This window comes from Allobosea sp. P2_B12, assembly GCF_056404835.1.
The window spans coordinates 166831-209166 of sequence record NZ_JBFUDG010000008.1 but is presented as its reverse complement, the minus strand read 5'-3'; the positions used below and the strand labels follow the sequence as shown (position 1 = coordinate 209166).

Sequence of the window (42336 nt, the reverse complement as noted above, 5' to 3'; positions counted from 1 at the left end):
CCATGTTCGAGGACGAGATCAGGCCGGAGATGTCCTTGGCGGCGGCGCTTGAGCGCTGCGCCAGGGTGCGCACCTCCGAGGCCACGACGGCGAAGCCCTTGCCGGCATCGCCCGCCCGGGCCGCTTCCACCGCCGCGTTCAAGGCCAGCAGGTTGGTCTGGAAGGCGATGTCGTCGATCACCCGGATGATGTCGGAGATCTTCTGCGAGGCGCTCTCGATGCGGGCCATCGCATCGACCGCCTGGCCGGCGATGGTGCCGCCCGACTGGGCCGCCTGCATCGCGTCATTGGCGATCGCGGCGGCGTCCTTCGAGGCCTGGGCGGAGGCCTTGACGCTGGCTGCGAGCTGCTCGGTCGTCGCGGCGGTCTCCTCCAGGCTCGATGCCTGCTCCTCGGTGCGCTTCGAGAGATCGTCGGCGCCCATATTGATCTCGCGGGCGGCGAGACCGACATCGGCCGAGGTCACCTGGATCGTCCGCACCGTCGAGGACAGGCGATCGACCGTGTCGTTGATCGCGCCTTTCAGCTCGGCGAACTTGCCGCGATAGGCCGAATCGACCCGCACCGTCAGGTCGCCGCCGGCCACCGCCGAGAGCGCCCGGGCGAACTCGCTCGTCGCCGAATCGACCACGGCATTGATCTCGTTGATGCCGGCGACGAGCTTCTGCATCTGCGCATCGGCCTGGTCGATCTGGAGCCGCGCCGAGAAATCGCCGGCCGCCGCAGCCGCAACGACCTCCCCGACATCCGAGACGACCGCCTCCATCGACTGCGCCCGGGCAAGGCGCGCGGCAGCAGCCGCATGCTCCTGCTCTTCGAGCGCGCGGACGCGCTGGATATTGGCCTGGAAATCGCCGAGTGCGTGGCTGATCGCGTCAATCTCGACCATGCCGACCTTGGCCGGGATGCTGGCGTCATCGGCGCCCGACAGCATCAGGTCGACCGAATGGGCCAGCCGCCCCAGCGGCCGCACCACGCCCCGGTTGAACACCACGACGATGCCGACGACGACGCCTGTCACGACGAGGATGGCAAGGAGAGAAAGCGCCAACCGCCATCCGGCCAGCGAAATGCTGGCGTCGATGTCGGCCTTGGCCGCTTCGAAAGCTGCATCGCGCAGTTGAAGGATCGTGGCGAGCGACTTCTGCACCCAGCTACGCCAATCCGGCAGGTCCATGCCGGCCGGCTTGCCCTCGCGGGCCGCCTCGTACATGGCCGCGTAGGTCTTGAGTTCCTCGTCGCGGAAGCCGGTCTTGACGGCATCGAGCGCTGTCTTGAGCTGCGGTGTTTCCGGCATCTGCGCCAGGGCTTGGTCGACCAGCACCCAAAGTTGCTCGATGCGGCCTGTCAGGCGGTCGACCTGGGACAGGTTCGTCGGCGAGAGCTTCGTGCCGCTGCCGACATATTGCGTGTAGTTGACCGCGCGGCTGCCGGCGGCCTCACGGATCGTGGTCGCAAACTCGCCGAGCGACACGGTGTTGCTGACGTCGGCGTTCAGATCGCCGATGCGCGCGCCGATCTGACGCTGCAGGACGGATTGCTGGGTAAGCAGGTCGAGCAGCGTGGCGCTGAAGACCTGGGCCGCCTTGGGATCGCGCTGCGCGAGAGGCTTGGCGCCTTCCGCCCGGGCGGCTGCGCGGGCCTGGGCGAGACGCTGGCTGATTTGGCTGACCGGTCCGGCCAGTTCTGGGCGCTTGGCGAAGGGGGTGGCCGCGAAGCCCTCCTGCATCTGCGTCACACGCGCATCCGTGTCGCGCGCCGCCTGGGCATTCGTTGCCGCGATCTTGCCATCGGTATCCTCGGCCAGGATCAGTTGGGTCACCGCGCCACGCTCGATCGCGGCGCGCTCGATGACGCGGCTGATGCTTTCCGATGTTACGACGAGGCTGCGCGTCTCGTGGGCCGTCGAAAGCGCCCGCATCTGGTTGTAGGCGACGTAACCGCTGGCAAGGATCGCTGCGCCGCCGGCAGCGATGGTGCAGATCAGGAAATGCGTTACGCGCATGGTATCTCGTCTCCACGGCCGCCGCCTCGAATCCGGCATGCAGCCATGCCGCGGCTGCGCGGCGAGACCATGAAGATGCTGGAGCGTTGTCTGAGAGACATAGCGAGTCGCCGTTAACGCGACCTTTCAAACGGGCCAAAAGCCCGTGGAATCAGAGGTTGAAGACCCTGTGCGGCACGAATTCGCCCTGCGTGATGATGCCGGTGGCGATCAGGATACCGCCTGAGGTTGCATAGACGGTTTCGCTCTCGACCGGCGCGTCGCGCCCCCGCAACAGCACGCTCTGGCCGCGCTTCAGCCGCAGCGCGGCATCGCGATGGACCGCGATCTCCGGGATCAGTGTCAACGCCGCCTTGACCGGCAGCAGCGCGGCTGCCGCGCTCTCGGGGCTTTCGCGCAGCATCTCGACGCTGGCTGCATCCGCGATGTCGAACGGGCCGACGCGGGTGCGCCTGAGATGCGCGACATGGCCGAGGCAGCCGAGCGCGATGCCGAGATCGCGCGCGATCGCCCGGACATAGGTGCCCTTGCCGCATTCGGCCTCGAAAGTCGTCGTGCCTGCCTCATGGGAGACGATGCGCAACGCGTCGATCTCGACGGGCCGCGCCTCCAGCACGACCGCCTCGCCCTCTCGGGCGAGATCATAGGCGCGCTCGCCGGCGATCTTGATGGCCGAGAACTGCGGCGGCACCTGGCTGATCGTGCCGGTGAAGCGCGGCAGCAGCGCCGCGATGGCGGCCTCGTCGGGGCGCGCATCGGAGGTCGCGATGACCTTGCCCTCGGTGTCGTCGGTATTGGTCTGCGAACCCCAGGCGACCGTGAACTGATAGGCCTTGCGCCCGTCCATCACGAAGGGGACGGTCTTGGTCGCCTCGCCCAGCGCGATCGGCAGCAGGCCGGAGGCGAGGGGGTCGAGCGTGCCGGCATGGCCGGCCTTCTTGGCGGAAAAGGCGCGCTTGACCACGGCCACCGCATGGGTCGAGGTCATGCCGACCGGCTTGTCGAGCACGACCCAGCCATGGACGTCGCGCTTCTTGGGGCGCGGAGCGAAGGTCTGGCCCTGATCCTGATCGGCCGGGGCCGCGTCGTTGGCGGCGGTGAGGTCACTCATCGCCCGGCTCCTTGTCGTCTGAAGCCGGTTCGTCCTGATTGATCCGCAGCGGCTGCTTCAGGATGTCCTGGCGGACCTTGTCGGAATAGAGGATGGCATCGACGCGCTCGGCCTCGGCGAAGCTCTCATCCTGCAGGAAGCGGATATCGGGCGCGAATTTCAGGTTCACGCGATGAGCGATCTCGCCGCGAATGTATTTCTTGTGCGTGTTCAGCGCCTTCAGCACGGGAGCGACATCGCCGCCGCCGAGCGGCATGACGAAGCAGGTCGCGAGCTTCAGATCCGTCGAGAGACGGACCTCCGGCACGGTGATGACGTGCTTGGCCAGCACCTCGTCATGGATGTCGCCGCGCGACAGCAACTCCGCCAGCGCGTGGCGGATCAGTTCGCCGATGCGCAGCTGCCGCTGGTTCGGGCCGGATAATTTGGATGGTTTTGCCATGGTTCTCGTTCTCCGGGATCGGACCGGATGGACGGTCTGAAATGAGTCATGGCCGGGCAAGGCCCGGCCATGACCTGCATGTGTCGAAGCGGACGCCTTACAGCGTGCGCTTGATCTCCTCGACGCGGTAGCACTCGATGACGTCGCCGGCACGCATGTCCTGGTAGTTCTCGAAGGACATGCCGCACTCCTGGCCCGCCACTACTTCCTTGGCGTCGTCCTTGAAGCGCTTGAGCTGGGCGAGCTTGCCCTCATGGACCACGACATTGTCGCGGATCAGGCGGACATTGGCGCCGCGCTCGATCGTGCCGTCGGTGACGCGGCAGCCGGCGATCTTGCCGACCTTCGAGACCGCGAAGATCTCGAGGATCTGGGCGTTGCCGAGCATTGTCTCGCGGAGCGTCGGGGCCAGCAGGCCCGACATCGCCGCCTTCACGTCATCCACGAGGTTGTAGATGATGTTGTAGTAGCGGATCTCGACGCCGGCCCGTTCGGCCGCCTCGCGCGCTTCCTTGTGGGCACGCACGTTGAAGCCGATCACGGCCGCGCCCGAAGCCTGGGCCAGCGTGATGTCGGATTCGGTGATGCCGCCGACGCCCGACTGCAGCACGCGGGCGCGCACCTCGTCATTGCCGACTTTCTCGAGCGTCCCGACGATGGCTTCGACCGATCCCTGCACGTCGCCCTTGATGACGAGCGGGAATTCCTTGCGGCCGGCGCCTTCCTTGAGATCGCGCATCATGTCGGCGAGCGAGCGGCCCGCCGTCGATCCGCCGCCGCGCGCGGCGATGCGATCACGCTTCTGGCGCTCGCGGTAATCGGTGATCTCGCGGGCGCGGGCCTCGGATTCGACCACCGCGACGCGGTCGCCTGCCTCCGGCGTGCCGTTGAAGCCGAGCACCTCGACGGGAAGCGACGGAGGCGCCTCCTTGATATGGACGCCGGTGTCGCCGATCAGGGCGCGCACGCGGCCCCATTCGGAACCTGCCACGACGATATCGCCGGTGCGCAGCGTGCCGCGCTGGACAAGAACCGTCGCGACCGGGCCGCGACCACGGTCGAGCTTGGCCTCGATCACGGTGCCCTCGGCCGGACGGTCGGGATTGGCCTTCAGGTCGAGCAGTTCGGCCTGCAGCGCGATCGCCTCGAGCAGCTTGTCGAGATTCTTGCCGGTCTTGGCGGAAACCTCAATTTCCAGCGTCTCGCCGCCCAGCGTCTCGACCTGGATCTCGTATTGCAGCAGTTCGGCGCGAACCCGCTCGGGGCTGGCGTCGGCCTTGTCGATCTTGTTGATCGCCACGATCAGCGGAACGCCTGCCGCCTTGGCGTGGTTGATGGCCTCGATCGTCTGCGGCATGACGCCGTCATCGGCCGCGACAACGAGAACGACGACGTCCGTCACCTTGGCGCCGCGGGCGCGCATCGCCGTAAAGGCGGCGTGGCCGGGCGTGTCGATGAAGGTCACCTTGGCGCCCGAAGGCGTCATCACCTGATAGGCGCCGATATGCTGTGTGATGCCGCCGGCCTCGCCGGTGACGACATGAGTCTGGCGGATCGCGTCGAGCAGCGAAGTCTTGCCGTGGTCGACATGGCCCATGATCGTGACGACGGCTGGCCGTGTGACCTGGCTGTCGTCGGTATCGGGCGTGTCGAACAGGCCGCCTTCGACGTCGGAATCGGCGACGCGCTTGACGGTGTGCCCCATTTCCTCGGCCACGAGCTGGGCAGTGTCGGCGTCGATCACGTCGGTGATCTTGTGCATCGCGCCCTGCTTCATCAGCAGGCGGATGACGTCGACGCCGCGCTCCGTCATGCGGTTGGCGAGTTCCTGGATGGTGATCGTCTCCGGGATGATCACCTCGCGCATCACGCGCTCCTTGGCGACATCCGAGGCGCGATGTCCGGTCATGCGCTGGACGCGGCGGCGGAAGGCCGCGACCGAACGCGTGCGCTCGTCGTCACCGCCGGTCGCGGTCGACAGTGTCAGGCGACCGCGAACCTTTTCGCCGACCTTGGGAGTCTTGGGCGCCGGCACGGGGGCACCACGCGGCGGGCCGCCGGCAAAGCCGCCGGGGCGGCGGAAGGCGGGACGCGCCTCACCCTCATCGGGACGGCTGCGTGGCGCGGCGCTGGAGGGCGCCTGACGCGTCGGCCGGATGACTGCTGGTTCGGCGGGCGCGGTCGCATCGACCGGTCGCGGCGGACGCGGGGTATCGAGGCGCGGCGGGCGCGAATCGAGCCGGGGCGGGCGCGCGCCGATGTCGCGCATCGGGGTCCGCGGCGCGAAATCGGGACGCGGACCCGACGGTGCCGGGCGCGGAGTCTGGGCATAGGCCGGGGCCGGATTCGGCGCAGCGCCGTTGTCGGGCTGCGGCTGCGGAGCCGGCGTGAACTCGCGCGGCGGCTGCGGTGGGCGCGGGGCCTGCGGCTCGTCCATGCGCTGGCGGGCTGCGCTCTCGGCGCGACGCTTGCGGTCGTCTTCCTGGCGGCGGCGCTCTTCTTCCTCGCGCTGGCGGGCGAGGGCGGATTCGCGCTCCTGCCGCTCGCGCTCGGCGACGAGCGCGCGCTGGCGGGCCTCATCCTCGGCGATGCGGCGGGCTTCCGCCTCCCGGCCTCGTGAATCCGAAAGGGCGCGCTGACGCGCATCCTTCTCGTCTTCGGAGAGGGTGCGCAGAAGCATGCCGGAAGAGGGGCGCGCCGGCGGTGTCGGGGTAGGCGGCACCGGGCGGGGAGCGGCCTGCTGAACCTGCGGCTGCGGCGCGCGCACCGAAGGCTGCTCCTTGACTTCGGAGCCGGCAACGCGCCGCTTGACCTCGACGACCACCTGCTTGGAGCGCCCATGCGAGAAGCTCTGCCGGACAGTGCTCTGTTCGACAGGACGCTTCAACGTCAGGGTCTTCGGGGGGGCGACGGTCAAGGTCTTGTCGCCCGGGGTCTTGGTATCGCTCATTCTGTGCTCGGTCCAGCCGGTTCGGTCGATCGTTGGTCTACGGAATCTTGGTCTACGGAGTCGGAGAGAGCCGGTTCATCCGGCTCCATTGCACCGGCATCGTCCGTCCGGTAGCGGACGAGTCGACGCCAGCGGGAGAGGAAACCCTCGGCCGCCGGTCCCGGAGCAAGCGCCGCATGTATCACATGTGCCTTGCCTAACGCCAATTCCAAATCTTCGCCCGCGAAAATTGCCACCACAGGCACCTTTCGCGGCTTCAGGCCGGCCTCTTCGCGGGCGAGTTCCACCCGGCGCAGCGCCTGTCCGATCTTTCGGCGGCCATCTTCGGCGCCATCGCTGGCCGCAATCACCGCAGCGCAGCGGCCGGAGCCGATCATGGCCTCTACCTTGGCGAAACCGGCCTGGACCAGTCCCGCCTTGTTGGCCATCGACAGCGCCTGCTGGGCGTCTTTCAGCATCAGACCGTCGATCATCGTAGCCAAATCGGGCGGTACGACGACCTTCGTCTTGAGCGAGCGTTCGAAGGCCCGCCGCTTGATCGCCTCGGTCACGGTCGCCGCGCTGAGACTGGCCCAGACGCCGCGTCCCGGCAGCTTGCGCCGAAGGTCCGGCACCAGGCTGCCATCGGGTCCGACGACGAAGCGGATCAGATCGTCCGGGGACTTGACGGTCCTCGTGACGACGCAGCTCCGTTCCGGCCCGTCCTTGCGATCCAGGCGCGTTTCGCGCTCACCGCGCGGCGCGGCCGATTTCATCGCCGGTGCCTGACTCAGGCCTCCGCCGTCTCGTCGGCGGCAGGCTCTGCCTCGATCTCTTCCGCAGGCGCCTCGATCCAGCCGGCATGGACGCGGGCGGCCATGATGATCGCCTCCGCATCCTGACGCGACAGGTCGAACCCGTCGAGATAGCCCGCATGGCGGGTGGTCTCGCCATCCTTGCGCTCGGTCCAGCCGACGAGATCATCGGTGGCGCAACCGGCCAGATCCTCGACGCTCTTCACATCGTTCTCGCCCAGCGACACCATCATGGATGTGGTGATGCCGGGAACCTCGCGCAAGGCATCCTCGACGCCGAGCGCACGGCGCTTCTCGTCGAACTCGGCCTCGACGGAAGCAAGATACTCCTGCGCCCGCGACTGGATCTCGGCGCCCGTATCCTCGTCGAAGCCCTCGATCGAGGCGAGCTCGGACGGATCAACATAAGCGACCTCCTCGACCGTCCGGAAGCCTTCCGAGGCGAGCAGCTGGCCGACCGTCTCATCGACGTTCAGCGCATTCATGAAGATCTCGGTGCGGTTCAGGAATTCCTTCTGGCGGCGCTCCGATTCCTCGGCCTCGGTCAGGATGTCGATGTCCCAGCCGGTGAGCTGCGAGGCGAGGCGCACATTCTGGCCGCGGCGGCCGATGGCGAGCGAGAGCTGCTCGTCGGGCACCACCACCTCGATCTTGTCGGCCTCCTCGTCGAGAACGACCTTGGCGACTTCGGCCGGCTGCAGCGCGTTGACGACGAAGGTCGCGATGTCGGGCGACCAGGGGATAATGTCGATCTTCTCGCCCTGCAGCTCGCCAACGACGGCCTGGACGCGCGAACCGCGCATACCGACACAGGCGCCGACCGGGTCGATCGAGGAATCGCGGCTGATCACCGCGATCTTGGCGCGCGAGCCCGGATCGCGGGCGACGGCCTTGACCTCGACGATGCCGTCATAGATCTCGGGCACTTCCTGGCCGAACAGCTTGGCCATGAACTGCGGATGGGTGCGCGACAGGAAGATCTGCGGGCCGCGCGGCTCGCGGCGCACATCGTAGACATAGGCGCGGGCGCGGTCGCCGACCTTGAAGGTCTCGCGCGGGATCATCTCGTCGCGGCGGATGATCGCCTCGCCACGGCCGAGGTCGACGAAGACGTTGCCGTATTCGACGCGCTTGACCGCGCCGTTGACGATCTCGCCGATGCGATCCTTGTACTCGTCATACTGACGGTCGCGCTCGGCCTCGCGCACCTTCTGCACGATGACCTGCTTGGCCGACTGGGCCGCAATACGGCCGAAATCGAAGGGCGGCAGCGGATCGGCGATGACGTCGCCGACCTGGGCCGCCGGGTTGTGGCGCTTGGCCTCGTCGACCGTGATCTCGGTCGCGCCGTTCTCGACGAGGTCGACCACCTGGAGATGGCGGGCCAGCCGGAGTTCGCCGGTCTTGGTGTTGATCTCGGCATGGACATCCGTCTCGGCGCCGTAGCGCGAACGGGCGGCTTTCGCGATCGCATCCTGCATCGCGTCGACGACGATCTGCCGGTCGATCGATTTCTCGCGGGCGACCGCGTCGGCGATCTGCAGCAGTTCGAGCCTGTTGGCGCTGACGACCATGACGCTCACTCCTCTTCCGGGGTTGTATCGTGCGGAGCCGGTCCGCTCTTCTTCTTCGGGGCCGGGATTTTATCCGGACGCGGCCCCAATGACTTCTTGCGGCCCTTCGGCGGGGCCGCGATCTCGTCTGCCGTCGGCATTTCGGGCGGCAGCCCGGCCTTGCCGCGGCGCAGCGATTCGGTCACGAGCGCGTCCGTCAGAACGAGACGGGCATCGGCGATGAGGTTCATCGGGATGGCGACGTCGCGCTCTTCTTCGGACTTCGCATCGTCGCGGGCGAGCAGGGCGTTGCCGCCCTCGACGCCGCGCAGGATGCCGCGGAACCGCTTGCGGCCGTGGACGACGGCCTCGGTGTCGATCTTGGCGAGGTGCCCGGCCCAGCGCTCGAAATCGCCCGCCCGCACCAGCGGCCGGTCGATTCCCGGCGACGATACCTCAAGATGATAGGCGACCTGGATCGGATCATCGACGTCCAACGCCGGCGAAACGGCCTGGCTGACGGCTTCGCAGCCCTCGACATTCATCGTGCCGTCGGGCTTCTCGGCCATGATCTGCACAGTGCAGCCGTTCTGCCCGGTGACGCGCACGCGCACGAGCCGGTAACCGAGATCGACGATGGCGGGTTCGATGATCGCGGCCACGCGCGCCGCGACGCCGCTCTCGACGACGATGCGTCGGTCGTTGTCCTGGTTCGTCGCTGTCGGCTCGTTCATGCCCTGCGTGCCTGTCTGTAAGCCGGATACCGCCCAGCTCCGACCGAAGAATTGGCGCATGGCACCGCGCGGGGCTAAGCCGCTGAAGGGCAGCCGCGCATCGGCGTCATGCTCCAGCCCCGGCTGGGCCGCGGCCAACAAAAAAGAGCGGGCCTTCCGGCCCGCTCTTGATCATCGGCTGATACCGAAACCAGAGCTGTTAGGCTGCTATTTAGTCCGCATTAGCCCCGCATGCAAGCGCTCTTGCCCGATGCGGGTCACGGGGGAGGTTTTCTGCTGCCGCTAACCCGCTGGTCATCCTTCTGCGCCATGGTGCGGTGCTGCGCGTTGTTTGGGGATGCGGGATGAGTTCTGTCAGTACGCTGTTGCGTGATCTCGAGACGACGATGCTTCGCGGCTCGACCGATGACCGGGCCCAGATTCTGTCGCGCCTGACCGATCTTTTCCTCAGCACGGCCTCGATCATGGATGACGACCAGGTCGGGATTTTCGACGTCGTCATCGGCCGCCTCTCGCGCGCCATCGAGCTCAGGGCCCGCATCGAACTGTCCGAACGGCTCGCCCCCGTGCCGAATGCACCGACCGGCGTCGTTCGCCAGCTCGCGCTCGACGAGATCGCGGTCGCGCGGCCGGTGCTGATCGCCTCGAAGCGCCTGACCGACCAGGATCTCGTCGCGATCTCGGCCGCCAAGGGCCGCGACCACATGCTCGCCATCACCGAGCGCCCCGATCTCGGCGAACCCGTTACCGATTTCCTGATCCTGCGTGGCGGCCGAGTCGTGACCCATGCCATCGCGGCCAATCACACGGCTCGGTTCTCGGAACACGGCATGGGTGTGCTCGTCATGCGTGCTGTCCAGGACGACGCCCTGCAGATGGCGCTGGGTGCGCGACTTGATATTCCCGCCGAACTCGCCGACCAGCTCATGGTTGCGGCGAAGAACTCCGCTCGCCGCCGCTTGACGGTCGGCCTTGAGCCGGGGCTTGCAGGCGCCGTCGACGGCGCAGTCGAGCGGGGCGCGCAAGCGGTTGCCGCTCAGGCCCAGATTCAGGGCGATCTCGCTGCGGTCAACGCCGCGATGGTCGAGATCAACCGGCTGAACGAAGCCGGCGAGCTCAATGAGAGCAGGATCGCGGCCTTCGCTGCGGCGGGTTCGACCGAACACGCCATCTGCGCTGTCGCCGTTCTGGCCCAGCTCGGGCTGCCGGCGACGGAGCAGATCATCCTGGGAGCCGATCGCGACGCCGTTCTGCTGGTTGCCCGCGGTCTCGGCTGGTCCTGGGAGACCACGGCTGCGCTGATCGGGCTCCGCAAGGATTTCGGCAAATCGGCGCCGGCGATCGAGCGCGCGCGCCAGCATTTCCGCAATCTCGCCCAGCCGACGGCCCAGCGCGTTCTCGGCTTCCTCAGGATGCGCGACGCACAGCAGTGAGATAGCTCGGCACCCGCCCGGCCGCGATGGCCTTGGCCTCATAGCGGGTGCGGATCCAGCCGGGATAGGGCTGGCGCCAGTCGTCGGCGCGTGCATCGATCCAGTCGAAATCACGCGAGCGCGCGAGCCGCGCCAGCGTCCAGCCGACATAATCGTCGATGTCGCTGGCGAAGCGGAAGCGGCCGCCGTCGCGCAGGGCGCGGGCAAACAGCGCCAATGTTCGGTCGGAGACGAAACGGCGCTTGCGCTGTCGCCGTTTCGGCCAGGGATCGGGATAGAGCAGGTCGATCGCGTCGAGCGAGCCTGCTGGCAGCCGCGGCAGCATCAGCGCGGCATCGCCATCCCAGATCCGGATATTGGTCAGGCCCTCGCGTTCGATCACGGCCAGGAATTTCGCCATGCCGTTGATAAACGGCTCGACGCCGATGAAGCCGATCAGAGGGCTCTCACGCATGCGGCTGAGCAGATGCTCGCCGCCGCCGAATCCGATCTCCAGCCGCACGGCCTCCACGGGCTGCGGGAACAACGCCGTCAGATCGGCGATCTCGCCCTCCGGCAGACGCAGCCTGGGCAGCACGCTGTCGATCATCATGCTCTGCCCATCGCGCAGGGCCTTGCCCTTGCGCCGGCCGAAGAAGGCACGGTCGGGATCGAAGTCGTTTGTCATCAGTGGTCTTTGAAATGTCTCGGGCGTCGCTACGGTCGGTATGACGGCACGCTCTAACGCAATCCGGAAAAAGGAAAAGGCCGGAGCGCTTAGCTCCGGCCTCATCAGGTCACCCGTTGGGCGCTTGTTCAGGCGACCGCCTTCTTCAACGCATCGACGAGATCGGTCTTCTCCCAGGAGAAGCTGCCGTCGCGGCCGGGCTTGCGGCCGAAATGGCCGTAAGCCGCCGACTTGGCGTAGATCGGCTTGTTGAGCTGCAGATGCGTGCGGATGCCGCGCGGCGTCAGGTCCATGACCTCGCCCAGCACGGATTCGAGCTTGGCCTCGTCGACCTTGCCGGTGCCGTGCAGATCGACATAGATCGAGAGCGGCTTGGCGACGCCGATGGCATAGGAGAGCTGGATCGTGCAGCGCTCGGCCAGCTTGGCCGCGACGACGTTCTTGGCGAGATAGCGCGCCGCATAGGCCGCCGAACGGTCGACCTTGGTCGGGTCCTTGCCGGAGAACGCGCCGCCGCCATGCGGAGCCGCGCCACCATAGGTGTCGACGATGATCTTGCGGCCGGTCAGGCCGGCATCGCCGTCGGGACCGCCGATGACGAACTTGCCGGTCGGGTTGACGTGCCAGACGGTCTCCTTGGTGATCCAGCCCTCGGGCAGGGTCGCGCGGATATAAGGCTCGACGATCTTGCGGACGTCGGCCGAGGACAGGCTCTCATCGGTGTGCTGGGTCGAGAGCACGATCTGGGTGACGCCGACAGGCTTGCCGTTCTCGTACTTGATGGTGACCTGGCTCTTGGCGTCCGGGCCGAGCTTGGCAGCGGCGCCCTCCTTGGCGTGGCGGGCCTTGGCCAGCACTTCGAGGATCTTGTGGGCGTAGTAGATCGGCGCCGGCATCAGCTCCGGCGTCTCGCGGCAGGCATAGCCGAACATGATGCCTTGGTCGCCGGCGCCTTCGTCCTTGTTGCCGGTGGCGTCGACGCCCTGCGCGATGTCAGCCGACTGGGCGTGCAGCAGCACGTCGATCTTGCACTTCTTCCAGTGGAAGCCGTCCTGCTCGTAGCCGATCGCCTTGATCGCCTTGCGCGCGGCCGACTTGACCTTGCTCTTCATCGCCTTTTCGTCGAGCGAGGTGCGGACCTCGCCGGCGATGACGACACGGTTGGTCGTCGCCAGGGTCTCGCATGCGACACGCACCTGGGCCGAATCCATGCCGGATTTGGCGGCTTCCTTAAAGAACAGGTCCACGACCTCGTCCGAAATCCGGTCGCAGATCTTGTCGGGGTGGCCCTCGCCGACGGATTCGCTGGTGAACAGGTAATTCTGGCGTGACACGGTCGGACAGCCCTTTTTGCGGGTTGGGACGAGAGGACCGGCAGAAAACGCGGCCGGTCGGCGAAAACGGCCATCCTCTTTGCAGTGGATGCGTTCGCCGTCAAGCACGCCAATCCGTTAATCGGGAGCTTTGTTCGTCAGGACGAACAATATTTGCGCTGAATCACGCGTTTCCGCCGTCTTCCTCGGCCAGCGACTCGACCAGGTCGACGATGCGGCGCCTCACCTTCGGGTTTTTGATGCGCACGAAGGCCTTGGTCAGCTGCAGGCCCTCGCTGCTCGACATGAAGTCGGAGACATAGGCCGAGGAGGCCGCATCCGAGAATCCACCGGTCGGCATGTCGCCGGTCGGGGCGCCGTCGAAGAAGAACGACACGGGCACGTCGAGCATCTTGGCGATCTGCTGGAGACGGCTCGCGCTGATGCGGTTGGAGCCCTTCTCGTATTTCTGCACCTGCTGGAAGGTCAGCCCGAGTGCGTCCCCAAGCTTCTCCTGGCTCACCCCGGCCAGCATGCGGCGCATGCGCACGCGGCTGCCGACATGGCGGTCGATCGGGTTGGGAACTTTCTTCAACATGGACGACAGCCTTGGGTCTGTATGCCGCCCGGATGCATTATCGCGCGAGGCGGCATAGTCAATTGGTTTAAGAAGCCGGCTCCCCGGAGCTTAGCCTGCCCGCCAAGAAGTTCCAAATGGGATTATCGGCTTGATCGCAACCGCGAGAGAAGCAGGAAACCGGCCAGAAGGAGCGCGTAGACCAGGTCGCCCCATCGCGCATAGAGCGGGGCTGGCCCGGCGCGTGGCAGGCCGGCGTCGAGAACCCCTTCCGTACCGAGCGGCAAACTCGCAATGACCCTCCCATAGCCGTCCGTCACGCCCGAGATGCCGGTATTGGCGACTCGGACAAGTGGCAGCCCCTCCTCGATCGCCCGCAACCGGGCCTGGGCGAAGTGCTGGTAGGGGCCGCTGGTCTGGCCGAACCAGCCGTCATTGGTCAGGTTGAGCATCCATCCGGCGCGCGGCCCCGCCGGTGCGACATCGCGTGGGAAGATCACCTCGTAGCAGATCAGGGGTGCCGCCGCCGGCAGTCCGCGGATCGCGAGCGACTGCCGCCGTGTGCCCGATGCGAAGCCGCCGGGCACGGAGACGAATTCCGAAAGGCCGAGGCTTCGGATCAGCGTCTCCAGCACGGGCGGCAGATATTCGCCGAACGGCACCAGATGCACCTTGTCATAGCTGGAGACGATCATGCCCTCGTCATCGACGACCTGGATCGAATTGAAGATCGGCGGGCGGCTCTCGCCGGGCAGCGCCTCGCCGGCACGCGCCGCGCCCGTGATCAGTGTGGTGTTCGGGGGCAGCAGCGCGGCGATCCGCGAGAGCGCCTGCGGCGTCCGGCCGAGCAGGAAGGGAAAAGCCGATTCAGGCCAGATCAGATGGGTGACGGCCTGGACACCTGGCGTGGTCGGGCTGGTCGCCCGGTCGCTCAGCGCCAGATACTGGTTCAGGATCGCCTCGCCATTGCGGGCGCTGAATTTCGCGTCCTGCGCCAGATTGGGTTGCATCAGCCGCAGCTTGACGCCGGCGACGAGCGGCACCGGCCCTGACGGCACGCGCCAGGCGCCAAAGCCGATCAGCCCTGCCAGCACGACCAGCGCTGCTATCGGCGCGCGCCAGCGGCCCGTGCCGGTTTCCCCCGTTCCCAACGTCGCCGGCGCGGCCCCGATCGCAACCGCAAACAGCGTCAGGCCATAGAGCCCGGCGAGCGAGGCGAACTGCGCGATCTGGCCTTGCCCGGCCAGCATCATGCCGTAGACGTTCCAGGGAAAGCCGGTCAGCACATGGCCGCGCAGCCACTCGCTGAGCGAGAGCACGATCGCCAGCATGAGGATGCGCCCGGCGCCGGACGGCCAGACGAGCCTTGCGCAGCCGAAGGCCAGCGCCGGAAACACCGCGAGGAAGGCCGGCAGCGCGACGACGCCGAGCGGCATCGCCCAGGCAAATTTGTCGGCTTCGACCAGAAAGGCCGCGCCCAGCCACCACAGTCCGGCGAGGAAGAAGCCGAAGCCCCACCACCAGCCGACCGCGGCGGCAGCGCGGAAACGCCCGGCCACGCTGGTGCCGACCGCGCCATCGATCAGCCAGACGGCGATCGTCATGGGCACGACGATCAACGGCCAGAGGTCGAGCGGCGGCAGGGCGAGCGCGCCACTCGCGCCGGCGCCAAGCGCGATCAGCCGCTTGCGCCAACCCCAGGCGAGGATGACGCTGTCGGCCAGCACGGCAATCCGCATCAGCCCGGCTCCGCCGCAGTTGCGGTTTCATGCGCGGCCGGCGCGCGACGGTGGATGCTGAGCCGCTTCACGCGGCGCTGGTCGGCCTCGATGATCTCGAAAGAGAGGCCCTCGGGCCCCGCGACCACCTCGCCCTGTCCGGGCACGCGTCCGGCCAACGTCACGATCAGGCCGCCCAGCGTATCGACATCCTCGGCGATCTGGGTTTCGGACAGATCGATGCCGGTCGCATCCTTGAGCTCCTCGAGCGTTGCACGGGCATCGGCCGTGAAACTGTCCTCGCCGGCGGGCGCGATCGTCGGCGCCTCCTCGAGATCATGCTCGTCCTCAATGTCGCCGACGACGATCTCGATCAGGTCCTCGATCGAGACCAGGCCATCCGTGCCGCCATATTCGTCGATCACCAGCGCGATATGGGTCCGCGTCGCCTGCATCCGCACCAGAAGGTCGACCGCCGGCATCGAGGGCGGGACATACAAGACCGGGCGCAGGATCTTGGTCGCCGCGAGCGTCATCTTGAGGTCGACGGCGGAGAGGTCGTGGAAAGCCGGCTCGGAAAGGCCTGCCGTATGCTCGGCCTTGGCCTGGCCAGCGATGAATTCGAGGAAGTCGCGGATATGGACCATGCCGCGCGGGTCATCGAGCGAATCGTCGAAGACCGGCAGGCGCGAATGTCCGGCCGTCCGGAACAGCGCCAGCAATTCGTCCAGCGTCGCATCGGCCGGCACCGCGATGATGTCGGCGCGCGGAATCATCACGTCGCCGACGCGGCGCTCGCGCAGGCTGAGCACATTGGAGAGCATCGCGCGCTCCTGCGCGCTGAGATCGGCGAGTTGCCCGCTGCCCTGCGCCAGCGCCTCGGTGATGTCCTCGCGGATCGTGCCGCCGCCGCGCAGGCCGAGCCTGTCGAGGAACTGGCTGAGCCAATGGGAGAGGCCGCGACCGGCGGCCTCGGTCTGGTTCGGTCGACTGTCGTCGCTCATGATCTTGGGGGGTGGTCTCGGGTTGGGGCTTGTTGAGAGATTGCGGAAACGGCCTGCTGGCGCGCGATGAGTTCGCCGTCGGCATAGGGATCGGCGATGCCGATCCGTGCAAGGGCCGCCACTTCGAGGCCCTCCATGCGCTGTGCCTCGGCCTCGGATTCGTGATCCTCGCCGAGCAGATGCAGCAGGCCGTGGATGACGAGATGGCTGAGATGATCGTGCAGGCTCTTACCCTCGGCCTGCGCTTCGCGCTCGACGGTCTCAAAGGCGACGACGATGTCGCCGAGCATGGGGCTCATCGCGATCCGGTCCGGCGGCGCGGCCGGGAAGGACAAAACGTTGGTCGCCTTGTCGAAGCCGCGCCAATCGCGGTTGACGATGCGGATGCGCCGGTCGTCGGTCAGGAGCAGGCTGAGTTCGGCGCCGTCCAGGGGCTGCAGCGGGGCGACCGACAGCGCGGCCTGCGTCGCCTGCGTCACCAGCGTGCGCAGCGCCGCCAGGTTGCCGAGTGCGTGCCACTGGCGCGACTGGGCCCTGATGGTGATCGCGAGCGCAGGAGCCTTATTCCCAGGTCGCGGTCTGGTCTCTGGCCGCGGCGCCGAACGCCGCGCGCGAGGTCGGTCGGTCATCGCGGCCGCTCCCGCGACAGGGTGCGCTTCAGCCCCTCGGTATCGCTTTCGATCGGTGCTTCCGTCACGGCGGCGTGCATCCGCTCCTCGCGTTCCTCGCGCTCGCGCCTCGCGGCGCCTTCATAGGCCATGACGATGCGGCGCACGAGGTCGTGGCGCACGACGTCGCCCTCCTCGAACTTGGCATGGCCGACGCCCTCGACGCCCGAGAGCAGCTTCACGGCCTCGATCAGCCCCGAGCGCTGGCCCGGGGGCAGGTCGATCTGCGAGGGGTCGCCGGTGATGATCATGCGCGAGCCCTCGCCGAGGCGGGTCAGGAACATCTTCATCTGCACCGAGGTCGCGTTCTGCGCCTCGTCGAGCAGGACGACAGCATTGGTCAGCGTACGCCCGCGCATGAAGGCGAGCGGCGCGATCTCGATCATACCGGTCTGCAGGGCGCGCTCGACATGGCGCGCCTCCATGAAGTCGTTGAGCGCGTCGTAGATCGGCCGCAGATACGGATCGACCTTCTCGCGCATGTCGCCGGGCAGGAAGCCGAGCCGCTCGCCGGCCTCGACCGCCGGGCGCGACAGCACCATGCGCTCGACCACGCCCTGCTCGATCAGCGAGACGGCGTGTCCGACCGCAAGCCAGGTCTTGCCGGTGCCGGCCGGGCCTTCGGCGAGCACCAGCTCATTGCGCTTGAGCTGGCGCAGATAGGCGTCCTGCGCCGCGTTGCGGGCCCGCACCGGGCCGCGCTTGCGCGTCACGATCGCGTCGAACGAGGTCTTGCCCGCGTCGGCGGCCGGGAAGAGCGAGCGCTGGACATTGCTTTCTTCGATCGCGCCGTCGACCTCGCCGAGCGTCACCGAGGCGCCGGCCTTGGCGCGGGTATAGAGCGTCTTCAGCACGCGTCCGGCCTGTTCGGCTGTCTCGCGCGGCCCCTTGATGGTGGCATGGTTGCCATTGGGGCTGATCACCACGCCGAGCCGGCGCTCCAGATGCGCCAGGTTCTGGTCGTAATGGCCGAAGACCAGGCTCGCCAGCCGGTTGTCGTCGAAGGAGAGCAGGACTTCGGTGACCGGCAACCCGTCACGCGTCAGGCTTTCCACGCGTGACGGCGCGATCTCGCGCCGCGGGCCCCGTTCCGGTCTCGGTGTCGTCGAGTCAGCCTGTGCCAAAAGCGTCATCTCCCTGGCGCCTGTTCCGGCCGAACAGAAGCGTTGGGCCGGGTCGTCTCGCAAATCGGTCGTTCATATCAGCCGGTGCATCGGTTTCAGGCTGATGACAGCGGCTCGTCGCCGTCGATTGATGCGGGCAAGGCCTGATCGATGCCGGGAAGGCTCTCAAGCGGCCAGCTCCTTGTTCGCAGGCTCGCGCATCGCGGGATTTTGCGTCGCGGAATCGTGCAACGAAGGCTCCTGCTCCCCGGCCTTGCGGCCGAAAAGCGAGTTGGAGCCCGCTCGCTCGATCACCACCTGCACCCTGTCGCCGATCTGATTCGCCTGCGTCTCGATCTGCACAGCCTGAAGGTAGGGCGATTTTCCCGCAAGCTGCCCCGGATGGCGGCCGGTCCGCTCCAGCAGAACCTCGACCGTTCGTCCGACCATCGCATGATTGAACGCCTGGCGATGGTGCTCGATGCGCGCCTGCAGGCGCTGGAGCCGCTCGTCCATCACGGCGACAGGCACCTGCCCGCCGAGATCGGCGGCAGGCGTGCCGGGGCGCGAGGAGTATTTGAAGGAATAGCTCGAGGCGAAGCCGATCTCGTCGACGAGTGCGATCGTCTCCTCGAAATCGGCGTCGCTCTCGCCGGGAAATCCGACGATGAAATCCGACGACAGGGCGATGTCGGGCCGCGCCTGACGGACCCGCTCGATCAGGCGGCGATACTCGTCGGCTGTGTGCTTTCGGTTCATCGCCGCGAGGATGCGGTCGGAGCCAGCCTGCACCGGCAGATGCAGGAAGGGCATTACTTGGGGCAGATCGCGATGGGCCGCGATCAAATCGTTGTCCATGTCGCGCGGATGGCTCGTGCTGTAGCGGATGCGGTGAATCCCCGGCACCTCGGCGACGCGATGCATCAGCCGCGCCAGACCCCAGGTTCCTCCGGAGGAACCATCGCCGTGATAGGCGTTGACGTTCTGGCCGATCAGCGTGACGTCCTGCACGCCCGACGCCGCCAGCCGCTCGATCTCGGCCATGATCTGCGCGACCGGCCGCGAGAATTCGGCGCCGCGCGTATAGGGCACGACGCAGAAGGCGCAGAACTTGTCGCAGCCTTCCTGCACGGTGACGAAGGCCGAGATGCCGCGCTGGCGGATCGCTGCTGGCTTCGGCACTGGGAGATGGCCGAACTTGTCGTCAACAGGCAGGTCGGTATCGACGACGCGCCGACGCTGCGCCTTCTCCAGAAGCTCCGGCAGCCGGTGATAGGCTTGCGGGCCGACGACCAGATCGACGGCGGGCTGGCGCCGCTGGATCTCGGCGCCTTCGGCCTGCGCGACGCAGCCGGCAACAATGATGCGGGTGTCCTGGCCCTGCGCCTTCTGCGCGGTCTTGATGTCGCGCAGCTTGCCGAGCTCGGTGTAGACCTTCTGCACCGCGCGGTCGCGGATATGGCAGGTATTCAGCAAAATCAGGTCGGCGCCTTCCGGCGTCGCGGTTTCCTCGAAGCCCTGTTCGCCCAGGATGTCGGCCATGCGCTGGCCGTCATAGACGTTCATCTGGCAGCCGAAGGACTTGATGTGGACTTTCTTCATCGCGCCTAGTTTGGTCTCCAAACCGTTTCCTTACTCCGGATCGTGGTCCGAGGAAATGACCGGCCTCCCGATCCGGTGATCAAGCAATGGCCGGGCCAAGAGTCGGCCGAGAGCATGAGCCCGGCATCAGGCCAGCGGTCGCCCGCTTACCGTCTCCTGTCGCGCCTTGCGGATCGCGGCTTGCGCCAGCCGCGTCGCCTCCTTGCGCGTGGTCTTGCGGCCCATCGCGATCGGCTCGCCCCAGGCCAGCTCGACATCGATCGCGCCGAGGCGCAGCACCGTCTTGAGATGGGGTGCGAGTTCGGTTTCGCCATACCAGGCGAGCGCGGTGCGCTCGGCCCGTCCGCCGGCGATGCCGTGGAAACCGGTATAGCTGATCGTCAGCGGATAGACCGTGATATCCGCTTCGCTGTGCGTATCGCTCTCGCTCTTGCCGAGGGCTTCATGTGCGGCACCCAGAAGAGAGGAGCGCAGCGGCAGGATGCGCGTGCCGTCACCCGTCGTGCCCTCGGCGAACAGCACGACGGCCTCTCCCGCCGACAGCCGCGCGCCCATCTGAGCCGCGACATCCGCGGTGGCGCCGCGGCGCGATCGGTCGATGAAGAGCGTGTGCTGCAGGCGGGACAGAAAGCCGATCACCGGCCAGCCCCGGACCTCGCTCTTGGCGACGAAGCAGACCGGCCGCTCTGCGCCGATCACGGAAATGTCGAGCCAGGAGACATGGTTGGCGACGATCAGCCCGCCGCTGCCGGGCGGCGGCGGCGTTCCCCGGATGCGCCGCCGCACGCCGAGGCAGCGGCAGGTGATGCGATGGAACAGCAATGGGATGCCCGCACTCCGGCCCGGCGCGAGCCGGATGACGAGCAACTGCGCCGGCAGCAGCGCGATCGTGGCCAACGCCAGGGCAGACAGCCGCAGGATCGCGCCGGGATGCAGGCCGGTCATGCGCGCGCAACTCCACCCACGCCGGATCTGGTCATGCGAGATCGAGCCGCATCGCGATCGCCGTGGCCCGGCTGCCGTCGGGCTTGGGATAATAACCCTTGCGCCGGCCGACCTCGCGGAAGCCGAGATGCCGGTAGAGCCGTTCGGCCGCGACATTGCCCTCCTCGACTTCGAGGAAGACCTGAACCACGCCGCCGCCGGCAAGCCTCGAAAGATGCGCGCCGAGCAGGTTTGCGGCGAGCCCGCTCCGGCGCTGGCCGGGTGCGATCACGATCGAGAGGATTTCCGCTTCGTCGGCGGCCTGGCGCGACATCACGAAGCCGGCCGGATGCAGGTTCTGGCCGCAAAAGACACCGTCGCTCGCGATGCTGGCATCGGCCAGAAGCGCCGCGCACTCGCCGGGCTCCCAGCCGCGGGCGAAGCCGCCCTGGCTGTGCAGCGCCGCCACGTCGCGGGCATGGCGCGTGTCGAGGCGGCCGGTCCGTGCCGGGCTCGCATGGGGGTGTAGAAGTTGACGCAGCCAGTCCATGGCGCTTGATGGCACAGCCGCACCTTCTGGCAAGTCCCCTTGCGTCATCTGCGGTGCGTTTCAGGCGAGGAGATGCAAAACGCTAACGACGCGGCAGCCGGGCGCGGTCCTGCGGGGTCGTCTCGGGCGCCTTGAGATAGAGCGGGCGCGGCGGCGCCGAATCGGGGTCGGCGATCATGCCGAGCCGCGCCACCCAGATCACGTCGGGCGCGCGGGCATCGTCGAGCACCAGCGCGTCGAGCCCGATCGCCCAGGCCTCGTTGGCGACGGCCAGCGACGCCGAGCCGACGAGACTGACCGGGCCGGCGCCGATAGCGCGCGCTGCGTCGCGGTAGCTGACCTGGCGCAGCGCAACGATCTGGCGGCCCTCCGAACTCAGCGCCTGGAACCAGACCTGGCCATGCCTGGCATCGAGCGCGGCTGCGATGACCCGGCCGGGTTCGCGCCCGATCAGCGGGGCCGCGCAGGCGGCGAGCGTCGTGACGCCCACGGCCGGGATGTCCGCCGCGAATGCGATCGCGCGCGCCGCGCTGACCCCGACCCGCAGGCCGGTATAGCTGCCGGGCCCGACGGTGACCGCGACCCGGTCGAGCGAGGAAAACCCACCCTCCACCGCGTTCATGACACGCTCGATCAGCGGCATCAGCGCCTCGGCATGGCCGCGCTCCATCGCGACCTGCTCGATCGCCAATGGTTTCACCATGTCGGCAGTATCGAGCACGCAGGCCGAACAGGCGCCGAGCGCGGTGTCGATCGCGAGGATGCGCATCAGGCCACGATCCCGAAAAGTGGGAACCGGTTTTCGGACAAGATCATGGCCGGTCTGATCTGGACAAGCTCAAACCGCCTCGACCTCGCGCACATCCGGCAGGAAGTGGCGCAGCAGGTTCTGGATACCGTGCTTCAGGGTTGCGGTCGACGACGGGCAGCCGGCGCAGGAGCCCTTCATCGCGAGATAGACCGTGCCGTCCTTGAAGCCGCGGAAGGTGATGTCGCCGCCATCGCCCGCGACCGCCGGGCGGATGCGGGTCTCCAGCAGGTCCTTGATGGTCTCGACCGTCTGCGCGTCCTCGGGGGCGAAGAACTCGCCCTCCTCGATGACGTCGGCGCGCGAGCCGTCCGACAGCACCGGCGCGCCCGACATGAAATGCTCCATGATCGCGCCGAGAATCGCCGGCTTGAGATGCGGCCATTCGCCGGCCGACTTGGTCACTGTGATGAAATCCGACCCGAGGAAGACGCCGGAGACGCCGTTGACGCCGAACAGGCGCTGCGCCAGCGGCGAACGCTCGGCCTGGTCGGCATCGCGCAGTTCGAGCGTTCCGTCCGGCATCACGGCGCGGCCGGGCAGGAATTTCAGCGTCGCGGGGTTGGGTGTGGCTTCGGTCTGGATGAACATGATGAAATCTCCGGTCCCGGACGGTTCAAGGCCGCCGTTCCTGTCTCCGATATAAGCGCCCGCGTGGAATCATTCCAGCGCTCTTCCGTCATGGTCGGGCTCGTCCCGACCATCCACGTCTTCGCTCGCCGAGCGCTGTGACCAAGACGTGGACGCTCGCCACAAGGCCGAGCATGACGGCTGAACCTCACGCCAGCGCGTCGATTTCCTCGTCTTCCAGATGGCCGGGCACGATCGCGACCGGAATCGGGAAGCTCGCCGCCGATTTGCCTGCCAGCGCGCTGACCAGCGGGCCCGGGCCCTCGCGCCCGGCGCCCGCGGCGAGCACGAGTAGCGAGATGTCCTCATCCGCTTCGATCAGCTTGACGACTTCGTCGGCCTTGTCGCCGGTGCGCACGACCTTTTCGGGCTCGATGCCGGCAAGCGCGCGCACGGCTGCGGCTGCGGCGTCGATCAGCTTCTCGGCCTCGGCTTCGGCTTCGGCCTGCATGACCTCGCCGACGCCGAGCCAGGTTTCATGCTCGGGCGGCGTCACCACGCCGAGCAGCACGATCGCGGCGCCGATGCGCGCGCAGCGCCGCGCGGCGAAGCGCACGGCCTTGGCGCATTCGGCGCTGTCGTCCACCACCGCGAGGAATTTCGGGCGATGGCCCGTTTCATAGGACCGCCGTCGCTTCACCATGTCGCCTGCCCTGCCGCCGCTTCAGGAGCGCGCATGGTGACCTGCGCCGCAACGTCAGCGCAAGTCACCGGTGATATCAGCCGCGCCGGACGAAGCCGACGATGTCCTTGACGTCGCGCATGATCGGCGCCGCAATCGCCTCGGCACGTTCGGCGCCCTCGCCCAGGATGGCGTCGATATGGCCGGTATCGGCAAGCAGGCGGCGCATCTCGCCGGCGATCGGGCTGAGCTTCGTCACCGCGAGATCGACCAGTGCCGTCTTGAAGCCGGAGAACTGCCCGCCGCCGAACTGGCTGAGAACCTGCGCCTTGGTCTGGTCGTTCAGGCCGGCATAGATGCCGACGAGGTTTTCGGCCTCGGGCCGGCCCTCCAGGCCCTTTTCCTCGGAGGGCAGGGCATCGGGGTCGGTCTTGGCCTTGCGGATCTTCTGGGCGATGGTCTCGGCATCGTCGGTCAGATTGATGCGCGAATTGTCGGAAGCGTCCGATTTCGACATCTTCTTGGTGCCGTCCCGCAGGCTCATCACACGCGGCGCCGGCCCCTGGATCATCGGCTCGGGCTGCGGGAAGAAGCCGAGATCGCCGGTACCGAGGCCGCGTTCCGCGATCTGCACGCCGAAATCGTTGTTGAACTTCTGCGCGATGTCCCGGGCGAGCTCCAGATGCTGCTTCTGGTCCTCGCCGACGGGCACATGCGTCGCCTTGTAGAGCAGGATGTCGGCCGCCATCAGCGCCGGATAGGCGTAAAGCCCGATCGAGGCGTTTTCCTTGTCCTTGCCGGCCTTTTCCTTGAACTGGGTCATGCGGTTGAGCCAGCCCAGCCGCGCCACGCAGTTGAACACCCAGGCGAGTTCCGCATGCTGCGAAACCTGGCTCTGGTTGAAGATGATGCTCTTCTTGGTGTCGATACCGGCCGCGACATAGGCCGCCGTGACCTCGCGGATTGCGCGGGTCAGCTCGACGGGATCCTGCCAGACGGTGATCGCGTGCATGTCGACGACGCAATAGATGCACTCATGCGTCTTCTGCATCGCGACCCAGTTGGTCAGCGCGCCCAGATAATTGCCGAGATGCAGCGTCGCGGTCGGCTGCATGCCGGAGAAGACGCGCTGGTGAAAGGTCGCCATCGGGCGCTCCGTCGTCACGAACGGGAAAGGGAAGCGGCGCTTCTGGCTCAACCCCGCCGCTTGCGCAAGGGGTGCGGGAGCGCGCGGGGAAGCCGCAACCCGCCGAACGCTCCCAGGAGCCAGCCGGCGCAGCCATAGGCGGCGATTCCGCTGCCGCAAAGCAGGCCCAGCGCCAGCACGCGATGAACCGTCGGTGCCTCCGGCGCCAGCAGGACCGCAAGCCGCGGCTCCAGCCAGGCGAGCAGGCCCAGCATCACGGCACACGCCATCACGGCGCCTGCGACCGGCCGGAGTGCCGTGACGCCCGGTCGCCACAGCCCTTCGCGCGCGAGCGCGATCCCGAGCAAGATCGCCTGCACCGCGAAGGCGAGGCTGGCCGCCACGGCAGCCATACGGGCCGCATTGCCGTCGCGCGCCAGCATGAAGCCACCGACCGCCGCGACCGTGATCGCAAGGCAGCCGCTGACGAGCGGCAGGCGCGGCCTCTGCCGGGCGAAATAGACCTGCCCGAACACCTTGGCGATCACGGCGAAGGGCAGCCCGGCCGCGAACGCAGCAAGCGCGGCGGCGGTCCGTGCGCTGTCCTCCACGCCGAAGCGGCCATGCTCGAACAGCACCGAGACGATCGGGCCGGCCAGCACCGCGAGCGCGGTTGCCGCCGGCAAGGCGAGCGCTAGGCCGAGCGCCAGCGCCTTTCCAAGCATTGCGTCGCGATCGGTGTGCTGCGCTGCCGCCATGTCGGACAGCACGACGGTGCCCATCGCCACCCCGACGAAGCCGAGCGGAAGCTGGAAGACGCGGTCGGCATAATACAGCGCGGCGACCGCGCCGGTTTCTGTCGAGGCGATCTGCGTCGCCACCAGCAGGACGAGTTGCGCGCTCGACGCCGCCAGCAGCGTCGCGGCGCCTGTGCGGACCAGGCGCGTCATCTCCGTCGACCAGCGCAGGCTTGGCCTCGGCAGACCGAGATGGCGCAGCGCGATCAGGACGAGCGCGAGATGGGCCAGGCCGGTCGCGCTGACCGCTAGCGCCTGCCATTGCGCGGCCAGTGCCGGCTCGGTGCCCTGAAGCAATTGCATGATCAGGATGGCGATCAGGATCGCATTCATCAGCGCGGGTGCCAGTGCGGCAACCGCGAAGCGCCGCTCGGCATTGAGCAGGGCTGCCAGCATCGCGGCAACCGTGGTCAGCAGCAGGAACGGCAGCATCAGCCGGGTGAAGTGGGTTGCCAGCGCCAGCGTCTCGGGCTCGTCCGCGAAACCGCCGGCGATTCCGAGTACGATCCAGGGCGCAAAAACTTCGCCGAGCCCGGCCATTACCAGCAGCAGCAGGGCGAGATGCCCGACCGTCTCTCCGGTGAAGCGCCGCGCGGCCGCGTTACCCGCCTCCTGCTTGATGGTGAGATAGAGCGGCACGAAGGGCGCGTTCAGCCCGCCCTCGCCGAGGACGCGCCGCACCAGGTTCGGCAGGCGCAAAGCAGCGAGGAAGGCATCCGCTACCGGCCCGGCGCCGAGCAGCCTTGCGATCAGCACGTCGCGCCCAAAGCCGAGCAGCCGCGACAGGATCGTCGCGACGCCGACGACGAGGGAATCGCGGGCGAGGCGGGAATTTTTCGGCACCGGTTCCGTCAAAACCGGTTCAAGCCTTATTTCGCGCGATCACTTCCGCAGCCGTCATTGGCTGGTAGGACGAGTCCGGAGCGACAAAGGCCTGAGCGAGTTCTGCTTTCAGCCGCTCGAAAGCGTCGCTCTCGACGCGCTGCTTGCCGCCGCCGTCGGGGTCGGACGGCTTATAAGGCTGGCTCATTCTTGCGTCACTGCCGCTCACGGCGTCGCCTCCTCCTTCGCAGAATGATCCAACTCTACATGACGAAGGGGTGTCACAGAATAAACCGGCTCAAATCCGCATTCTTCGCGAGATCGCCAATGCGCGACTGCACGTAAGCGCCGTCGATCGTCACGGTCTCGCCCGAGCGATCCGGCGCCGTGAACGAGATATCGTCGAGGATGCGCTCGATCACGGTCTGGAGCCGGCGCGCGCCGATATTCTCGACCGTGGAGTTCACGTCGACCGCGATGCGCGCGATCGCGTCGATCGCGTCGGGCGTGAAGTCGACCGTGACCTCTTCCGTCGCCATCAGCGCCACGGTCTGCTTGATCAGGCTCGCCTCGGTCTCGGTCAGGATGCGCTTGAAGTCCTCGACATCGAGCGGCTGCAGTTCGACGCGGATCGGCAGGCGGCCTTGCAGCTCCGGCAGCAGGTCGGAGGGCCGCGAGACGTGGAAGGCGCCCGACGCGATGAACAGGATGTGGTCGCTCTTCACGGCGCCATGCTTGGTGGCGACCGTCGTGCCCTCGATCAGTGGCAGCAGATCGCGCTGCACGCCCTCACGCGAGACGTCGGCGCCGCCCTTGCCCTCACGCGCGCAGATCTTGTCGATTTCGTCGAGGAAGACGATGCCGTTGTTCTCGACCTCGCGGATCGCCGCCTGCACGATCGCTTCCTGGTCGATCAGCTTGTCGCTTTCTTCCGTCAGCAGCGGGCCGTAGGCGTCCTTGACCAGGACGCGCCGGGGCTTGCCCTTCTGGCCAAACGCCTTGCCGAACATGTCGGAGAGGTTGATCGCGCCGATCGAGGCGCCGGGCATGCCGGGAAGCTCGAACATCGGCGCGGAGGATTGACTGCCGGCGGCGATCTCGACCTCGATCTCCTTGTCGTCGAGTTCGTTGGCCCGGAGCTTCCGCCGGAAGGAGTCGCGGGTGGCCTGGCTTGAATTGGCGCCGACCAACGCGTCGAGCACGCGTTCCTCGGCCGCGACATGGGCCTTGGCCTGGACATCCTTGCGGCGGCTCTCGCGCACCAGCGCAATTGCGATCTCGACGAGGTCGCGCACGATCGATTCGACGTCGCGGCCGACATAGCCGACCTCGGTGAATTTCGTCGCCTCGACCTTGAGGAAGGGCGCGTTGGCCAGCTTGGCGAGCCTTCGCGCGATCTCCGTCTTGCCGCAGCCGGTCGGTCCGATCATCAGGATGTTCTTAGGGCTGACCTCCTCGCGCAGCGGCCCCTCCAGTTGCTGCCGGCGCCAGCGGTTGCGCAGGGCGATGGCGACCGCGCGCTTGGCGTCGTTCTGGCCGACGATGAAACGGTCGAGTTCGGAGACGATCTCGCGGGGGGAGAAACTGGTCACTGCATGGACTCTCTATGGGCGTTCATCGTCGATGTTGGGGTCATGCAGGCGTCGCCTCGACCGGCGGCAACCTGTCGCGCCAGCGCCCAAGCGGCAGAACTGGCAGCAGGGCACGCCGCAAGCCGCGCCAGCCGGCCGAAAGCGCCAGCACCAGCGCGGCGAGCCCGAGCAGGGCCAGCGGCAGGCTCAGATCGGTCGAAACGCTCTGTGAGATCAGATAGGCGACCGCGATGCCGGCATAGCTCAGCGCCGAGACGAGCAGCGCACGCCGGTCGATGACGAGCGCGATGATGCCGAGCGCTGCGAAGATACCGAGAATGATCAGGGATTTGGCGGTGCCGAAATCGCCGGTCGAACCGATCATTCCGCGGAAGACCGGATGCACGATCAGCCCGGCCGAGAGCAGATGCAGCCAGAAGGCGGCGTCGGAGCGGCGGGTCAGGCGGTGTGGATCGCGCATGTCGAGGCGCAGCGCCAGCGCGAAGACGGACAGGCCGCAGCCGAACAGGATCAGGTTGAGATAGTCCTGTGCCAGAGCAGGAGCCACTGCCGAGATCAGCGCCAACAGTACGCCGATGCCGCCGCTTGCCACCAGAGCCATGTCGATCGGCACGCGAAAGCGCCAGTGATGCAGCAGCGCGGCGCCCGAGAAAGCAACGGCCGCAAGAACCCAGCCGCCATAGAGGAACGAGGGCAGCCCCCGGTCGGCCGTCAGTTGCGCAACGAGGAGCGCCGCCGCCGCGCTGAACATCGCGGCGAGCAGGATCGAGGGCAGCGCAAGCCGCATGCGCCGCGCGAAGACCTCGCTGAGGCCCCAGGCTGCGAGCAGCGCCACGGCTGAGAACGCATCGCCGAAGCCCACCACACGCGATAACCCGAGAAGGGCGCCCGCGAGCAGGCCAACGCCGATCGCGACGAAGACGTCGTTGAAGCCGCCGATTAGCCGGAAACGCTCGTCGTCGGGATCGACGGCGAGGCGGTCATCGGCCGTGACGCTTTCGCCAAGACGAGGAGCGGACGAGGCCCGCGCCTCCTGCCGCAGCCGCGCCAGATGCGCGATCCGCACCGCCTGGGCCTGGTCAATGATGCCCTCAGTGACCGCGGCCTCGAGATCCTCCTGCGCGATCATGGCGTCTCCAGCGTCTCGATGACGAGGCTGTGGTTGGTGTACACGCAGATGTCGCCTGCGATCTTCATCGCCTTGCGCACGATCGCCTCGGCATCATCATCGATATCGATCAGCGCACGCGCCGCCGAGAGCGCGTAATTGCCGCCGGAGCCGATCGCCATGACCGAGCCGTGCTCGCTCGATTCCGGCTCCAGCACGTCGCCGGTGCCGGAGATCAGCAGCGAGACCTCCTTGTCGGCGACGAGGAGCATCGCTTCCAGCCGGCGCAGATAGCGGTCGGTGCGCCAGTCCTTGGCGAGCTCGACGCAGGCGCGCAGGAGCTGGGTCGGATACTGCTCCAGCTTGGTCTCCAGCCGCTCGAACAGGGTGAAGGCGTCGGCGGTCGCACCGGCGAAGCCCGCGATCACCGCGCCCTTGGCGAGGCGGCGGACCTTCCTGGCGTTGCCCTTCATGATGGTCTGACCGAGCGAGACCTGGCCGTCGCCGCCGATCACGACCCGCCCGCTCTTGCGCACCATCAGGATGGTGGTCGCGTGCATGAGTGGGGCGTTGCTAGTCTCTGGCATTGCGATTGCGCCTCGGCCTTCCGTGAACAGGAGCCGCCAACATGTTCAGGCTGAAGCCCGGTATCAAGAGCGACCCGGTGAAACGCTGGAATCTGCCGGAGCGCGTTTTCTTTGCCTGTGGCGCCTGCCACGTCCTCGCCCATGCTTTTCTAGAGGCTTATCCGGAGCGGGATTTTCGCGCTGTCTGGATCCGGCCCGCCGAAGGCTTCACGGGAAACCATGTCTTCGTCACCGATGGCAAGACGGCCTTCGATTTCCACGGCTATCGTTGCGAGCAGGCGTTGGTCGCTCATCATTGGGCCAAGGCACGGCGCTGGTGGCCGGGCTGGGACGGGACGCTGGTGCCGCTGCCTCAGGACGTGCTGATCTCGGAGGCCAAGTCGAAGACCTATGACGGCCTCTGGCTGCGCGAACCGGGCCAGTTTCTTCATGATGCGATGCCAAGGGCAAAGGCATTTCTGGCGCGATTAGGTTCGCCGCCGGACTGAACTCAGGCCGCGCGCTTCAGCCCGACCCGACCCCAGATCGAACCGAGCGCATCGACCAGATGTGCGATATCGGCGTCGGAATGCAGCGGCGAGGGTGTGATACGCAACCGCTCGGTGCCGCGCGGCACGGTCGGGTAGTTGATCGGCTGGACATAGATGTCGAAGCGGTCGAGCAGTTCGTCGCTGACTGCTTTGCACAGCACAGGGTCCCCGACCATCACCGGCACGATATGGCTGGGATTGGCCAGATGCGGGATGCCGGCGGCATCGAGGCGACGGCGCAGCTCGGCTACCCGGTCCTGATGGCGCTCGCGCTCGACGCTGCTCGTTTTGAGATGGCGGATCGCCGCCAGCGCGCCGGCCGCGACCGGCGGCGGCAGCGAGCTGGAGAAGATGAAGCCCGACGCGAAGCTGCGCACGAAGTCGCAGAGCGCCGCCGAGCCTGCGATATAGCCGCCCATCACGCCGAAGGCTTTGGCCAGCGTGCCCTCGATCACGGTCAGGCGCGAGGTCAGCCCGTCGCGCTCGCTGACGCCGCCGCCGCGCGGGCCATAGAGCCCGACCGCATGGACCTCGTCGATATAGGTCATCGCGCCGAATTCGTCGGCGATGTCGCAGAAGGTCTCGATCGGCGCGATGTCGCCATCCATCGAATAGACGGATTCAAACGCGATCAGCTTCGGCCGGGCGGGATCGAGCGCAGCCAGCTTGCGTCTGAGATCATGGGGGTCGTTATGGGCGAAGATGTGCCGCTCGGCCCGCGAATGCCGGATGCCCTCGATCATCGAGGCGTGGTTGAGCGCATCGGTCAGCACGACGCAGCCGGGCATGCGCGCGGCGAGCGTCGAAAGCGAGGCCCAGTTCGACATGTAGCCGGAGTTGAACAGCAGCGCGGCTTCCTTGCCGTGCAGATCGGCGAGCTCCCGCTCCAGCAGCACGTGATAATGGTTTGTGCCGCCGATATTGCGCGTTCCGCCCGCACCGGCGCCGCATGAATCCAGTGCCTCATGCATCGCCGCCAGCACGGCAGGATGCTGGCCCATGCCGAGATAGTCGTTCGAGCACCAGACGGTGATCTCGCGCGGGCCGCGCTCGCCATGATGGGTCGCGCGCGGAAACTGGCCCGCCTTGCGTTCGAGATCGGCGAAGACGCGATAGCGCCCCTCGCGGCGCACGCCGTCGAGCTCCTCGCGGAAGAATGTCTCGTGGTCCATCGCCAGCCTCCTGCGGCGCGCGCTTTCTAAGCTTACGGCCAGACAGCGGAAATGGCACGCGGTGTCGCGGCCTCTGCCTTGATCCCGATCAAACCTCGCGCCGCGCCAGTTCGAGAATTGCCTCGAGCAGGACCCTGATCGCGATTCCGGCATCGGCTTCGGTCATGTTTTCGAGAGGCGAATGGCTGATGCCCTTCTCGTTGCGCACGAAGAGCATCCCCGTCGGGCAGCGCGCGGCCATCGCCATCGCGTCATGGCCGGCACCCGATGGCAGGCGGCGCGCGCTGAGATTGGCTCCGGCGCGGGCGACACCCAGGCTGAGCGCATCCTGCAGGCCCGGATCCATCGGCACCGCCGCCGCCTTTGCATAGGTGGTTATCGTCAGGTCGACGCCGCGCCGCGCTGCGATCTCGCCGAAGCGGGCGTGGATCGCCGCGTCCATGGCAGCCAGCGTCTCGTTCGAGGGGCAGCGGAAATCGACGGTGAATTCGACCGCGCCCGGGACGACATTGGTCGCGCCGGGATTGACCTGGAACACGCCGACCGTGCCGACCGCCTGGTGATGCCCGGCTGCGATCGCCTCCAGCGCCAGCGCCATCTCGGCACTGGCGGTGAGCGCGTCCCTGCGCAGGGCCATCGGCACCGTGCCGGCATGGCCGGCCTCGCCGGCGACGCGGATGCGGGCCCGGCTCTGGGCGTTGATCGCGGTGACGATGCCGACCGGCTCGTTCTCGACCTCGAGCACCGGCCCCTGCTCGATATGCACTTCGAGATAGGCCTTGATCGAGCCGGGCTTGCGCGCGAGCGCGGCGATGCCGGAAGGGTCGCCGCCAAAGGCGACGAGCGCGTCGGCAAGCCGCGTCCCCTCGGCGTCGCGCGACTCCAGCCAGGGCGTTTCATAGGTGCCGGCGAGCGCGGCCGAGGTCGACAGATGCGTCGGAAACCGGACATTCTCCTCGTCCCCGAAGGCGACCACCTCCAGCGCGAAGGGCAGGACGATGCCGGCGTCGCGCAGGGCCTGCGCCGCCAGGATGCCGGCGACGACGCCGAGATTGCCGTCGAAGCGGCCGCCATCCTTCACCGTGTCGATATGGGAGCCGATCATCACGCTGGGGCCGCCCGGCACAGGGCCGTCCCGACGCCCCTGCACCGAGCCTGCGGCGTCGATGAAGGCGCTCAGCCCTGCCACCTCCATTGCGCCCTTGGTCCATTCCGCCGCCTGCCGATGGGCCGGCGAGAGATAGAGCCTGGTCAGCTTCCCCGGTTCGTCCGTGAACCGGCTGAGGCCCTGGAGCGCAGCGAAGGCGCGCGCGCCGAGCACGGCGGCGGACGGAATTGATGGGATCATGGGCCGACTTTAGAGCTTCTCGCGCAGTGATTGAAAGATGGACCGCAGGCGCCAGGCAGGAGGCCGGCACTGTGGGTATCGAGCCCGGCGCCCGCGTGGGCGGGTTAATAGGTCGCCCGGCCGCCCGAAAGGTCGAACACGCCGCCGGTGGTGAAGCTGTTCTCGGCCGAGGCGAGGAAGGCGACCATCGAGGCGACCTCGTCGGGCAGGAGGAAACGCCCGCGCGGGATCTTGGCCAGCATGTAGCCGATATGCTCCTCGCTCATCTGGTCGAAGATGCGGGTGCGGGCGGCGGCCGGCGTGATGCAGTTGACCGCGATGTCCTGCGTCGCCAACTCCTTGCCGAGCGATTTGGTCAGGGCGATCACGGCGGCCTTCGAGGCCGAATAGGCCGAGGCATTGGGGTTGCCCTCCTTGCCCGCGATCGAGGCGACCAGCACGAGGCGCCCGTAATTGCGCTTGATCATGCCGGGGATTACCGCCTGGCAACAATGCAGCGTGCCATCGACGTTGAGCCGCATCACGCGGGCCCATTCGTCGAGCGGGTATTCCCAGGTCTTGAGATTGGCGCCGGCGATGCCGGCGCTGGTGACGAGAACGTCGACGCTGCCCTGTTTCGCCTCTAGCGCGTCGGCCGCCGCGGTCACCGCCTTGGCGTCGGTGACGTCGATGCCAAGGCCGGTCGCGCCCGAACCGATCTCGGCCGCGGCCTTGCCGGCGAGTTCGCCGTCGAGGTCCCAGATCGCGACGGTCGCTCCGCTGGCAGCGAAGCGTTCCGCCACGGCACGGCCGATGCCCTGCGCGCCCCCGGTGACGATGGCGGTTCTTCCCTGAAGATCGATCTGGTTCATTGTCGGCCCCTGACTCATTGGAGCGGCACCCTAGAGGGTGGCAGGCGGAGTGGACAAGGTTTCGGCTTTGCATGTGCGGCCCGCCTCCGGCGCGCCTTGGCGACGCCTGTCGCCTTTCACCTTCGTTAAGACTTCGGTTGCCCGCTACAGAGCGCGTTAACGATTTTGGCGAGCTGTCGCGTCTCTGGCCGCGTCAAAATCCGTGCCGAAACGGCACGATCGTCGCCCTGGCGTCCCGTTCTCCGACAGGAGCCGGCCGGCTGCGCCGATCGTCGCGACAGATGCGCTCCGTAACGAAACACCCTGTGTTTTCAGAGCTCTCGGCGATTAACCCGATCTCGCGCATTCCCTGAAGAACCCGTTCACCGTTCGCTCGGGTTCAGCTTGACCCTGCCGGCCGTTGGGTCATGACGTGATGGCCAATTCCACTGATCACGCAACCCAGTCTGGATCGATCGACACCGTGCCTGCCAGCCTTACGATAGCCATCGCGAGACAGGGTGCTGCCCGGACCCCGGCCGGCTTCGAGGTGCGCGATGTCGGCGGGGTCGGCATCGCGGTGCTGACGCAGGCGGCGGCGCTGGCCGAACTCTCGGACGCGATGGCCACGGGCCGGCACGTCAAGCTGGCCTTCTGCAACGCCAATCTCGTCAATGTGGCCGCGCATGATGCCGCGCTGCGGCGCAGCCTCTCCAGCTTCCTGGTGCTTGCGGACGGCATCGGCGTCGATATCGGCGGCTGGCTGCTGCATGGCGCGCCCTTCCCGGCCAATCTCAACGGCACCGACTTCATCCCGGCCCTGTTTGCGACGGAAGCCCGGTCCCTGCGTGTCGGGCTGGTCGGTGGCCGTCCCGGCGTCGCCGATCGTGCCGCCGAGCGGTTGACGAGGCAGTTCCCGCGTCATGCCTTCAGCGTCGTCAGCCACGGCTATTTCAGCCCGTCGGAGGAGGCGGGACTGCTGTCGGGACTGAAGGCTGCACCGCCGGACCTGCTGCTCGTCGCCTTCGGCAATCCGGTCCAGGAGAATTGGATCGCCGAGAAGCTCGGTCCGCAGCACTGTGCGGTTGCCGCCGGTGTGGGCGCGCTGTTCGACTTCTTTGCCGGCGAGGTCCCGCGTGCGCCCGAAGCGATCCGCCGGACCCGACTCGAATGGGTCTATAGGCTCTGGCGCGAGCCGCGCCGGCTCTGGCGCCGATATATCCTCGGCAATCCGGCCTTCCTGACGCGGCTGCTGTGGCAGCGAGCTTTCGGCCGATCGCGGGGCTGAGCGAGCCGGGGCTCACTCGTCCCGTTTGGTATCGACCGGCTCGCGACGGCCGATGAGTGCTCCGAAGAGCGGTCCAGCCGCGATCATCACCAGGAAGACCCGGATGATGTGGTGCGCTGCCACGAACGCGACCTCGGTATGCAGGGCCAGCGCGATCAGGCTCATCTCGGCGAGGCCTCCGGGCGAATAGGCCAGGATCAGCGGCACATGGCCGTGCACCGAGATGGCGGCCACCAGCCAGGCGAAGCCGAGCGTCAGCGAGACCAGGATCACCGTCGAGCCCACGGACAGCGCGAGAATGCGCAGGATCAGGCGCGGCGCCGTGCCGACGAAGCGGCAGCCGATGGTGATGCCGAGGATGAGCTGGGCCGCGTTGACGATCTCGAAGGGTGGCGCCGAATCGCTCAGGCCGGAGACATGAACCAGCGCGCTGACCAGCATCGGCCCGAGCAGGAACTTGGCCGGCAGCCGCAGCATATGTCCGGCGACGACGCCGAGCAGCCCGCAGGCGAGCAGGATCAGTTCAGCCGAGAGTGGCGTCTGCATGATAGACGGCCCGGCGACGCGACTGCCGCTGACCGAAACGCCGCCGATCCACTGCACGATGAAGGGCAGTGTCATCACCACCAGCAGGATGCGGGCCGAGTGGATCAGCGCGATGATCCGCGCATCGCCGCCCTTTTCCTCGCCGAGCGTGACCATCTCGAGCAATCCGCCCGGCATTCCCGCGAAGAAGGCCGTCACCGGATCGAAACCGGCGAATTTCCGGAAATAGCCGACGCAGGCGAAGCCGCAGGCGCACATGAACAGCACGAGGCCGAGGATCGTCGGCAGCCAGTTCGGGAGCTGCGTCACGACCTCGGGCTTGAACGAGGCGCCAAGCATGACGCCGATGACCATGGTCATCGGCGGGCGGATGACCGGGGGTGCCGCGACCGGCCAGCGCAGCAGCGCAGCCACCGTGCAGAACACCATCGAGCCCAGCATCCAGGGCAGCGGCAGCCTTGCCTGGACGAAGAGCCAGCCGCCCAGCCCGCCGAGCAGCAGCGCCAGCACGAAGCGGCGATAGGGGAAACGTGCCGGGGCCAACGCCCGCACACCTTCGCCGAAATCGGAAAAAAGCTGCTTCATCCGCGCCTGCCGGCGCCCCAACGGCGGCCAACCCAAAATGCAGCGCAGGCGGGACATGCTGCTTCGGCGGGTGGAGGAGGAGAGATCGTCATGCCGTGGATTCGAGGCTCCGGGGGCGCCGCGTTCTCCTAGACGCCATGCGCGGCTCCGCAAAGTCCCGCTGAGGCATGCCGCGCCTGCCTTGCCAGCGCATCGCCGCAACCCCGCTATGTCCGGCCGCCTCTGGCAAAGGCGGCGCGTTTCCTCGATCACTTCCAGTCAGGGATGAAACGGGCCAGGCGTCGGAGACGTCGGCGAATGGTCGAGGTCGATGAGCGAAGAGCGGCAGACCGGGCGGCAGCGCCGTCCGGCGGACGACGACGGCGCCGCGGAGACGGAAGCAGTTCCGCGCAGCGCGGAAGCCACGGGCGAAGTCGAGACCTTCAGCCTGCCCAGGTCTCCAGTCGCTATGCCGGCTCCGGAATCCGCGAGCCGTATGATTCAAGCACGTCAGCGCCTGCGGGCCTGGTGGACGACCGCGAGCCCCAATCTGCGCGGCTCGGTCTACATGTTCTCGGCAATGCTGGTCTATGCGGTGATGGTCGGCGCTATCAAGCTTGTCGGCGGCGTCGTGCCGCTGGTCCAGATCCTGCTGATCCGCCAGATCATCATGAGCCTGATCATCCTGGCCTTCTCTGCCGGCAGCCTGCGCCTGATGATGGCGACGACGCGGCCGGGCCTCCAGGTCTTCCGCGGAGCGCTGACCCTGATCGCGATGCTCTGCGGCTTCACGGCGGTGATCCAGATCCCGCTCGCCCAGGCGACCGCCATCGGCTTCAGCCAGGTACTCTTCGTCACCATCGCCGCAGTGGTCATCCTCAAGGAGGTCGTCGATGCCAGGCGCTGGGCTGCGACGATCATCGGCTTCGTCGGCGTCCTTATCATGCTCCGGCCCAGCAGCGAGGGGCTCGATGTCTACGCGCTCATGGCGGTGGCGGGTGCGTTCTTCAGTGCCGGCATCACCGTCAGCGTGCGGATGCTGGCGACAAGCGAGCGCACGGACACGATCCTGATTTGGCAGGGCATCGTGCTGATCGTGGCGCTGGCCCTGCCGGCCGGGCTCTGGTGGGTGCCGCCCGATGCCGCGCAATGGTTCTGGCTGATCGTGCTCAGCCTATTCGGAACGGCCGGCCAATGGCTGATCACCCGCGCCTATCAGGTCGGAGAGGCGGCCGCCCTGGCGCCGCTCGATTTCAGCCGCCTGATCCTGGCGAGCTTCACCGGCTTCATCTTCTTCGCCGAGATTCCGGCGCTCACGACCTGGATCGGCGCAGGCGTCGTCATCGCGGCGACGCTCTACACCATCCGAAAGAATGCCAGGCCCTTCCCGCGCGAGCCGGCTTCGGTCTGAGCAACCGGCGAGGGCGGATTGCCGGACGCAACCGCCTGCGGTTATGAATCGGCGCACGCGATCTCGTCCGCGCGTGCCTCACAAGCCAGCTGCGGAAGCCCTAGCTCATGCGCATCGAGAACGATCCCAAGCTCGATTTCCGCGACGTGCTGATCCGTCCCAAGCGCTCGACGCTGGGCAGCCGCGCCGAGGTCGACGTCCACCGCACCTTGCGCTTCGCCCATACCGGAACGGACTGGACCGGCTTTCCGCTGATTGCCGCAAACATGGATGTCGTCGGCACCATGGCGATGGCGCGTGCCCTGCTCCGTCACGGCGCCATGGTGGCGCTGCACAAGCATTACGGTGCGGACGAACTTGCTGCCTTCTTCCGCGAGCCGGAGTCCGCCAACGCCTTCTATTCGCTCGGCACGACGCAAGCCGACCACGACAAGCTCGCCTCCGTCCATGCCCGCACGCCGATCAGCAAAATCTGCCTCGACGTCGCCAATGGCTACACCGAGAAGTTCGTCGACACGGTCAAGGCGACGCGGGAGGCCTTCCCGGATGCCGCAATCATGGCCGGTAATGTCGTCACCGGCGACATGACCGAGGCGCTGATCCTGGCCGGGGCCGACATCGTCAAGGTCGGCATCGGCCCGGGCTCGGTCTGCACGACGCGCAAGATGACCGGCGTCGGCTATCCGCAGCTCTCGGCGATCATCGAATGCGCCGATGCCGCGCATGGGCTGAAAGGCCTGGTTTGCGGCGATGGCGGCGTCACCGTGCCGGGTGATCTCGCCAAGGGCTATGGCGCCGGCGCCGATTTCATGATGCTCGGCGGCATGCTGGCCGGACATGACGAATGCGAGGGCGACATCCGCTACGAGGAGCGCGGGGGCGAAAAGGTCCCCGTCGCGATGACCTTCTACGGCATGTCCTCGGACACGGCGATGAAGCGCTATTCCGGCGGCGTCGCCAAATACCGCGCCGCCGAGGGCAAGACCGTCGAGGTGCCCTATCGCGGCCCGGTCGAAGGCACCTTGCAGGAATTGATGGGCGGGGTGCGCTCGGCGATGACCTATATCGGCGCCGTCAGGCTGAAGGAGATGCCCAAGCGCACCACCTTCATCATGGTCGGAAGCCAGCTCAACACCGTCTTCGGAAGCTGAAAAGCCTGACCGTCCCCCGCTACCGCTCCCGGCCCGTCTGTTGCATAGTCGCGCCCTCAATGCAGAAAGCCGCCGACGGCTTCGGGGAGACGATACCATGACGATCAGACTTCTGGCGGTGACCGCCATCCTGGCCGCGAGCGCTTCGCTCGCAAGCGCCCAGCAACTGGCCCCGAGCCCGACGCTCGATGCGGTCAAGGCGCGCGGCAACATCGAATGCGGCGTGCATCTCGGCCTGCCCGGCTTCTCCTTCGCCGACGACAAGGGCGAATGGACCGGCCTCGACGTCGATTACTGCAAGGCGCTGGCCGCCGCCGTGCTCGGCGATGCCAAGAAGGTCAAGTTCACGCCGACCTCGGTGCAGCAGCGCTGGCCGATCCTGCAATCGGGTCAGGTCGACCTGCTCGCGCGCAACTCGACCATCACCTTCTCGCGCAACGCCTCGCTCGGCCTGAACTTCCAGGGCATCAACTTCTACGAAGGCCAGACCTTCATCGTCCGCAAGGCGACCAACGCCAAGTCGGCGGCCGATCTCGACGGCGCCTCGGTCTGCGTCGCCGCCGGCTCGACCGAGGAGAAGAACGCCTCCGACTGGTTCCTGGAGCGCAACCTCAAGGTCACCATCACCAACTTCCAGAAGAACGACGACGCCATCGCCGCCTATGACGCCGGCCGTTGCGACGCCTACACCGCCGGCGTCGGCGCGCTCGCCGGCCAGCGCGTCAAGCTCAAGGTCCCCGGCGACCACATCATCCTGACCCAGCCGATCTCCAACGATCCGCAGGGCCCGGTGACGCGCTGGGGCGACGAGCGCTGGCAGTTGATTGTGCGCTGGGTGCTGAACGGCCAGATCGCGGCCGAGATGCTCGGCGTCACCTCCGCCAATGTCGACCAGATGAAGGCGAGCTCGAAGAACTCGGAAGTCCGCCGCCTGCTCGGCGCCGAAGGCAATTTCGGTGCGATGATGGGTCTCTCGAACGACTGGATGTACAACGTCATCAAGCAGGTCGGAAACTACGGCGAGAGCTTCGAGCGCACCGTCGGCATGGGTTCGACGCTGAAGCTGGAGCGCGGCCAGAACCAACTCTGGACCAAGGGCGGCCTGCTCTTCACGCCGCCGTTCCAGTGAGAAGACGGGTCAACGCCTGACCCTTCCCATGGAAACGCGCCGTCATCCCGGACAAGCCGCGTAGCGGCGCCGATCCGGGATCCATGCCTGAACCCCTCAGGAATGGATCCCGGGTCTCCGCTTCGCGCCGCCCGGGATGACGCGGTGTTTCCCGCAGAAACCTTGCTTGCGGGCCATCCAGGTTGACCAAAACCCTCGCCCTTCTCAACGACAAGCGTGTCCGCGACGTGGCCTATCAGGTCGCCGTCGTGGTCGGGCTCGTCGGCCTGACCGTGTTCTTCGTGCGCAACGCCTCGGAGAACATGGTGAAGGCCGGCATCGCCTCGGGCTTCGACTTCCTCTGGCGCAATTCGGGCATCGACGTGCCCTTCGTGCTGACCGACTACACCCGCGCCGACACCATCCTCGGCCTGTTCTGGGCCGGCGTCGCCAACACCATGCTGGTCACGGTGGTGGCGATGGTGCTGGCGACCGCGCTCGGCTTCCTCGTCGGCATCGCGCGGCTCTCCTCGCACTGGCTGCTCTCGACGCTTGCGGGCGCCTATATCGAGTTCGTCCGCAACATCCCGCTGCTGTTCTTCGTACTGTTCTGGTATTTCGGCGTCATCGCCGCGCTGCCGGCCCCGCGCGACAGCGTCAGCGTCTTCGGGGTCGCCTTCCTCAACAATCGCGGCCTGACGATCCCGCTGCCCGACGCGCCCGCGAATTTCCGCTGGGCGCTCGCGGCGATCCTGCTGTCATGGCTGGCGCAATGGCTGGTCTCGCTCTGGGCCCGCCGCCGCAAGGATCGCACCGGCCAGGATGCGCCGATGCTGGCGATCGGCCTGGTGCTGATCGTGCTGGTGCCGGTGCTGGCGGTGACCTGGGCGAGTCTGGCGACGCGCTGGGACATCCCTGTCCTGCGCGGCTTCAATTATCGCGGCGGCTTCGTCGTCATTCCGGAATTCGTCGCGCTTTTGGCGGCGCTCGTCACCTATACCGCCGGCTTCATCGCCGAGATCGTGCGCGGCGGCATCCAGGCCGTGCCGCATGGCCAGGTCGAGGCGGCCTCGGCCCTCGGCCTGCGCTCCGGTCGAATCCTACGCCTCGTCACCATCCCGCAAGCGATGCGGGTGATGATCCCGCCGCTGACCAACCAGTATCTCAACGTGCTCAAGAACTCGTCCTTCGGCGCCGCGATCGCCTATCCCGACGTTGTCAGCCTGTTCATGGGCTCGGCGCTCAACAACACCGGCCAGGCGATCGAGATCATCGCCATGACGCTGGCGGTCTACCTCGTCATTGGGCTGGCGGTCTCCGCCTTCATGAACTGGTACAACGCCAGGATCGCGCTGGTGACCCGATGAGCGCCACCGCGATGGGGATAGTGGGCTTGCCGCTCTGGCGCCGGCGCCTGTTCGGCACGCCCGCGACCGGCGTCGTCACGATCCTGATCGGGCTTGCTCTGGTCTGGCTTGCGGTTCCGATGATCCGTTGGGCTGTGATCAACGCGACCTGGAGCGGCACGACCCGGGCGGATTGCGCGCCCGGCGGCGCCTGCTGGGTCTTCGTCAAGGCCCGCTTCGGCCAGTTCATGTACGGCTTCTATCCGCCGGACCAGCGCTGGCGCGCCGATCTTGCCGGCCTGCTCTTCGTGTTCGGCGCGGCCGCCACCGTCTTCGCGCCGCCGCGCCTGCGATTGAAGATCGGCGTTGCCGCGCTGGTCATCCTCCCGCCGCTCGGCATCTGGCTGCTCGCCGGCGGCTTTGGCTTGCGGCCGATCGAGACGCGCGAATGGGGCGGGCTGATGCTGACCCTGTTCATCTCGGTCTATGCCAGCCTGATCGCGATTCCGCTCGGTATCCTGTTCGCGCTCGGCCGGCAATCGGAATTGCGCGTCATCCGCCTGATCAGCGTGCTGTTCATCGAGTTCTGGCGCGGCGTGCCGATCATCGCGGTGATCTTCCTCGCCTCGCTGCTGCTGCCGCTGATCCTGCCGGGCGGCATCGGCATCGACCGTCTGGCCCGCGCCGTGATCGGGCTCGGCCTCGTCATCGCCGCCTATATGGCCGAAGCGGTGCGCGGCGGCCTGCAGGCCCTGCCCCCGGGCCAGCGTGAAGCCGCGACCGCGCTCGGCCTGACCTACTGGAAGGCGACAGGGCTGATCATCCTGCCACAGGCGCTGCGGATCTCGCTGCCGGCGATGACCAATGAGTTCATCGCGCTGGTCAAGAACACCACGCTGGTCCTCGTGGTCTCGATCCTCGATCTGCTCGGCATCGCCCAGGCCTCACTCGCCGACCCCGCCTGGGTCGGCATGAACATGGAGGCCTATGTCTTCTCGGGCTCGATCTACTGGCTGATCTGCTTCGCGCTCTCGCGCTGGAGCCGCCATCTCGAGATGATGGGACGGCGCCAGCACCGCTGAACCCGGCCTTGGACCAATAAAAAAGCCGGCCCGAAGGCCGGCTTTTTCGATTCCATGATCCTTCAATGCGTCAGGCGCGCGCCACCCGGCCGCGGTCGCGCCGGCGGTCGGCGGCGGGCTGGTAGGCGATGCGGGCGTGGTAGCTGCAATAGGGCATGCCAGTCTGCGAGCGGCCGCCGCAGAAGCGGAATTCCGGGGTCGTCGGGTCGCCCATCGGCCAGCGGCACATGAATTCGCGCAATTCCATGATGGTGACGCGCTCGGAGAACGGCACGACCACCTCTTCCGACGGCGCGGGTTTATGCTCGGCCTCGGCTTCCGCCTCGGCTGCGTATTGCGGGGCGAGCGCATTGGCGCCGCGCGTCATCCCACTTTGCCCGCCGTTCATCGGATGGCTCGGCGAGCGCGTCGGCGTCTTGCGCGGCGTGGCTGCGCGGGGCGCGCTGGCGGCGGCCGGGTTCTTGGCACGGCCCGACAGGCCGAGCCGGTGGACCTTTCCGATCACCGCATTGCGCGTCACGCTGCCGAGTTCGGCTGCGATCTGGCTGGCGCTCAGGCCGTCGCTCCAGAGCTTCTTCAAAAGCTCGACGCGCTCTTCCGTCCATGCTCCGGCTTCGTTCATCGGGCTCACCTGTCTTCTCCGGCCGCCTCCTATGGAGTCGACCTGTGGGCGGATCATGGCGGAATCCGATACCGGCGGCGTCCGTCGTTAAACGGAAG

At 67.3% G+C, this 42336-nt stretch carries 39 protein-coding genes; 8 read left to right on the top strand and 31 right to left on the bottom strand.

Going from position 1 to position 42336, the window contains the following annotated elements:
* The 7 genes from AC1DYU_RS19540 to rimP all read right to left on the bottom strand — a co-directional run.
* Positions 1–2005: methyl-accepting chemotaxis protein (locus AC1DYU_RS19540; protein ID WP_476793067.1), on the bottom strand; the 2005-nt coding region annotated here is incomplete at its 3' end.
* A gap of 151 nt (positions 2006–2156) precedes the next feature.
* The gene (gene truB, locus AC1DYU_RS19535; protein ID WP_476793066.1) at positions 2157–3116 is read right to left on the bottom strand and encodes a tRNA pseudouridine(55) synthase TruB; all 960 of its coding nucleotides are present in this window, start codon (positions 3114–3116) and stop codon (positions 2157–2159) included.
* Complete coding sequence (gene rbfA, locus AC1DYU_RS19530; protein WP_158485918.1) at positions 3109–3558, bottom strand: 30S ribosome-binding factor RbfA; 450 nt, start codon at positions 3556–3558, stop codon at positions 3109–3111. Before rbfA ends, truB begins: the two co-directional genes overlap by 8 nt.
* Positions 3559–3655: 97 nt before the next feature.
* Positions 3656–6508: a translation initiation factor IF-2 gene (gene infB, locus AC1DYU_RS19525; protein WP_476793065.1), complete on the bottom strand. Its 2853-nt coding sequence runs from the start codon at positions 6506–6508 to the stop codon at positions 3656–3658.
* Complete coding sequence (locus AC1DYU_RS19520) at positions 6505–7263, bottom strand: RNA-binding protein (RefSeq protein ID WP_158485916.1); 759 nt, start codon at positions 7261–7263, stop codon at positions 6505–6507. The genes infB and AC1DYU_RS19520 overlap by 4 nt, the downstream gene beginning before the upstream one ends.
* Positions 7264–7277: 14 nt before the next feature.
* A complete protein-coding gene (gene nusA, locus AC1DYU_RS19515) occupies positions 7278–8876 on the bottom strand; it encodes a transcription termination factor NusA (RefSeq protein WP_158485915.1) in 1599 nt (532 codons plus the stop codon).
* 5 nt (positions 8877–8881) lie between these two features.
* The gene (gene rimP / locus AC1DYU_RS19510) at positions 8882–9589 is read right to left on the bottom strand and encodes a ribosome maturation factor RimP (protein ID WP_476793064.1); all 708 of its coding nucleotides are present in this window, start codon (positions 9587–9589) and stop codon (positions 8882–8884) included.
* 344 nt (positions 9590–9933) lie between these two features.
* Between rimP and AC1DYU_RS19505 the strand changes: the two genes are divergently transcribed.
* On the top strand, positions 9934–11022 hold the full coding sequence (locus AC1DYU_RS19505) for a DUF2336 domain-containing protein (RefSeq protein ID WP_476793063.1): 1089 nt from the start codon (positions 9934–9936) through the stop codon (positions 11020–11022).
* On the opposite strand, the gene trmB is transcribed toward AC1DYU_RS19505, so the two are convergent.
* The 19 genes from trmB to hslV all read right to left on the bottom strand — a co-directional run bounded on the left by trmB (position 10997) and on the right by hslV (position 29240).
* Positions 10997–11689 carry a tRNA (guanine(46)-N(7))-methyltransferase TrmB gene (gene trmB / locus AC1DYU_RS19500; protein ID WP_476793062.1) on the bottom strand — a complete coding sequence of 231 codons (693 nt, stop codon included), beginning with the start codon at positions 11687–11689 and terminating at the stop codon, positions 10997–10999. The genes AC1DYU_RS19505 and trmB overlap by 26 nt on opposite strands.
* A gap of 128 nt (positions 11690–11817) precedes the next feature.
* Positions 11818–13023: a methionine adenosyltransferase gene (gene metK / locus AC1DYU_RS19495; protein WP_158485911.1), complete on the bottom strand. Its 1206-nt coding sequence runs from the start codon at positions 13021–13023 to the stop codon at positions 11818–11820.
* Positions 13024–13186: 163 nt separating this feature from the next.
* Positions 13187–13600, bottom strand: a complete 414-nt coding sequence (locus AC1DYU_RS19490; RefSeq protein ID WP_476793061.1) for a helix-turn-helix domain-containing protein — start codon at positions 13598–13600, stop codon at positions 13187–13189.
* Positions 13601–13722: 122 nt separating this feature from the next.
* Positions 13723–15318 (bottom strand): apolipoprotein N-acyltransferase, encoded by a 1596-nt coding sequence (lnt, locus tag AC1DYU_RS19485; RefSeq protein ID WP_476793060.1) that lies wholly within the window; start codon positions 15316–15318, stop codon positions 13723–13725.
* Positions 15318–16301 carry a hemolysin family protein gene (locus AC1DYU_RS19480; RefSeq protein WP_476793059.1) on the bottom strand — a complete coding sequence of 328 codons (984 nt, stop codon included), beginning with the start codon at positions 16299–16301 and terminating at the stop codon, positions 15318–15320. The genes lnt and AC1DYU_RS19480 overlap by 1 nt, the downstream gene beginning before the upstream one ends.
* Positions 16298–16930, bottom strand: coding sequence for an rRNA maturation RNase YbeY (gene ybeY / locus AC1DYU_RS19475; RefSeq protein ID WP_476793058.1), 633 nt, complete (start codon positions 16928–16930; stop codon positions 16298–16300). The genes AC1DYU_RS19480 and ybeY overlap by 4 nt, the downstream gene beginning before the upstream one ends.
* A complete protein-coding gene (locus AC1DYU_RS19470; RefSeq protein ID WP_476793057.1) occupies positions 16927–18102 on the bottom strand; it encodes a PhoH family protein in 1176 nt (391 codons plus the stop codon). Before AC1DYU_RS19470 ends, ybeY begins: the two co-directional genes overlap by 4 nt.
* 156 nt (positions 18103–18258) lie before the next feature.
* Entirely contained in the window at positions 18259–19674 is a 1416-nt protein-coding gene (miaB, locus tag AC1DYU_RS19465; protein WP_476793056.1) for a tRNA (N6-isopentenyl adenosine(37)-C2)-methylthiotransferase MiaB, read from the bottom strand.
* Between the two features lie 126 nt (positions 19675–19800).
* Complete coding sequence (locus AC1DYU_RS19460) at positions 19801–20619, bottom strand: lysophospholipid acyltransferase family protein (RefSeq protein WP_476793055.1); 819 nt, start codon at positions 20617–20619, stop codon at positions 19801–19803.
* A gap of 31 nt (positions 20620–20650) precedes the next feature.
* Positions 20651–21148, bottom strand: a complete 498-nt coding sequence (locus AC1DYU_RS19455; RefSeq protein ID WP_158485904.1) for a GNAT family N-acetyltransferase — start codon at positions 21146–21148, stop codon at positions 20651–20653.
* A gap of 82 nt (positions 21149–21230) precedes the next feature.
* A complete protein-coding gene (gene tsaB, locus AC1DYU_RS19450; RefSeq protein WP_158485903.1) occupies positions 21231–21917 on the bottom strand; it encodes a tRNA (adenosine(37)-N6)-threonylcarbamoyltransferase complex dimerization subunit type 1 TsaB in 687 nt (228 codons plus the stop codon).
* Between the two features lie 69 nt (positions 21918–21986).
* Positions 21987–22547 (bottom strand): NifU family protein, encoded by a 561-nt coding sequence (locus AC1DYU_RS19445; RefSeq protein WP_158485902.1) that lies wholly within the window; start codon positions 22545–22547, stop codon positions 21987–21989.
* A 187-nt stretch (positions 22548–22734) separates the two neighbouring features.
* Positions 22735–23229: a universal stress protein gene (locus AC1DYU_RS19440; protein WP_158485901.1), complete on the bottom strand. Its 495-nt coding sequence runs from the start codon at positions 23227–23229 to the stop codon at positions 22735–22737.
* 76 nt (positions 23230–23305) lie between these two features.
* A complete protein-coding gene (gene trpS / locus AC1DYU_RS19435; protein WP_476793054.1) occupies positions 23306–24355 on the bottom strand; it encodes a tryptophan--tRNA ligase in 1050 nt (349 codons plus the stop codon).
* 47 nt (positions 24356–24402) lie between these two features.
* Complete coding sequence (gene murJ, locus AC1DYU_RS19430) at positions 24403–25974, bottom strand: murein biosynthesis integral membrane protein MurJ (protein WP_476793053.1); 1572 nt, start codon at positions 25972–25974, stop codon at positions 24403–24405.
* A gap of 19 nt (positions 25975–25993) precedes the next feature.
* Positions 25994–26182, bottom strand: a complete 189-nt coding sequence (locus AC1DYU_RS19425) for a hypothetical protein (protein ID WP_476793052.1) — start codon at positions 26180–26182, stop codon at positions 25994–25996.
* Positions 26183–26234: 52 nt separating this feature from the next.
* Complete coding sequence (gene hslU, locus AC1DYU_RS19420) at positions 26235–27545, bottom strand: ATP-dependent protease ATPase subunit HslU (protein WP_476793051.1); 1311 nt, start codon at positions 27543–27545, stop codon at positions 26235–26237.
* Positions 27546–27585: 40 nt separating this feature from the next.
* The gene (locus AC1DYU_RS19415) at positions 27586–28674 is read right to left on the bottom strand and encodes a hypothetical protein (RefSeq protein WP_476793050.1); all 1089 of its coding nucleotides are present in this window, start codon (positions 28672–28674) and stop codon (positions 27586–27588) included.
* Positions 28671–29240: an ATP-dependent protease subunit HslV gene (gene hslV, locus AC1DYU_RS19410; protein WP_476793049.1), complete on the bottom strand. Its 570-nt coding sequence runs from the start codon at positions 29238–29240 to the stop codon at positions 28671–28673. Before hslV ends, AC1DYU_RS19415 begins: the two co-directional genes overlap by 4 nt.
* A gap of 41 nt (positions 29241–29281) precedes the next feature.
* Here hslV and AC1DYU_RS19405 point away from each other — a divergent pair, with 41 nt between their 5' ends.
* The gene (locus tag AC1DYU_RS19405; protein ID WP_476793048.1) at positions 29282–29728 is read left to right on the top strand and encodes a hypothetical protein; all 447 of its coding nucleotides are present in this window, start codon (positions 29282–29284) and stop codon (positions 29726–29728) included.
* 2 nt (positions 29729–29730) lie between these two features.
* Here the strand turns inward: AC1DYU_RS19405 and hemA are convergent, their stop codons facing one another.
* The 3 genes from hemA to AC1DYU_RS19390 form a co-directional block, all read right to left on the bottom strand.
* Entirely contained in the window at positions 29731–30942 is a 1212-nt protein-coding gene (gene hemA, locus AC1DYU_RS19400) for a 5-aminolevulinate synthase (protein ID WP_476793047.1), read from the bottom strand.
* 88 nt (positions 30943–31030) lie between these two features.
* Entirely contained in the window at positions 31031–32290 is a 1260-nt protein-coding gene (locus AC1DYU_RS19395) for an allantoate amidohydrolase (protein ID WP_476793046.1), read from the bottom strand.
* Positions 32291–32394: 104 nt separating this feature from the next.
* Positions 32395–33141 carry an SDR family oxidoreductase gene (locus AC1DYU_RS19390; protein ID WP_158485892.1) on the bottom strand — a complete coding sequence of 249 codons (747 nt, stop codon included), beginning with the start codon at positions 33139–33141 and terminating at the stop codon, positions 32395–32397.
* A 463-nt stretch (positions 33142–33604) separates the two neighbouring features.
* Here AC1DYU_RS19390 and AC1DYU_RS19385 point away from each other — a divergent pair, with 463 nt between their 5' ends.
* Positions 33605–34408, top strand: a complete 804-nt coding sequence (locus AC1DYU_RS19385) for a WecB/TagA/CpsF family glycosyltransferase (RefSeq protein WP_476793045.1) — start codon at positions 33605–33607, stop codon at positions 34406–34408.
* Positions 34409–34420: 12 nt separating this feature from the next.
* On the opposite strand, the gene AC1DYU_RS19380 is transcribed toward AC1DYU_RS19385, so the two are convergent.
* On the bottom strand, positions 34421–35539 hold the full coding sequence (locus AC1DYU_RS19380; RefSeq protein ID WP_476793044.1) for an AbrB family transcriptional regulator: 1119 nt from the start codon (positions 35537–35539) through the stop codon (positions 34421–34423).
* Positions 35540–36014: 475 nt separating this feature from the next.
* Between AC1DYU_RS19380 and AC1DYU_RS19375 the strand changes: the two genes are divergently transcribed.
* The 5 genes from AC1DYU_RS19375 (at position 36015) to AC1DYU_RS19355 (ending at position 41616) form a co-directional block, all read left to right on the top strand.
* Positions 36015–36929 (top strand): DMT family transporter, encoded by a 915-nt coding sequence (locus tag AC1DYU_RS19375; protein ID WP_476793043.1) that lies wholly within the window; start codon positions 36015–36017, stop codon positions 36927–36929.
* Positions 36930–37036: 107 nt separating this feature from the next.
* Positions 37037–38080, top strand: a complete 1044-nt coding sequence (locus AC1DYU_RS19370) for a GMP reductase (RefSeq protein ID WP_476793042.1) — start codon at positions 37037–37039, stop codon at positions 38078–38080.
* Positions 38081–38177: 97 nt separating this feature from the next.
* Positions 38178–39209, top strand: coding sequence for an amino acid ABC transporter substrate-binding protein (locus AC1DYU_RS19365; RefSeq protein WP_476793041.1), 1032 nt, complete (start codon positions 38178–38180; stop codon positions 39207–39209).
* 182 nt (positions 39210–39391) lie between these two features.
* Positions 39392–40555, top strand: a complete 1164-nt coding sequence (locus AC1DYU_RS19360) for an amino acid ABC transporter permease (RefSeq protein WP_476793040.1) — start codon at positions 39392–39394, stop codon at positions 40553–40555.
* Positions 40552–41616, top strand: coding sequence for an amino acid ABC transporter permease (locus tag AC1DYU_RS19355; RefSeq protein WP_476793039.1), 1065 nt, complete (start codon positions 40552–40554; stop codon positions 41614–41616). The genes AC1DYU_RS19360 and AC1DYU_RS19355 overlap by 4 nt, the downstream gene beginning before the upstream one ends.
* A 70-nt stretch (positions 41617–41686) precedes the next feature.
* Here the strand turns inward: AC1DYU_RS19355 and AC1DYU_RS19350 are convergent, their stop codons facing one another.
* On the bottom strand, positions 41687–42238 hold the full coding sequence (locus AC1DYU_RS19350; RefSeq protein ID WP_476793074.1) for a GcrA family cell cycle regulator: 552 nt from the start codon (positions 42236–42238) through the stop codon (positions 41687–41689).
* Positions 42239–42336: the final 98 nt, after the last annotated feature.

Coding starts and splice junctions, on each gene's coding strand:
- AC1DYU_RS19380 (WP_476793044.1), bottom strand. CDS start 35,539: ATGAAGCAGCTTTTTTCCGATTTCGGCGAAGGTGTGCGGGCGTTGGCC.
- AC1DYU_RS19440 (WP_158485901.1), bottom strand. CDS start 23,229: ATGGTGAAGCGACGGCGGTCCTATGAAACGGGCCATCGCCCGAAATTC.
- AC1DYU_RS19455 (WP_158485904.1), bottom strand. CDS start 21,148: ATGGACTGGCTGCGTCAACTTCTACACCCCCATGCGAGCCCGGCACGG.
- AC1DYU_RS19395 (WP_476793046.1), bottom strand. CDS start 32,290: ATGATCCCATCAATTCCGTCCGCCGCCGTGCTCGGCGCGCGCGCCTTC.
- hslV (WP_476793049.1), bottom strand. CDS start 29,240: ATGCCAGAGACTAGCAACGCCCCACTCATGCACGCGACCACCATCCTG.
- AC1DYU_RS19505 (WP_476793063.1), top strand. CDS start 9,934: ATGAGTTCTGTCAGTACGCTGTTGCGTGATCTCGAGACGACGATGCTT.
- AC1DYU_RS19470 (WP_476793057.1), bottom strand. CDS start 18,102: ATGACGCTTTTGGCACAGGCTGACTCGACGACACCGAGACCGGAACGG.
- AC1DYU_RS19350 (WP_476793074.1), bottom strand. CDS start 42,238: ATGAACGAAGCCGGAGCATGGACGGAAGAGCGCGTCGAGCTTTTGAAG.
- AC1DYU_RS19480 (WP_476793059.1), bottom strand. CDS start 16,301: ATGAGCGACGACAGTCGACCGAACCAGACCGAGGCCGCCGGTCGCGGC.
- AC1DYU_RS19405 (WP_476793048.1), top strand. CDS start 29,282: ATGTTCAGGCTGAAGCCCGGTATCAAGAGCGACCCGGTGAAACGCTGG.
- AC1DYU_RS19520 (WP_158485916.1), bottom strand. CDS start 7,263: ATGAAATCGGCCGCGCCGCGCGGTGAGCGCGAAACGCGCCTGGATCGC.
- AC1DYU_RS19365 (WP_476793041.1), top strand. CDS start 38,178: ATGACGATCAGACTTCTGGCGGTGACCGCCATCCTGGCCGCGAGCGCT.
- hemA (WP_476793047.1), bottom strand. CDS start 30,942: ATGGACCACGAGACATTCTTCCGCGAGGAGCTCGACGGCGTGCGCCGC.
- tsaB (WP_158485903.1), bottom strand. CDS start 21,917: ATGCGCATCCTCGCGATCGACACCGCGCTCGGCGCCTGTTCGGCCTGC.
- AC1DYU_RS19375 (WP_476793043.1), top strand. CDS start 36,015: ATGATTCAAGCACGTCAGCGCCTGCGGGCCTGGTGGACGACCGCGAGC.
- trpS (WP_476793054.1), bottom strand. CDS start 24,355: ATGGCGACCTTTCACCAGCGCGTCTTCTCCGGCATGCAGCCGACCGCG.
- AC1DYU_RS19445 (WP_158485902.1), bottom strand. CDS start 22,547: ATGTTCATCCAGACCGAAGCCACACCCAACCCCGCGACGCTGAAATTC.
- nusA (WP_158485915.1), bottom strand. CDS start 8,876: ATGGTCGTCAGCGCCAACAGGCTCGAACTGCTGCAGATCGCCGACGCG.
- AC1DYU_RS19370 (WP_476793042.1), top strand. CDS start 37,037: ATGCGCATCGAGAACGATCCCAAGCTCGATTTCCGCGACGTGCTGATC.
- AC1DYU_RS19415 (WP_476793050.1), bottom strand. CDS start 28,674: ATGATCGCGCAGGAGGATCTCGAGGCCGCGGTCACTGAGGGCATCATT.
- truB (WP_476793066.1), bottom strand. CDS start 3,116: ATGAGTGACCTCACCGCCGCCAACGACGCGGCCCCGGCCGATCAGGAT.
- miaB (WP_476793056.1), bottom strand. CDS start 19,674: ATGAAGAAAGTCCACATCAAGTCCTTCGGCTGCCAGATGAACGTCTAT.
- rbfA (WP_158485918.1), bottom strand. CDS start 3,558: ATGGCAAAACCATCCAAATTATCCGGCCCGAACCAGCGGCAGCTGCGC.
- trmB (WP_476793062.1), bottom strand. CDS start 11,689: ATGACAAACGACTTCGATCCCGACCGTGCCTTCTTCGGCCGGCGCAAG.
- AC1DYU_RS19390 (WP_158485892.1), bottom strand. CDS start 33,141: ATGAACCAGATCGATCTTCAGGGAAGAACCGCCATCGTCACCGGGGGC.
- infB (WP_476793065.1), bottom strand. CDS start 6,508: ATGAGCGATACCAAGACCCCGGGCGACAAGACCTTGACCGTCGCCCCC.
- ybeY (WP_476793058.1), bottom strand. CDS start 16,930: ATGACCGACCGACCTCGCGCGCGGCGTTCGGCGCCGCGGCCAGAGACC.
- AC1DYU_RS19460 (WP_476793055.1), bottom strand. CDS start 20,619: ATGACCGGCCTGCATCCCGGCGCGATCCTGCGGCTGTCTGCCCTGGCG.
- lnt (WP_476793060.1), bottom strand. CDS start 15,318: ATGCGGATTGCCGTGCTGGCCGACAGCGTCATCCTCGCCTGGGGTTGG.
- AC1DYU_RS19355 (WP_476793039.1), top strand. CDS start 40,552: ATGAGCGCCACCGCGATGGGGATAGTGGGCTTGCCGCTCTGGCGCCGG.
- AC1DYU_RS19490 (WP_476793061.1), bottom strand. CDS start 13,600: ATGTTGAAGAAAGTTCCCAACCCGATCGACCGCCATGTCGGCAGCCGC.
- rimP (WP_476793064.1), bottom strand. CDS start 9,589: ATGAACGAGCCGACAGCGACGAACCAGGACAACGACCGACGCATCGTC.